The sequence below is a fragment of the Photorhabdus aegyptia genome, assembly GCF_000612035.1.
Lineage (GTDB): Bacteria > Pseudomonadota > Gammaproteobacteria > Enterobacterales > Enterobacteriaceae > Photorhabdus > Photorhabdus akhurstii.
The window spans coordinates 1-48,943 of sequence record NZ_JFGV01000040.1 but is presented as its reverse complement, the minus strand read 5'-3'; the positions used below and the strand labels follow the sequence as shown (position 1 = coordinate 48,943).

Below are 48,943 nucleotides of genomic sequence, written 5' to 3'. Positions count from 1 at the left end.
TTTATGTTAAATATCTTGGTATGATAGCTATTGTTGCATTTTTTTTGAGTTTTCCTGTATCTTTTTATGTGCATTATAAACTGAGGAGTAAGAATTACTTGATATGCCAAAAGATATCTTGGATGTCACCGAATAAATATGTAAAAGATATTAAACTATGTGATTAATGTTAGTCTTATTGGTGGGTGGCGGCGAGATTTGATTTAAAAATTAAGGCTAATAGCGATGTTTTCATAATGATATTCACCAGATATATTTATCTACCTTGTGTAGTAGCGAATGTATGTCACAGGATGTATAGGGATTGCTATAGGTAAAACACCTAAAAAGCGTAAAATTCATTATATTTTAAAGCGTTTAATTTAGATGGATTATTTAGTCATTTACCTCAGGGAGTAGAAAGGAATTATGGTAAATATAAACTTTTGTCAACATTTTTATAATAAATTAATTGATCATCTTATAATTGTTGTTTAATCTCTATTTAGTTAATTTCAGTTAAGTCTAAGTGATTTAGTCTATTGTTGAAATAATAACGCAAGCAAAGTTTGAAAGATAAACCCGAATGGTGGAGATATGGATATACGTAATCTCAAAGCTTTTATCGTGTTGGCTGAAACACTTAATTATCATCAGGCTTCTCAAATACTACATATTTCACAACCTGGGCTGACTAAGAAAATTAATGCGCTGGAAGAAGAGTTCGGGGCTTCTTTGTTTTCCAGAGGGCCGAATGGTACTAGATTGACTGATTTTGGGCAAAAGACCTTTGAGAATGCTCAGAAGTTATTGAGTCATTTTGAGCAGTTTCAGACTCAGGTGAATCATGATTTGCAATATGATTCGCCACATTACCTCTATGTTAGCTCTTGTTTTCCTATTTATGATTCCGGGAAAATGGAAGAGCGGCTTTTTCTAGGTAGTAAGGAAAAGGTGGTACTTGTGCTAATGACGGGGCTGACATTTGAGCAGCAAATGAATCTATTAAACTCAGGTCTATTACATATCGCTATTGTTCCTTTACCGTTAACTTCATCACTTATGCCAAGGAAGATTTTTACTGAAAAACTCGTTTATCTTTTTAAAAAAGGCAGTGATTGGAATCAGAATTTTGCTGAGTTAAATAAGGAAATAGCATCATTATATAGCCTTGTTGATACTGGTGAGAGTAATATATCGATTGATTTTACCGATGGTATTAATACATTTTCTATTTATAATAATAATATGAATTTAATGTTAAGAACTAATGATATTATGGTCATGATTGAGTTGATCATTAAACGCAATGGTTTTTCTTTAGTGCCGGAAAAAGTTATTCGCTCAATTCCATCACAATATCTGGATTCATTAGAGGTGTTGAAAACCGATATGGAGATTGATTTTGGTATCTTATGGAGTCCTGTTATCGATTATGAGTTGGTAAGTGAAGCAGAATTATTTTCTTCATTAATCGATAATATGTGAATAAGAAAGATAGCTGTTATTTGTATAGGGAGTGATTATATTGAAATTGTGCAGTGATATTATTGTGGATAAAGATGAAATATATATGGGGTATTATGGTTGGATTTATCTATTGCTGTTTTCAATGAAATAATATGAATATTATCGAAAAATAAAGCGGATTATTTTCTCCGCTCTATTTTTATTGAATGATAATGTATTAAATCATTTATCCTTCAAACTCTTGCGTCATTTTTTCAAGCTGTTCCTGAATTTCCATCCATGTTAATTCAATTGCTTCCAATTTTGATTTGGTCTGATTCTGTTTTTGCAGATATTCAGTCAATTCGGTTTTACGGCTGATATCATAAATAGCGCTGTCTGAAAGCTGATTTTCTAGTGCGACCAGTTCGTTACCCAGTTTCTCCATCTGTTTTTCCAGATCAGCAAGCTGTTTGCGCAGTGGTTGCGTTTGGTTACGGAAGTCAGCTTGACGCCGTTTTTGATCTTTTCTTTCCTGAGCGCTTTGGCTGGATGTCTCTTTTTCCTTATCGTTGTTTTCACGTATTTGCTGATTTAGTTGACGTTGTTGATCGGTCAGCCATTGTTGATAATCTTCTAAGTCGCCATTGAATGATTCTACCCGGCCATCATGAACCAGATATAACTCATCTGTTGTTGAACGTAATAGATGCCGGTCATGGGAAACCACCACTAACGCACCGTCAAAGTCGATCAAAGCTTCTGTCAGTGCTTGACGCATATCCAGGTCGAGATGGTTCGTTGGTTCATCAAGCAACAGAAGGTTAGGGCGTTGCCAGACCATCAATGCCAAAACCAAACGCGCTTTTTCTCCCCCGGAAAAACGCCCACTTGGGTCGGTCACTTGATCGCCTTTGAAACCAAAGCCGCCCAGATAATCCCTCAGTTGCTGCTCTGTTTCCTGTGGCGCAATGCGGACTAAATGCTGTAATGGCGATTCATCCGCACGCAAATATTCCAGTTGATGCTGGGCGAAATATCCCAGTTTAATCCCTTTAGCTAATTCTACCGTTCCACTCTGAGATTGCAGTTCTCCAGCTAACAGTTTAATCAACGTGGATTTACCCGCGCCATTACGGCCCAGCAGACCAATGCGGGAGCCGGGAACCAGATTCAGCTTGATGGAATTTAAAACAGTCCGTTCGCCATAGCCTGCGCTGACTTTTTCCATTTTCAGGAGTGGATTGGGCAGACTCTCTGGTTTACGGAAACTAAAATGAAATGGGTTATCAACGTGGGCAGGAGCGATCAACTCCATCCGCTCTAACATCTTGATACGGCTCTGAGCCTGTTTGGCTTTGCTGGCCTTGGCGCGGAAACGGTCAATATAGCTTTGCAGGTGGGCGACTTTCTCTTGCTGACTTTTATAAAGAGCCTGTTGTTGCGCCAGCTTGGTCGCGCGTTGGCGTTCGAAAGATGAGTAGTTGCCGCTGTACTCAAACAGCGATTGTTGCTCTATATGGAGGATCTTATCGGCAATAGGGTCGAGAAAATCCCGATCATGGGAGATAAGGATTAATGTCCCGGGGTAGCTTCTCAGCCATTTTTCCAACCAGATAACCGCATCCAGATCAAGATGGTTAGTCGGTTCATCAAGCAACAATAAGTCAGAACGGCAGAGTAGTGCCTGAGCTAGATTGAGGCGCATGCGCCATCCGCCGGAAAAGGCGCGTACAGGTTGATCGAGTTGCTCTTGAGAGAAACCTAAGCCGTGCAACAAACTTGATGCTCTTGAACGGATCGTCCAGGCTTGAACCGTGTCCAGTTGACTGTGTAGGTGAGCGATCAGGTTACCGTCATTTTTTTCATTGGCTATCCGCAGTTGTTGTTCCAGTTGGCGGAATTCACGATCACCATCAATAACATACTCCAGAGCAGGTATTTCCAAGGCAGGCGTTTCTTGATTCACCCAAGACAGCGCCCAGTTACTGGGAAAAGTGAATGCTCCTGCTTCCGCCTGAAGTTCATTTTTTAATAATGCAAGTAGGGTAGATTTGCCACAGCCATTTTTCCCTACCAGACCAACTTTCTGCCCGGGATTAATAGTGGCGCTGGCATTATCCAGCAAGACACGGGTTCCGCGACGAATTTGTAATGAAGAGAAAACAATCATAAGTATCGTTTGTATAAAATATGTTAAATTAGCAGTAACAGATAATAAGCGTCTTAATTTTATCACTTTGTATGCATGTTAACGGAAAATACGTGTCCTGACACGTTCTTGAGGAGGGAACGATGTTACAGCCGCCTAAAGTCCTGCTGCTGTATGCCCATCCTGAGCCACAGGATTCAGTAGCAAATCGTGTTTTGTTACAACCTGTGCAGGGTTTAGAGCATGTTACGATTCACGACTTATATGGAGCTTATCCAGATTTTTTTATTGATGTTCATTATGAGCAGCAACTGCTTCGAGAGCATCAGGTGATTGTTTTTCAACACCCACTGTATACCTACAGTTGTCCCGCTTTATTAAAGGAGTGGATGGATCGTGTACTGACTCGCGGGTTTGCCAGTGGTATTACCGGATTGGCATTACAGGGAAAATATTGGCGTTCAGTGATTACTACAGGGGAACCGGAAAGCACTTTCCGGGCTGATGGGTATAATCTCTATCCAATGGAAGAGATCCTTCGTCCTTTTGAACTCACCGCAGCGATGTGCCGTATGCATTGGTTATCACCAATTATTGTTTATTGGGCGCGTCGCCAAAAACCTGAACTTCTTGCCATCCATGCTAATGATTATCGTGAATGGCTCAAATCGCCATTGTCATTAGGAGGGCTATAGTTATGGAGCATTCAGCGCAATTGAGCGCCGGTGTATTGTTTTTATTTGCTGCTGTTGTGGCAGTGCCAATCGCACAGAAATGCAAGATTGGAGCAGTATTAGGTTATTTGTTGGCAGGGATTGTCCTGGGCCCGTGGGGGTTGAGCTTTATCAGGGATGTTGATGATATTCTTCATTTCTCTGAGTTGGGGATTGTTTTCCTGATGTTTATCATCGGCCTTGAGCTTAACCCCGCTAAACTCTGGCAACTCAGACGATCTATTTTTGGTGTCGGTGCGGCTCAAGTTATTTTCACGGCGAGTGTGCTGGCGGTGTTGCTATATCTGACCGATTTTTCATGGCAGGCGGCGGTTATTGGTGGTATCGGTATGGCGATGTCCTCAACGGCAATGGCTCTGCAACTCATGAAAGAGAAGGGCATGAACCGCAATGAAGGCGGGCAGCTTGGTTTCTCGGTTTTGCTATTTCAAGATATGGCGGTAATCCCGGCTTTGGCATTGATTCCGCTGTTGGCAGGTGGAACAGCATCCAGTGACTGGTATCGAATAGCGCTAAAAATTGCTGCTTTTGCTGGTATGTTGCTCGGTGGCCGTTATCTGTTACGCCCGTTGTTTCGTTTAGTCGTCAGAGCTGGAGTGCGTGAACTATTTACCGCGGCGGCGTTACTGGTGGTACTCAGCTCAGCGCTATTTATGGAAGCGCTCGGTTTTTCTATGGCACTGGGAACCTTTATCGCCGGGGTATTACTGGCAGATAGCGAATATCGCCATGAACTGGAAATATCCATAGAACCGTTTAAAGGATTACTGTTGGGGCTGTTTTTTATTTCGGTCGGTATGTCTCTGAATCTGGGAGTACTACTAATACATTTGTCCGAAGTATTACTTGGTGTGCTGGCTTTGGTGATTGTGAAAGGCATTGTGCTGTATCTGATCGCAATGATTGCTGGCTTGCGGGGGGCATCCTGCCTGCAATTTTCCGGCGTACTCAGCCAAGGGGGAGAATTCGCCTTTGTTCTGTTTTCTGCCGCACTGAGCCAGAATGTGCTCAATAGTGGACAGATGGCTTTGTTGCTGGTCGTAGTGACGATATCGATGATGACAACGCCGCTTGTCATGCAATTGATAGATGCTATTCTGGCACGTCGTTATAATGCCCAAGATGAGACGGATGAACAGCCCTTTGTGGAAAATGATGATCCGCAGGTGATTTTAGTGGGTTTTGGTCGATTCGGTCAGGTAATCGGTCGTCTTCTAATGGTGAACAAAATCCGTATAACGGTGTTAGAACGCGATGTCAGTGCTGTGAGTACGATGCGGCGTTATGGCTATAAAGTTTATTATGGCGATGCGGCTGAATTGGAGCTGTTACGTTCGGCAGGTGCGGATAAAGCCAAAGCGATAGTCATCACCTGTAATGAGCCGGAAGATACCATGATGATCGTTCATTTATGCCAGAAACATTTTCCGAATCTGCATATTATGGCGCGAGCCAGAGGACGCCTGGAAGCGCATGAACTGCTGCAAAATGGAGTAAAAAATTTCACCCGTGAAACTTTCTCCAGCGCTTTGGAACTGGGACGTAAAACCTTAGTTGAATTGGGAATGCATCCGCATAAAGCTAATCGTGCAAAACAACATTTCCAGCGGTTAGATATGCGGATGCTGAGAGAACTCATGCCGCAGCTACAGGGAGATGTGGCTCACATATCTCGTATAAAAGAGGCGCGGCGGGAACTGGAAGAGCTGTTTGAACGGGAAATGCTGAATGAACGTCGCCAACCGGATGGTTGGGATGAGCATGAATACATGAATAATAGCGGAGCAAATCATGTCGGTAAGTCGTAAGAGATTTATTGCTGGTGCTGTCTGCCCAGAATGTCACTCTCAGGACACACTCGCAATGTGGCGAGAAGATCAGGTTGATGTGGTGGAATGTGTCCATTGTGGTCATCAACAACGTCAGACTGATGAGAAAGTGACCTCTCATGTCAGAAAGCAGGAACAGGTTATTGGTATTTTTACCCCACAATAATTATGTGAATATTAGCGCGAGTGAGTACAGAGACTGAAAATTCCGCTACAATCGGTAAAAATTTTTAGACCCACGGGTAGGAGATGTCATGAAAGTAGCAAAAGACTTGGTAGTCAGCCTGGCTTATCAAGTAAGAACAGAAGATGGTGTTTTAGTTGATGAGTCGCCGGCGAGTGCGCCGTTGGACTATCTGCATGGCCGTGGTTCATTGATTAGCGGTTTGGAAAAGGCGCTGGAAGGCCGTGAGGCGGGTGAGAGTTTTGATGTCAGCGTGCAGGCTGATGATGCTTATGGTCAGTATGATGACAATCTGGTTCAGCGTGTGCCAAAAGATGTCTTTGTTGGTGTTGATGAACTGGAAGTTGGCATGCGTTTCTTGGCTGATACCGATATGGGGCCAGTACCCGTAGAAATTACAGCGGTTGAAGACGAGCATGTTGTGGTTGATGGTAACCATATGCTGGCTGGTCAGAATCTGAAATTCAATGTTGAAGTCATCGCCATCCGTGAAGCGACTGAAGAAGAATTGGCTCATGGTCATGTTCATGGCGCTCATGGTCACGAACATGGCGAGGGAGGCTGCTGTGGTGGTCATGGCCATGATGACGGTCATCATCACCATCATGATGAAGGACACGGATGCTGCGGTGGCGGCAGTTGCCACTGATAAGCTAAAGCGGATAGTACATTTTTAATATTTAAAAAAACGGGGCAAGTTTGGAATATTCAGTTTCGATACTTGCCCTAGTTTATTGTAATTTAATGTTTTTCTAGTAATGAGGCGGAGGAGTCTCCTCAGATGGTGAAGCGACCATTGAGGGTTGAGTGGCTTTTAATCGTTCTGTCATCAACCGCAAATGCTCTTTTAATCTGGCGATCTCCCTTTGTTGCTCAGTTACTACCTGATTTAATTCTTCGATAGTTATATCTTGAAAGGCAATTCGACTTTCCAAATGTTCAAGCCGTTGCTCAAATTCTGACAGATCCATGATCTCCTCCCATTTCAGGCCCTGTATTGCCAGTGTTAAATGCCCCATATTAATTAAGAGTGGCCTACTATGCCCAGAATATTCTGTGAAATGCGGTTATTATGAAACCTCTTGCCATTTATGTTGTCCTAATAAGCTTAGGGCACTAAAACAGCAAATATTGTGTTCAATAAACATTATGTTCAGCAAACATTGTGTTCAACAAATATTGTGTTGTGCTCCTGTAGGCAGTTATAGTGGCTTGATTGCATAACTTTTGCTGACGGTAAAATCCCCCAAAGCTATTGGAGAAACAGATGAAATCATTGTTTAAAGTTACCCTGCTTGCTACCACATTAGCGATGGCTTTCAGCGCCCCTCAGGTGTTGGCGGCTAAAGCGGATAGTCAGAGTAGCACAGAATTGAACAGCGCATTTAAAACAGAAGATCAGCAAAACGCTTATGCTCTGGGTGCATCTTTAGGGCGTTATATGCAAAACACCCTGAAAGAACAGAAATCTCTGGGTATCCCATTGGATAAAGATCAATTGTTATCGGGTGTGCAGGATGCTTTTAATGACAAAAGCAAACTGACTGACAGCGAAATTGAAAATACGCTGCGTGCATTTGAAGGGAAAGTGAAGTCTGCCGCTGAAGCTAAAATGGAAAAAGAAGCTCGCGAGAATGAAGCTAAAGGCGCTAAATATCGTGAAGAATTTGCTAAGGAAAAAGGCGTCGTTAAGAGCAAAACCGGCCTTTTGTATAAAATAGAGAAGGACGGCAGTGGTAAGAAACCTGTGGCAAGCGACACGGTAGTTGTGAACTATCGGGGGACATTGATTGATGGTAAAGAGTTCGATAGTTCCTATAAGCGTAATGAGCCGCTTTCTATTCGCCTGGATGGCGTTATCCCTGGTTGGACAGAAGGTTTACAGAATGTGAAAAAAGGTGGAAAAATTAAACTGGTTATTCCACCAGAGCTGGCCTATGGTAAAGCGGATCTGCCAGGTATTCCTGCAAATTCTACATTAGTATTTGATATCGAGTTGTTGGATATTAAAGCGGATACCAAAGCTAAGTAAGCTGTCAGCTAAATATCTTTGATCAATACGGATAAAACCGTTGGTAGAGATTCTGTCAACGGTTTTTTGTTACTGAAAGCTGTGATAGAGACCAAATGTCTGAGCTGCAATGGCTTGACGATGATGTCATGTGGTTTTAACGTCAATATTTCATGTGAATGCAAAGATCTTTGATTAGGATCTCTGTTAAGCTGCAACAATTGAGTTTTCACAAGAAATTTTTATAGGTTTATCACGTTGTGTTTTTAGCAAGACGTCGTTGTCTGCGTTTGAAGGATGGTGTATTGAATGTCTAACCCGTTATTATCTGGTGATATCAGTGATGTCGATTTACTGGAAAACCAACCGTTTACTGAAACGGACCACGAAATTTTAAAATCTTATGAAGCCGCGGTTGATGGCTTGGCTATGCTGATTGGTGGGCATTGCGAGATTGTCCTTCATTCATTGGAAGATCTTAAATGTTCAGCCGTCAGAATAGCCAACGGAGAACATACAGGTCGTAAAATAGGTTCACCGATTACTGATCTTGCGTTGCGCATGTTGCATGACATTACAGACGAAGATTGTAGTGCATCTAAAGCCTATTTTACCCGGGCGAAAAGCGGTTCATTGATGAAGTCAGTTACGATTGCGATCCGCAACCGGAATCGCCGAGTGATCGGCCTTCTGTGCATTAATATGAATCTTGATGTTCCTTTCTCTGAAATTATTCAGACATTTATTCCAGAAGAAACACATGATGTCGCACCAAACGTAAATTTTGCCTCATCCGTGGATGATTTGGTCGCGCAAACGCTGGAATATACTATTGAAGAAGTCAATATTGATCGCAGTGTATCCAATAATGCCAAGAACAGGCAGGTGGTTCTGAATCTCTATGAGAAAGGCATTTTTGATATTAAAGATGCAATCAATCAGGTTGCTGAGCGTTTAAATATTTCTAAACATACTGTTTATCTCTATATTCGTCAGTTTAAAAATGGTGAATGTTTAGGGCCTGAGCGGTAATGTCTTCGTTGTCTTATTGTCTGCTGGTTACGGGGCCTGCATATGGTACCCAGCAAGCCAGCAGCGCTTACCAATTCGCGCAAGCCTTAATTACGATGGGGCATAAACTTAATACCGTATTTTTTTATCGGGAAGGGGTTTATAACGGCAATCAGTTGACTGTACCAGCCGGTGATGAGTTCAACTTGGTTAGCGCATGGCAAGCGATGGCAAAAGAGCATCGGTTTGGCATGCATATTTGTATTGCCGCTGCCCTGCGTCGTGGCGTTCTTGATGCTCAGCAGGCGAATGAGTTGAATTTACCGGTAGCAAACCTGGCTGAAGGGTTTGAACTAAGTGGATTGGGAACACTGGCTGAGGCTATGTTGACTTGTGACCGTGTGGTGCAATTTTGAGAGGCAAAAATGAAAAAAATTGCTTTTGTCTTCACTAAAGCGCCTCATGGTGACGCAGGGGGTAGAGAAGGCTTAGACGCATTGCTGGCAACTTCGGCATTAACAGAAAAGATAGGTGTATTTTTTATTTCTGACGGCGTACTCCAACTACTACCGAATCAGCAGCCTGACAGAATCCTTGCCAGAAACTATATCGCTACTTTTAAGGTGTTGCCTCTGTACGATATTGAAGAATGTTATTTGTGCCGGGAAGACCTTACGATGCGTGGGTTAAGCTCAATCAATCGTTTTGTTCTGGATACGGGAGTGATACCCGCAGAAACAATCCGTGAGAAGTTGGTTGACTATGATGTTGTGCTGACATTCTGAGCTATTGGAAGGACAATAATATGCTATATACTGTTGGCCGATCGCCTTATCAATGTGATTTCAATGCGATATTCAATCTGCTTGCCCGTGGTGATGACATCCTGTTTATTCAGGATGGCGTACTGGCAGGAATTGACGGTAATTGTTATCTGCCGAATCTGATCAGTTGTGGCGCTGCCTTGTATGCGCTGAAAGAAGATATCGAGGCGCGGGGATTGAACGGGCAGGTTTCAGACAAAGTGCAAGTGATCGACTATACTGACTTTGTTAACCTGACGGTAAAACACCATCAACAATTCGCCTGGTAGTTGAGAAAACGCTGTATATTTCTTGACACCCTGACGAGTCAGCCATAAAATTCCGCGTCCTCGTGTTTTGCCGTTGGGCAGACAAGAGATTTAATCCGTGTTTACGAAGCAAAAAAACCAGGAGTTTTTTTAATAATGGCAACTATTAACCAGCTGGTGCGCAAACCCCGTAGCATGAAGGTTGCAAAAAGCAACGTTCCTGCTCTGGAAGCTTGCCCGCAGAAGCGTGGCGTATGTACTCGCGTATATACCACCACCCCTAAAAAACCAAACTCCGCACTGCGTAAAGTATGTCGTGTGCGTTTGACTAACGGTTACGAAGTTTCTTCTTACATCGGTGGTGAAGGCCACAACTTGCAAGAGCACTCCGTAATTCTGATCCGTGGCGGTCGTGTTAAAGACTTGCCAGGTGTGCGTTACCACACTGTTCGCGGCGCACTGGACTGTTCCGGTGTTAAAGACCGTAAACAAGGTCGTTCTAAGTACGGTGTGAAGAAGCCAAAAGCTTAATGGTTCTCCGTTAAGTAAGGCCAAACATTATTTACTTTAATGTCAAAATAAACTCGTAGAGTTTTGGACAACCCTGAATTCGAAACGGAGTATTTCCATGCCACGTCGTCGTGTAATTGGTCAGCGTAAAATTCTGCCAGATCCAAAGTTCGGATCTGAATTACTGGCCAAATTTGTCAATATCCTGATGGTAGATGGTAAAAAATCTACTGCGGAAGCAATTGTATATAGTGCGCTTGAGACCCTGGCTCAGCGTTCTGGTAAAGAACATCTGGAAGCGTTTGAACTTGCATTGGATAATGTGCGTCCAACCGTGGAAGTTAAGTCCCGCCGTGTTGGTGGTTCTACTTATCAGGTACCAGTTGAAGTTCGTCCGGTTCGTCGCAATGCGTTGGCAATGCGCTGGATCGTTGAAGCTGCTCGTAAACGCGGTGATAAATCTATGGCTCTGCGCCTGGCGAACGAATTATCTGATGCAGCCGAAAATAAAGGCACTGCCGTTAAGAAACGTGAAGACGTTCACCGTATGGCAGAAGCTAACAAGGCGTTCGCACACTACCGTTGGTAATCCCATCGTAGTGATGATGCCCTGGGTGGCTGCTCTGCCACCCAGATTTACATTGAACGTCCTAGGATATAGAGGAATCAAATGGCTCGTACAACACCCATTGCACGTTACCGTAACATCGGTATCAGTGCACACATCGACGCCGGTAAAACCACCACTACCGAACGTATTCTGTTCTACACTGGTGTAAACCATAAGATCGGTGAAGTTCATGATGGCGCTGCTACTATGGACTGGATGGAACAGGAGCAGGAGCGTGGTATTACCATCACCTCCGCAGCAACAACTGCTTTCTGGTCAGGTATGGCTAAGCAGTTTGATGCGCACCGTATCAATATCATTGACACCCCAGGGCACGTTGACTTCACTATCGAAGTAGAACGTTCCATGCGTGTTCTTGACGGTGCCGTAATGGTTTATTGTGCGGTTGGTGGTGTTCAGCCACAGTCTGAAACCGTATGGCGTCAGGCAAATAAATATAGAGTTCCACGTATCGCGTTCGTTAACAAAATGGACCGTATGGGAGCGAATTTCTTACGTGTTGTTGAGCAGATCAAAACTCGCTTGGCGGCAAACCCAGTACCTCTGCAATTAGCCATTGGCGCAGAAGATGCTTTCACCGGTGTTGTTGACCTGGTGAAAATGAAAGCCATCAACTGGAACGATGAAGATCAGGGCACTACCTTCACTTATGAAGATATCCCGGCTGATATGCAGGATCTGGCGGAAGAATGGCGTAACAATTTGATTGAAGCCGCTGCGGAAGCATCAGAAGAGCTGATGGAAAAATACCTTGGCGGTGAAGAACTGACTGAAGAAGAGATCAAAGCTGGTCTGCGTCATCGTGTTCTGACTAACGAAATCATCCTGGTTACCTGTGGTTCTGCATTTAAGAACAAAGGTGTTCAGGCAATGCTGGATGCGGTTGTTGAGTACCTGCCAGCACCAACGGATGTTGAGTCCATTAAAGGTATTCTGCCAGACGGTAAAGATACGCCGGCAGAGCGTCATTCTGACGACAGCGAACCGTTTTCGGCACTGGCGTTTAAAATCGCTACTGACCCATTCGTTGGTAACTTGACCTTCTTCCGTGTCTACTCTGGCGTGGTTAATTCCGGTGATACCGTTCTTAACCCAGTGAAAGACAAAAAAGAGCGTTTTGGCCGTATCGTTCAGATGCATGCTAATAAACGTGAAGAAATTAAAGAAGTTCGTGCAGGTGACATCGCCGCGGCGATTGGCCTGAAAGATGTGACTACCGGTGATACTCTGTGTGATCTCAACGCGCCAATTATCCTGGAGCGTATGGAATTCCCAGAGCCAGTCATCTCTGTTGCTATCGAGCCAAAAACTAAAGCTGACCAGGAAAAAATGGGTATCGCTTTAGGTCGTCTGGCTCAGGAAGACCCATCATTCCGCGTGTCTACCGATGAAGAATCTGGTCAGACTATTATCGCTGGTATGGGTGAGCTTCACTTGGATGTCTTGGTTGACCGTATGCGTCGTGAGTTCAAAGTTGAAGCGAACGTCGGTAAACCTCAGGTTGCTTACCGTGAAACCATCCGTTCTACTGTTGAACAAGAAGGTAAATTTGTTCGTCAGTCTGGTGGTCGTGGTCAGTTTGGTCACGTATGGCTGCGTATTGAGCCAATGGAACCAGGTGGCGTAGGCTACGAATTTGCTAACGAAATCGTTGGTGGTGTTGTTCCTAAAGAATATATCCCGGCAGTAGATAAGGGTATTCAGGAACAAATGAAAAATGGTGTTCTGGCCGGTTACCCGATTGTTGACGTTAAAGTGGCGCTGTTCGATGGTTCTTACCACGAAGTTGACTCTTCTGAAATGGCGTTCAAAATCGCAGGTTCTATGGGCTTCAAAGAAGGCTTTATGAAGGCGAAACCAGTTCTGCTGGAGCCTATCATGAAAGTTGAAGTTGAAACACCAGAAGACTACATGGGTGACGTTATCGGCGACCTAAACCGCCGCCGTGGTATGATTGACGGTATGGAAGATATGACTACCGGCAAAATCGTACGTGCTCAGGTACCATTATCTGAAATGTTTGGTTATGCTACTGACCTGCGTTCTCAGACCCAAGGTCGTGCTTCTTACTCTATGGAGTTCCTGAAGTACAATGAAGCGCCGAGCAACGTCGCTCAGGCTATTATCGAATCTCGTAAAGCTAAATAAGTTTTTCGGGTTTAATATCTAGATTCAGCTCCCTCCCCGATGATGAGGGAGCGATATTAAGGAATAGAGTCGTGTCTAAAGAAAAATTTGAACGTACAAAACCGCACGTTAACGTTGGTACTATCGGCCACGTTGACCACGGTAAAACAACCCTGACTGCTGCTATCACTACTGTACTGGCTAAAACCTACGGTGGTAATGCTCGTGCATTCGACCAAATCGATAACGCGCCAGAAGAAAAAGCGCGTGGTATCACCATCTCTACTTCTCACGTAGAATATGATACCCCAAGCCGCCACTACGCGCACGTTGACTGCCCAGGCCACGCTGACTATGTGAAAAACATGATCACCGGTGCGGCTCAGATGGACGGCGCAATCCTGGTAGTTGCTGCGACTGACGGCCCAATGCCGCAGACTCGTGAGCACATCCTGTTAGGTCGTCAGGTAGGCGTTCCTTACATCATCGTCTTCCTGAACAAATGCGACATGGTAGACGACGAAGAGCTGCTGGAACTGGTTGAGATGGAAGTGCGCGAGCTGCTGTCTCAGTACGATTTCCCAGGCGACGATACCCCAGTTATCCGTGGTTCTGCGCTGAAAGCGCTGGAAGGCGATGCAGAGTGGGAAGCGAAGATCATTGAACTAGCCGACGCCCTGGACAGCTACATTCCAGAACCAGAGCGTGCAATCGACCAGCCATTCCTGCTGCCAATCGAAGACGTATTCTCTATTTCAGGCCGTGGTACCGTGGTAACCGGTCGTGTAGAGCGCGGTATTGTTAAAGTCGGTGAAGAAGTCGAAATCGTTGGTATCAAAGACACCACGAAAACCACTTGTACCGGCGTGGAAATGTTCCGCAAACTGCTGGACGAAGGCCGTGCGGGCGAGAACGTGGGCGTTCTGCTGCGTGGTACAAAACGTGACGAAATCGAACGTGGTCAGGTACTGGCAAAACCAGGTTCAATCAAGCCACACACCACTTTCGAATCAGAAGTTTATATTCTGAGCAAAGACGAAGGCGGCCGTCATACGCCATTCTTCAAAGGCTACCGTCCACAGTTCTACTTCCGTACAACTGACGTAACCGGCACAATCGAGCTGCCAGAAGGCGTGGAAATGGTGATGCCAGGTGATAACATTCAGATGAAAGTGACTCTGATTGCGCCAATCGCAATGGACCAGGGGCTGCGCTTCGCTATCCGTGAAGGCGGCCGTACCGTAGGTGCTGGTGTTGTTGCTAAAATTATCGCGTAATTTTTTGATGTGATTACACTAAAAGGGCATCAACCGATGCCCTTTTTGTACGTTGTCTTAATAAGAACCTATCTCATCAATAGTTGTTTTTAATTATTGGTGAGATAGGCTCTGATGCAACGAATTGGCTATATCTCTCTCAGATATACAATGTCATACTGAATTATGGCGCCAAGTCAGATACAATCACTCAAATTTTTTGGTTCGGTCTGATTTGTTTTGCTCTTGCGAGGCAAGCTGGCTATCTATTTAAATCATAGTTACAGGTTGGTTTATGAGTGCGAATAGCGATGCTCAAGAAAGCAGGCGTAGTCTTGAGGTAATGAAATGGCTATTAGTGGCAGCCTTATTAACGGTTGCTATCGTTGGAAACTACCTTTATCGGGAGTATAGCCTTCCTCTACGCGCGATGGCGGTTGTTGTTATTGTTGCTCTTGCGGGAGCAGTTGCGCTCTGGACTGCGAAAGGGAAAACCACACTGGCTTTCGCCCGCGAAGCCCGCATTGAAATGCGTAAAGTTATTTGGCCAACTCGCCAGGAAGCGCTGCATACAACTTTGATTGTTGCGGCAGTCACTGCATTGATGTCTTTGATCCTATGGGGTCTTGACGGTATCCTGGTGCGTTTAGTTTCATTTATTACAGGCCTGAGGTTCTAAGATGTCAGATTCCCCAAAAAAACGTTGGTATGTTATACAGGCATTTTCTGGGTTTGAAGGTCGCGTTGCACAATCTTTACGTGAACATATCAAATTACATGATATGGAAGATTCTTTTGGCGAAGTGATGGTGCCAACAGAGGAAGTTGTTGAGATTCGTAGCGGCCAGCGTCGCAAAAGTGAACGCAAATTTTTCCCTGGGTATGTGCTGGTACAAATGATCATGAACGATGCAACGTGGCATCTCGTTCGCAGCGTACCACGCGTCATGGGTTTTATCGGTGGCACATCTGACCGTCCGGCACCAATCAGTGATAAAGAAGTTGATGCGATTATGAATCGTCTTCAGCAGGTTGGTGATAAACCCCGGCCAAAAACATTGTTCGAACCAGGCGAAATGGTTCGCGTCAGCGATGGTCCATTCGCAGACTTCAATGGTGTTGTGGAAGAAGTTGATTACGAGAAGAGCCGCCTGAAAGTTTCGGTTTCTATCTTTGGTCGCGCGACCCCCGTTGAGCTGGATTTCAGCCAGGTAGAAAAGGCGTAATTTTTGAACGTATTTTTGCTGGCTTGCAATAGGTGAGAAATTAACATACAATTTCGCGCCTTTTGTTTTTTAGTAGTCTGGCCTGGATAGGGCGGGGCTGAAATGACAGGGGAGCCTTTTAAACAAAGGCGATACCACCCATATAGAGGAAAATTATCAATGGCTAAGAAAGTACAAGCCTATGTCAAGTTGCAGGTTGCGGCTGGTATGGCTAATCCAAGCCCTCCAGTAGGTCCTGCTCTCGGTCAGCAGGGTGTCAACATCATGGAATTCTGTAAGGCGTTCAATGCTAAAACTGACAGCATTGAAAAAGGTCTGCCAATTCCTGTTGTGATCACTGTTTATTCTGATCGTTCTTTCACTTTCGTTACTAAGACCCCACCAGCGGCTGTTCTGCTGAAGAAAGCAGCGGGCATTAAATCAGGTTCCGGCAAACCGAATAAAGACAAAGTTGGTAAAGTAACCAGCGCGCAGATTCGTGAAATTGCTGAAACTAAAGCTGCGGATATGACAGGTGCTAGCGTTGAAGCAATGATGCGTTCAATTGAAGGTACTGCTCGTTCCATGGGCCTGGTAGTGGAGGGTTAATCGATGGCTAAACTGACCAAGCGCATGCGCACAATCCGCGAGAAAGTGGATGCAACTAAGCAGTATGATATTAACGAAGCCTTTGTTCTGCTGAAAGAGCTGGCTACTGCTAAATTCGTAGAAAGCGTTGACGTTGCTGTTAACCTCGGCATCGACGCTCGTAAATCTGACCAGAACGTACGTGGTGCAACAGTATTGCCTCATGGTACTGGCCGTTCCGTTCGCGTAGCTGTATTTACCCAAGGCGCAAATGCAGAAGCTGCTAAAGCAGCGGGCGCTGAGCTGGTAGGTATGGAAGATCTGGCTGAGCAAGTTAAAAAAGGCGAAATGGACTTTGACGTTGTTATCGCCTCTCCAGATGCAATGCGCGTTGTTGGCCAATTAGGTCAAATTCTGGGTCCACGCGGTCTGATGCCAAACCCTAAAGTAGGTACTGTAACTCCTAACGTTGCTGAAGCTGTACAGAACGCTAAAGCAGGTCAGGTTCGTTACCGTAACGATAAAAACGGCATTATCCACACCACCATTGGTAAAGTTGACTTTGATGCTGACAAACTGAAAGAAAACCTGGAAGCTCTGCTGGTTGCGCTGAAAAAAGCTAAACCATCTTCTGCCAAGGGCGTTTACATTAAGAAAGTTAGCTTGTCCACTACTATGGGCGCAGGTGTTGCGATTGACCAATCAGGTCTGAACGCTTCAGCTTAATTTTAGCTGAATGTGATTATCGCTTTACCTTGGCGTCAGATTTGTCTAAAATTTGGCGCCTTGTATTTGGCTAGTAAGTTTTTTATTAGCTAAATAAAAAATTTTCGGTTGGAGCTTGGCCTAATCCAAGCCCCGTCCAAGACCGCAGGTGTAAGTAATTACTTAATATTCCTGCGTAGACGGTGACAGAGCCAAATGACATTCATTTCTGGATTCTGCTCACCGTGTTTTAGAGCTCAGGCACTTTTAGTGTTATGAGTGATGTGAGTTCCGGGTTTTTCCCGGTTAATCCAGGAGCAAGAAGCTAATGGCACTAAATCTTCAAGACAAACAAGCGATTGTTGCTGAAGTTAGCGAAGTAGCCAAAGGCGCGCTGTCTGCGGTTGTTGCGGATTCCCGTGGCGTTACCGTAGATAAAATGACTGAACTGCGTAAAGCAGGTCGCGAAGCTGGCGTTTATATCCGTGTTGTGCGTAACACACTGATCCGCCGTGCTGTTGAAGGTACTGCTTATGAGTGCCTGAAAGAAGCGTTTGTTGGTCCAACCTTGATTGCTTTCTCTAACGAACATCCGGGCGCCGCTGCTCGTCTGTTCAAAGAGTTCGCGAAAGCGAATCCAGCATTCGAGATTAAAGCAGCAGCCTTTGAAGGTGAGTTTATCTCTGCGGCCGATATTGACCGTTTGGCAACACTCCCAACTTACGAAGAAGCAATCGCACGCCTGATGTCAACCATGAAAGAAGCCTCAGCAGGCAAACTGGTTCGTACTCTGGCTGCGTTACGCGATCAGAAAGAAGCAGCTTAATTGCCAATTTCCTTCGTTGCTTTTTAACGTATAAATTATTTCTGAATTTTAGGAACACTTGTTATGTCTATCACTAAAGAACAAATTCTGGACGCAGTTGCAGAAATGTCCGTAATGGACGTTGTTGAACTGATCAGCATGATGGAAGAGAAATTCGGCGTTTCTGCTGCGGCAGCGGTAGCTGTTGTTGCTGGTGCGGCTGAAGCTGTTGAAGAAAAAACCGAGTTTGACGTTGTTCTGTCTTCTATCGGCGGTAACAAAGTTGCTGTTATCAAGGCAGTACGCGGCGCAACTGGCTTGGGTCTGAAAGAAGCGAAAGATCTGGTTGAAAGCGCTCCAGCTGTATTGAAAGAAGCTATCAGCAAAGATGACGCTGAAGCACTGAAAAAATCTCTGGAAGAAGCTGGTGCTTCTGTTGAGATTAAGTAAGTTCAGTTTTGAGTTAGCAGCCTGACTTTAAAGGCTGACGGCTGGTGATTTATTAATCACCAGCCTTTTTGCGCTGTAGGGCATTAGCAGCATTTCCACTGTTTGGCTGTTAATTAACCCCCAAATACTTTTTCCTATTGACGACTTAATATACTGCGTTCTCAGCTACGATCCACTCGGGTAGCTCGGTAGTAAGGTAACGCAATGAAATGATTTAAGAGTAATAGCAATGAGTATTACGGAAAATAATTCAATTTTCTGTTCGAAAAAACAGTGTCGTAAAGAGCTGTCCTTTAGGGCGGGCAGAGTGGGTCACTGATCAGCGAGCTGAGGAACCCTATGGTTTACTCCTATACCGAGAAAAAACGTATTCGTAAGGATTTTGGTAAGCGTCCCCAAGTGTTGGACGTACCTTATCTCCTTTCTATCCAACTTGACTCGTTCCAGAAGTTTATCGAGCAAGATCCAGAAGGCCAGAATGGTTTAGAAGCGGCATTCCGTTCTGTATTCCCAATTCAGAGCTACAGCGGCAGTTCGGAGCTGCAATACGTTAGCTACCGTCTTGGTGAGCCAGTGTTTGATGTTAAAGAGTGCCAGATTCGTGGTGTAACTTATTCTGCGCCTCTACGCGTTAAGTTGCGTCTGGTTATCTATGAACGTGAAGCACCGGAAGGCACGGTCAAAGACATCAAAGAGCAAGAAGTCTACATGGGTGAAATTCCGCTCATGACTGACAACGGTACCTTTGTTATCAATGGTACTGAGCGGGTTATTGTCTCCCAGTTACATCGTAGTCCTGGTGTATTCTTTGACAGCGATAAGGGTAAAACTCACTCATCCGGTAAGGTGCTGTATAACGCGCGTATTATTCCTTACCGTGGTTCTTGGTTAGATTTCGAATTCGATCCAAAAGATAATCTGTTTGTACGTATTGACCGCCGCCGTAAATTGCCGGCAACGATTATTCTGCGGGCAATGGATTACAGCACTGAAGAGATCTTGAACCTGTTCTTCAGTAAAACGATTTTCGAAATTCGTGACAACAGACTGCAAATGACGCTGGTGCCAGAACGTTTGCGCGGTGAAACCGCTTCTTTTGATATTGAAGCAAACGGCAAGGTTTATGTTGAAAAAGGCCGCCGTATTACCGCACGTCATATCCGCCAGTTAGAAAAAGACGAAGTGAACCGTATTGAGGTTCCTGTTGAATACATTGCGGGTAAAGTTGTTGCAAGAGACTACATTGATGTCAATACAGGTGAAATTATCTGTGCTGCTAACATGGAGCTCTCCTTAGATCTGCTGGCACGTTTGAGCCAGGCTGGTCACAAATCTATCGAAACACTGTTCACCAACGATTTAGATCACGGTGCATATATTTCCGAGACACTTCGTGTTGATCCAACCAATGACCGTTTGGGCGCTTTGGTTGAGATTTATCGCATGATGCGTCCTGGTGAGCCACCAACCCGTGAAGCGGCAGAAAATCTGTTTGAAAATCTGTTCTTCTCAGAAGATCGCTATGATCTTTCTGCGGTTGGTCGTATGAAATTCAACCGTTCATTGAGTCGGGAAGAAGTCGAAGGCTCTGGTATTCTGAGTAAAAATGACATCATTGATGTCATGAAGAAACTCATTGATATCCGTAATGGTAAAGGCGAAGTCGACGATATTGACCACTTAGGCAACCGTCGTATCCGTTCTGTTGGTGAGATGGCGGAAAACCAGTTCCGTGTTGGTCTGGTACGTGTCGAGCGTGCGGTTAAAGAGCGTCTGTCTCTGGGTGATCTGGATACACTGATGCCTCAGGACATGATCAACGCTAAGCCGATTTCAGCCGCAGTGAAAGAATTCTTTGGTTCCAGCCAGCTATCTCAGTTCATGGACCAAAACAACCCGCTTTCTGAAATCACTCACAAACGCCGTATCTCTGCGTTGGGTCCAGGTGGTTTGACCCGTGAGCGTGCTGGCTTTGAAGTGCGTGACGTACACCCAACCCATTATGGTCGCGTATGTCCAATCGAAACCCCGGAAGGTCCGAACATCGGTCTGATTAACTCATTGTCTGTTTATGCGCAGACTAACGAGTATGGTTTCCTTGAAACCCCATATCGTCTGGTGCGTGATGGTGTTGTTACGGATGAAATTCATTACCTGTCTGCGATTGAAGAAGGTAACTTCGTTATCGCACAGGCCAACACCGTATTGGATGATGAAGGCCACTTCGTTGAAGATCTGATAACTTGCCGTAGTTATGGCGAGTCCAGCTTATTTAACCGTGAACAGGTTGAATATATGGACGTTTCTACCCAGCAGGTGGTTTCCGTTGGTGCTTCCTTGATCCCATTCTTGGAACACGATGACGCAAACCGTGCATTGATGGGTGCAAACATGCAACGTCAGGCTGTTCCTACGCTGCGTGCTGATAAGCCGCTGGTTGGTACAGGTATGGAACGCGCAGTAGCGGTTGACTCAGGTGTAACTTCTGTTGCTAAACGCGGTGGTGTGGTTCAGTACGTTGATGCATCTCGTATCGTTATCAAAGTAAACGAAGATGAGATGTATTCGGGTGAAGCAGGTATTGATATTTATAACCTGACTAAATATACCCGTTCTAACCAGAACACCTGTATTAACCAGATGCCGTGCGTCTCTCTGGGCGAACCGGTGGAACGCGGCGACGTACTGGCTGATGGCCCATCCACTGACTTGGGTGAACTGGCGCTTGGTCAGAACATGCGCGTAGCGTTCATGCCGTGGAATGGTTATAACTTCGAGGACTCCATCTTAGTTTCTGAGCGTGTCGTCCAGGAAGATCGCTTTACAACTATTCATATTCAGGAATTGGCTTGCGTATCGCGTGATACCAAATTAGGGCCTGAAGAGATCACGGCTGACATCCCTAACGTGGGTGAGGCTGCGCTCTCCAAACTGGATGAGTCTGGCATCGTTTATATCGGTGCGGAAGTGACCGGCGGTGACATTCTGGTTGGTAAAGTGACACCTAAAGGTGAAACTCAGCTAACGCCAGAAGAAAAATTGCTGCGTGCTATCTTCGGTGAGAAAGCGTCTGATGTTAAAGACTCTTCTCTGCGCGTACCAAATGGCGTATCCGGTACGGTTATCGACGTACAAGTATTTACCCGTGATGGCGTAGAGAAAGATAAACGTGCTTTGGAAATCGAAGAGATGCAACTGCGTCAGGCGAAGAAAGACCTGACAGAAGAGTTGCAAATCTTTGAAGCTGGCCTGTTTGCACGTATCCGTTCTGTTTTGATTGCTGGCGGCATCGAAGCTGAGAAGCTGGATAAACTGCCTCGTGAGCGTTGGTTAGAGCTGGGTCTGGCTGATGAAGAGAAACAGAATCAGTTGGAGCAGTTGGCTGAACAGTATGACGAGCTCAAAGCTGAGTTCGAGAAAAAGCTGGATGCTAAACGTCGTAAGATCACTCAAGGTGATGATTTGGCACCGGGTGTGCTGAAAATCGTCAAAGTTTATCTAGCGGTTAAACGTCAGATTCAGCCGGGTGATAAGATGGCGGGTCGCCACGGTAACAAAGGTGTTATCTCCAAGATCAACCCGATCGAAGATATGCCTTACGATGAAAACGGCACTCCGGTAGATATCGTACTGAACCCTCTGGGCGTACCATCACGTATGAACATTGGTCAGATCCTGGAAACGCATCTGGGTATGGCTGCGAAAGGCATTGGCGACAAGATCAATGCGATGCTGAAACAGCAGCAGGAAGTTGCCAAACTGCGTGAATTTATCCAGAAAGCTTATGATCTGGGTGATGAAACCCGTCAGAAAGTTGATCTGAACACTTTCTCTGATGAAGAAGTTATGCGTTTGGCAGAAAACCTGAAAAAAGGCATGCCAATTGCGACACCTGTGTTTGATGGTGCGAAAGAGAAAGAAATTAAAGAGCTGCTGAAACTGGGTGACTTGCCAACTTCTGGTCAAATTACTCTGTTTGATGGTCGTACCGGTGAGCAATTTGAGCGTCAGGTTACCGTTGGCTACATGTATATGCTGAAGCTGAACCACCTGGTGGATGACAAAATGCACGCCCGTTCAACCGGTTCGTACAGCCTGGTTACTCAGCAACCGCTGGGTGGTAAGGCGCAGTTCGGTGGTCAACGCTTCGGTGAGATGGAAGTGTGGGCATTGGAAGCATATGGTGCCGCGTACACCTTGCAGGAAATGCTCACCGTCAAGTCCGACGATGTTAACGGCCGTACCAAGATGTATAAAAACATCGTGGATGGCAACCACCAGATGGAGCCAGGTATGCCGGAATCTTTCAACGTATTGTTGAAAGAGATCCGTTCTCTGGGTATCAACATCGAGCTGGAAGACGAATAAATCGTATTCCCGCTGGTACTGCCCTGAATGGATATGACGGGCAGTTTACCAGCCAGTGGTTGCACTGGTCATAGGGGAGAGCGGCATGGGCTGTTCTCCTGACAGGTCTAACTCCGACAGGAGCCATTTCGTGAAAGACTTATTGAAGTTTCTGAAAGCGCAAACTAAGACCGAAGAGTTTGATGCGATCAAAATTGCTCTGGCCTCGCCAGATATGATCCGTTCGTGGTCATTCGGTGAAGTGAAAAAGCCGGAAACAATTAACTACCGTACGTTCAAACCTGAGCGTGACGGCCTTTTCTGCGCCCGTATTTTCGGACCGGTAAAAGATTATGAGTGCTTGTGTGGTAAATACAAGCGCTTGAAACACCGTGGTGTAATTTGTGAGAAGTGTGGTGTAGAAGTTACCCAGACTAAAGTTCGTCGTGAACGTATGGGTCACATTGAACTGGCTTCTCCAACGGCGCACATTTGGTTCCTGAAATCATTGCCATCCCGCATCGGTTTGTTGCTGGATATGCCACTGCGTGATATTGAGCGTGTACTGTACTTCGAATCCTATGTGGTTGTAGAAGGCGGTATGACCAGCCTGGAGCGCAGTCAGATCCTGACAGAAGAGCAATACTTGGATGCACTGGAAGAGTTTGGTGATGAATTCGATGCGAAGATGGGCGCGGAAGCTATTCAGTCTTTGCTGAAAAATCTCGATCTGGAAAATGAGTGTGAAACGTTGCGTGAAGAGTTAAATGAAACTAACTCTGAAACTAAACGTAAGAAGCTGACCAAACGTATTAAACTGTTGGAAGCCTTTATTCAGTCTGGCAACAAACCAGAATGGATGGTTCTGACGGTTCTGCCAGTTCTGCCACCGGATTTACGTCCATTGGTTCCACTGGATGGCGGCCGTTTTGCCACTTCGGATCTGAACGATCTCTATCGTCGTGTTATTAACCGTAACAACCGCTTGAAACGCCTGTTGGATTTGGCTGCGCCAGATATCATCGTGCGTAACGAAAAACGTATGTTGCAGGAAGCGGTTGATGCCTTGCTGGATAACGGTCGTCGCGGTCGTGCCATTACCGGTTCTAACAAACGTCCGCTGAAATCCCTGGCTGATATGATCAAGGGTAAACAAGGTCGTTTCCGTCAGAACTTGTTGGGTAAACGTGTTGACTATTCTGGTCGTTCTGTAATCACGGTAGGTCCTTACCTGCGTCTGCATCAGTGTGGTCTGCCTAAGAAGATGGCGCTGGAGCTGTTTAAGCCATTCATCTACGGCAAGCTGGAACTGCGTGGTTTAGCGACGACGATTAAAGCCGCTAAAAAGATGGTTGAGCGTGAAGAGGCGGTGGTATGGGATATCCTGGATGAAGTTATTCGTGAACACCCAGTTCTGCTGAACCGTGCGCCGACACTTCACCGTTTGGGTATTCAGGCATTCGAACCGGTTCTGATCGAAGGTAAAGCGATTCAGTTGCACCCACTGGTGTGTGCGGCCTATAACGCCGACTTCGACGGTGACCAAATGGCTGTTCACGTACCGCTGACACTGGAAGCCCAGTTAGAAGCGCGCGCGCTGATGATGTCTACCAACAACATCTTGTCTCCAGCGAGTGGTGAGCCAATCATCGTTCCATCTCAGGACGTTGTTCTGGGTCTGTATTACATGACCCGTGACTGTGTTAACGCCAAAGGCGAAGGCATGGTGCTGACTGGGCCGAAAGAAGCTGAACGCGTATACCGCGCAGGGCTGGCTTCTTTGCATGCCCGCGTTAAAGTGCGTATCACTGAAGAAGTGAAAGATGGCGAAGGCAATATCACAGTTAATACCAGTTTGATTGATACGACCATTGGTCGTGCAATCCTGTGGATGATTGTACCAAGAGGTCTGCCTTACTCGCTGGTTAACCAACCACTGGGTAAAAAAGCTATCTCCAGAATGCTGAACACGTGTTACCGCGTGATGGGCCTGAAACCAACGGTTATTTTCGCTGACCAGATCATGTATACCGGCTTTGCCTACGCTGCGCGTTCAGGTGCATCTGTTGGTATCGATGACATGGTTATCCCAGAGAAAAAAGCGGGCATCATTGCAGAAGCCGAAGCAGAAGTTGCTGAAATTCAGGAACAGTTCCAGTCTGGTCTGGTTACAGCCGGTGAACGTTATAACAAAGTTATCGATATCTGGGCTGCGGCAAACGAGCGTGTTGCTAAGGCGATGATGGAAAACTTGTCTACTGAAACAGTCACTAATCGTGATGGAGAAGAAGAGCAACAAGTTTCCTTCAACAGCATCTTTATGATGGCTGACTCTGGTGCGCGTGGTTCTGCCGCTCAGATCCGTCAGTTGGCGGGTATGCGTGGCTTGATGGCTAAGCCAGACGGCTCCATCATCGAAACCCCAATTACCGCGAACTTCCGTGAAGGTTTGAACGTACTCCAGTACTTCATTTCAACCCACGGTGCTCGTAAAGGTTTGGCGGATACCGCACTGAAAACGGCGAACTCTGGTTACTTGACCCGTCGTCTGGTTGATGTGGCGCAAGACTTGGTTGTTACAGAAGATGACTGTGGTACGCACGACGGTATTCTGATGACGCCGGTTATTGAAGGTGGTGATGTTAAAGAACCACTGCGTGAGCGTGTATTGGGTCGTGTGACGGCGGAAGATGTTCTGAAACCGGGTACTGCTGACATTCTGGTGCCGCGTAATACTTTGTTGAATGAAAAATGGTGTGATCTGTTAGAAGAGAGCTCCGTTGACAGCATTAAAGTACGTTCAGTTGTAAGTTGCGAAACTGACTTCGGTGTTTGTGCTAACTGCTATGGTCGTGACCTTGCTCGCGGACACATTATCAATAAAGGTGAGGCGGTTGGTGTTATTGCGGCTCAGTCCATCGGTGAGCCGGGTACACAGTTGACGATGCGTACGTTCCACATCGGTGGTGCGGCGTCTCGTGCGGCAGCGGAATCCAGCATTCAGGTGCGTAACAAAGGTAGCCTGAAACTGTTTAACGCTAAATCCGTGACCAACTCCGCAGGTAAACTGGTAATTACTTCCCGTAACACCGAACTGTGTTTGATCGACGAATTTGGCCGTACTAAAGAGAGCTATAAAGTACCTTACGGTGCGGTACTGGGTAAAGGTGATGGCGAAACTGTTAACGGCGGTGAAACCGTTGCTAACTGGGACCCGCACACCATGCCAGTTGTCAGTGAAGTATCTGGTATCATCCGTTTCGCTGACATGATAGATGGCCAGACCATTACCCGTCAGACTGATGAATTAACCGGTCTGTCTTCATTGGTTGTTCTGGATAGTGCAGAGCGTACCGGTAGTGGTAAAGATCTGCGTCCGGCACTGAAAATTGTTGACGCCAAAGGTGACGATGTATTGATTCCAGGTACTGATATGCCTGCTCAATACTTCCTGCCGGGCAAAGCGATTGTTCAGTTAGACGATGGCGTAAGCATCTCTGCGGGTGACACCTTAGCGCGTATTCCGCAGGAATCCGGCGGTACGAAAGATATTACCGGTGGTCTGCCACGTGTTGCTGACTTGTTCGAAGCACGTCGTCCGAAAGAGCCTGCTATCTTGGCTGAAGTCAGCGGTATTGTCTCCTTTGGTAAAGAAACTAAAGGCAAACGCCGTTTGGTTATCTCCCCATTAGATGGTGGTGATGCTTACGAAGAGATGATCCCTAAATGGCGTCAGCTCAACGTGTTCGAAGGTGAAGTGGTTGAACGTGGTGACGTCATCTCTGATGGTCCAGAGTCTCCACACGACATCTTGCGCCTGCGTGGTGTTCATGCGGTTACCCGTTACATCACCAACGAAGTTCAGGAAGTTTACCGCCTGCAAGGGGTTAAGATTAACGATAAACACATTGAGGTTATCGTTCGTCAGATGCTGCGTAAAGCAACCATTGAAAGTGCAGGTAGTTCCGAGTTCTTGGAAGGCGAACAGGTTGAATATGCCCGCGTTAAAGTGGCAAACCGTAAGCTGGAGCAAGAAGGTAAAGTGCCTGCAACTTATGGCCGTGACCTGTTGGGTATCACCAAAGCGTCTCTGGCGACTGAATCCTTCATCTCTGCGGCATCGTTCCAGGAAACGACCCGCGTACTGACTGAGGCTGCGGTTGCAGGTAAACGTGATGAACTGCGTGGCTTGAAAGAAAACGTCATCGTCGGTCGTCTGATCCCTGCTGGTACCGGTTATGCTTACCATCAGGATCGCATTCGTCGTCGTCATTTGAATGAGCCTGCTGAGGCGCCACAAGTGAGTGTCGATGAGGCTACTGCGAACTTGGCAGAACTATTGAATGCCGGTTTTGGTGGCGATAAGAAGTAATTCTTAGAACACGCTAGCTAACTAAATGCCCTCCAAAAAGGAGGGCATTTCAATTTGTTGATAACACGCCAATTTTTACTTGGCGCTCTGTTTTAATCGAGTTCAGTTTACCAAATGGACCTTGCCGCCCCGTTAAGAATCCTCTCCTCAAATTTTTCTTTCCTAAAAGCGTTCACTTGCAGACCTTGTTCCTCACAATTATCTGACACGTAAAAAAGTCGATGTGGACATTGATCTTGAATATATCTGCGAGGGCTACCGGAGCGTTTGTGGTTAAACGGAAAATCCGTAGTGGGTACCGTCGGGTAACTCGATATCGAGACGCAGTTTGCTACCTGTTGCCTCAACGTAACGTTTGAGGGAAGACAGTTTCAAGTCGCGGCCAAGCTTCTCCATGTCAGAAACCGTGGGTTGCTTGATGCCAAGAGCCAGAGCTATTTCGCCTTGAGTCTTCTGTACTCGCTCACGAAGTTCTGCCAGATGGATGTTTAGCAACATCTCCGTTGCCGCAGCTTGTGCATTGGCAACAACTTCGGGCTTTTCGTTTGCTAATATTTGATCAAGAGTTCTTGCCATAGTGTTTACTCCTTTTTTAGCTTTTCCAGATGTGCCGTGAACTCACGGTCAGCAATCGGAATCATCGTTTCATAAAACCGTTTCTCGTTTCCGGTTTTGTTACCGGCGCAAAGCAAAATTCCTCTCCGCTTGGGGTCGAACGCAAAGAATGCTCGGAGCGGGTCGCCTTTGCTTTGGACACGTAATTCTTTCATGTTGCTGTGGCATGAACCGTTCACAGTATCTGCGTATGGCCTAGGTAACATAGGGCCTCTTTCCCGAAGTGCTATTATTGAAGCTAGCATATTGGCCCTGTCGGTGTCATCCAAAGCATCGAACCATGCATCAAAGGTGTCCGTCGTTTCGATAGCCCACATAACTACTCCTTACTCAATATAGGTCAAATGCTATATAGATAAAAATCTATAGTCAAGAAAAACTGGTGTCTTGAGCGAGGGTGTCAGCTTTCTCATGTATAAATATTGAGCTTGATTTGGTTATGATCAGGCCCCGGCCAAATGGAAAAACCAAGCTAAATGAAAAACAGTTATATTAAGGATATGATCAAGCTTGCTGGTGCTGAATTTAAGAAGTATCTAGCAGAACTGGAGAGAGAAATATGACTACACTTGATGAATTGCTTGAAAAACGCAGCCCTGAAAGCCGCCGTAGGATTGCTAAAAAAGTTGATGAAATGAAACGGGAGATAGGGCTTTATCAGATCCGCGAGGCTCTCGATGTTTCACAAACTGAGCTGGCAACTGCGCTTGGAGTCAAGCAACCGACTATTGCTAAAATAGAACAGCCTGGTAATAACCCTAAACTTTCAACATTGAAACGCTACGTTGCAGCGTTAGGTGGAGAGTTGAGCCTTGATGTTCAACTTCCTGATGGTAAACGTATCGTAGTCCATATTTGATATGGCGTTGCCTCAGTAAAAGCGGCAGAACTCGTCGTTCTGCCCACTGAGGTTCGTGTCAGCTTTGTCAGGCATGAGCGCGACAGCCAATGAAGTGGGAATTTTCGTATTCAGCCGGGTGGGGAATCGTCACAGGATAGCTGATCGTGCAGTGATTCAAGCAGCGTTCATGAACGTTGGAATATACACTGATGATTAAGTATTCCATGAATTTGGTACTGGCAAAATCACCTTGGCTATCGTAAAGAATATTATTCGGCATGCAGAAATAGCTCATCGTATTTAATTCAGGGGGCTTGTTAATGTGATTATTTCATTTAAAGTCCCATCACATAGAATTTATGAAAGATTATTCTCTTTAAAGACCCTATTTTTATCCATATTCTTGCATGATTGATGGAGACTTCAATTTGATTTCTCAGGATAAATAATCGCAGTTTTTTATCCTGTTGTATCTTTAAATTATGATACAGGTCATAAAATACAATATTTCATGATTTCATATGCTCGGAAATGAATATAAACTGAAAATGAAAAGCAATTGTCGCCAATATAAATGATGGGACAAAATAATGGAGAATGGAGTAACCCTAGTCTATGAAGATGTAACGGAAGATAATTATATTCTAATCAATGATTTTTATAAGCGTGATATAGGCAGCTTGGATTATTTTATTTGGAAAAATCTGAAAGAAAGGAAATATAATCTTTCTAGTGAGATAAAAGCATGTTTATATAAGATAAACGATATATACTTGTCAATTGTTATAACAAGAAAGTGTGAGTTTAATCTTAAACACAGACGAGTATCCGTTAATATACTTAGCGATTTTGGTGTGAATGAAAGTGTAAAATCGCGAACTTTGATAATAGAAAGTGTCAGACAGACACACCGTAATGATATCGATGCGACGGTTTGTTACTCAGATGAAAGAAAGATTAAATGTTATTCAAAGATTTTTAAGAAATACATATGTAGCAGGGTGGACGTTTTTGACTTTACAGAAATAGTGGTGGAAGGAGATACCAAAATAGATGTAGAACTGAATGATTTTAATGAAATAGATAATATTAATAAAATCAATTTTTTCGGCAGGAAAGTAAATAACAATTGGATTGCTTACGCAAAGCAGTGTCCTCGCTATAGAGATATTAAGTTATTAATTGTTGGAGAAGAAGTCGCGATACTAGGTTTTGATGATACCACGGTAGAAGTGATAGGTTTGTCAAACACAGCTCCCTATGCAGTTTTAGCTATAATTGATTCTTGTCTTGCTATTAGGGGGAAATGCAGAATAATCTTACCAAATCTTATTTATTCTGAACTGCAAAGTAAACTGAACAAATATAGCATTATAAATAAATTTAGCATGATGATTGCCTGGCATACCGAAGAAGATTTCAATTTGTGTTATGAAAATATATTTATCAGCAGAATAGACAAACGATAAAGGAGTTTAAAATGGGATGTATTTTTTGTCACCCAGAGTCTTCCTTTGAAAAAGATAAAATACTTTTACGAGGAAAATATTTCTATGCGTTCGTACCCAAAGGCCAGATAATTGAGGGCTATATTATCATTGCCACTAACAAATGTGAGACTGATTCAGGGGGATACCGGTGCTTTGCAGAGATATACGATGAAGAGGCAATAAAAGAGCTGAAACAGTTTAAGAATATAATAAATGATTTTTATCGCGAATATTATAAGATAAACAATCCTCTTTGTTATGAAAATGGACGAGCCGGTGGTTGTATCATCATGGACCCAAATCAAAAGTATTGTTATCATGCACACTTATGTTGTTTCCCCACCGAGATTGATCTTCATAATAAATTAAAGGATCAATTTAAAATGCATACAATAGACTCATTGGATGAACTTAAGATGTTCGGTGAGGCTGGCCCCTATATTTACGTTGAAGACAGTGGTAGTAAATATGTTTTTACGATAGGTGAATCAGATTTCATTGAGAGAGGAATGATAAGAACAGTATTGGCAAATAGTTTAAATGTACCTGAAAGATCTGATTGGCGAGATAATGAAGGAATAAAGGAGATGGATGCGACGGCTAAAAAATTCAAATTATATATTAGTAACCATATGGAGGTTGCATAATGTTATATGCAGATGTAGCTTCTACCTCATGGCCAAAGTCACAAGAAGTGAAAGACATAATAAATATGTATTTAGACACTCTTGGCGTAACTCCAGGGCGATCTTTATCGCAACAATCTAAAAAGGTTACGGAACTCGTTGAAGAGTGCCGACACGAATTCATCGAACAAACAAAATTAAATGGTCATGGGACAGTAATTTTTAACTCAGGAGCAACATACTCGCTCAACGAATGTTTAAAAGGCATACTTAAGCCAGGTGATAATGTCATTACTACCCATTTAGAACATAACTCAGTACTTAGACCGATAAACCACTTGAAAGATATTGGGGTAAGTAGTCAATTGATCGATGTGACAGATGGTGAAATTGATATGTCGCATTTGGAGCTTTTATTAAAGAATAAGAAAACTAAGTTATTAGTGGTTCATAGTTGCTCCAATACTATTGGTACCTTTTGTAATATAGATGAGATAGGAAAACTAGCACATTTATATGGTGCGATGGTTTTAGTTGATGGTTCACAATCTTTTGGTTCACAAGCAATTGATTTATCGAAAGGTAATATTGATTACCTTGTTTTTAGCGGGCATAAAAGCTTAGGAGGAGTATCAGGTATTGGGGGGTACTTTATGCTTGATAATGGATTCTCTCATAATGAATTAATTCAAGGTGGGACAGGTGTATTATCAAAATTAACAACGCAGCCAACTGGAATACCATACAAGTATGAATCAGGAACACAAAACACTATTGGCATACTTTCATTGTTGGCGTCTATAAAGCGTTTGAAAAAAATTGGCATAGAGAATATTCAAAATCAATTACAAATTCTGCGTACAACTCTTATAGATGAGTTATCACAATTAAAGAAGATCAAATTAATCTGTAAACATAAAGTAGGATTGCCAACAATTCTTTTGACAGTAGAAGGTTATCATCCCGGAGAAGTCTCTTATATACTTGAGAAAAAATACAATATTATTACCCGTCCTGGATTGCAATGCGCGCCATTAGCCCATAAAAAATTTGGCACTTATCCTGATGGCGCTGTTCGGGTTAGCTTTGATACGTCGCATACAACGGAAGATATTTTAAAAATAAAATCTGCCTTGATTGAAATCACTGAGGGAAGTTGTGAAGAAAGTAGTGATAATTAATGAGAATAATTCAGATAACTTAGGTGATTCAGCAATAAATGTAACTGTGAATAAAACATTTAAAGTTCATAGCTTTAATGTTAAAACACAGGGATTCGCTGCTAACAAATAGCTAAGTAAATTAATTTGATATTTATTTCAAGAAAATAAAAATTTGTTATTAATCACCATTAGTAAATAATACAATGATAAAATTTTATAAATATATGTAATCATAAGGAATTAACATATATTTTATTAACAATAATAACATGTGGGAATATATATGAATATGCCTGACAATAATGAGCGTTATATAAACGATTTAATTGATGGCAAGTTGAATTATATACATATTGATAGAAAAGGGAACTTTAGCAATACAAACATAGACTGGAAAGATACTTTAATTTTATCTGGCTCTTTCAATCCACTTCATAAAGGTCATGAGGAATTAAAAGAAATCTCTACAACGATGACTAAAAGAAAGCCCTATTATGAACTGTCAATTAAAAATGCGGTAAAACTAACCATTTCAACCGATGAAGTTTTCAAGAGGATAGGGCAATTCAAGGAGAAGGGTGAGGTAATTTTAAGTGACGCTACGTTTTTTACTGATAAATCGCATATTTATCAAGGAGCAATTTTCGTCATTGGCGCTGATTTATGTCAAGAAATTAATAACCCTGTCTATTATGGTGGTGAAGAGGGGTTAAAAAAATCTCTTATGACAATTAATAGTAATGATTGTCGATTTCTGGTGGCTGGGCGTTTTTTTAATAATAAATATCATGCAGTTGATGATTTGGTGAATATTAGAAAGGAACACCGTTTTTTATTTGAATCTATTCCAGAAAATCTATTTCGTTTAGATATATCATCAACTGAAATAAGGTTAATGAACAAAGAAAAGGAGATGAATCATGAATAAAGAAAATAACAAAAATCTGTTGAATAATGAAATTAATTCAAATTCAACATATCTAACCAAAGAGATTCAAAGAAGATTAAAACAAGCTTCATTTATATTTAACCCTGGCCATGTAACTTTAAATACCCAGCTAAATGGTTCACAAATTAAATTATTTTCTGAGATATGCTCGTTCTTGGAACAGGACGGTAATTTAGATATTCTTGCCTCTTGCATACATGATTTATGGTGTGCAAAATATTTAATCGATAATAGAACTGATACGCAAGATTCAATCACAAAACTTGAAATTGAGTACAACTTGCAAGTTAATTTTTTAAAACCTTATCAAGCATTCACAGAAAAAGAGAAGAAGTTTGAAAAGAGGCTAATCAAGAGCGACTTGAGTATTATATCGGAAGTGATGAAAAATATTTATTTATACGATGACAATATTGCATTCGACAATTTCAATTATGAGATGTTACTTTCTACAAACGATGCCATTTTTTCAGATTTAATGATAATATTAGGTCACAGTGACAGTATAATAGAAATTGCGGCAGAAAGAATTCATGCTAGTTGGTTTGATATAATGAAAGAATTTTATGCCGATGATGAAAGAGTCCAGTCCAAAGAAAAGCCAAACATTAATAACTCGGATTTTATAAAAAACAGAGATGGAATACGCATTGATTTAGCCGCTATTTACATCGTACTCATGGAAATAAAATATAACAGCCTTTGTATGGAGATTTAAAATGATGCATTTATTTCTATCCCCCCATTTAGATGATGCGGCTTTAAGCGCTGGTGGTTTAATACATAAATTGGTTTCAGAAAATCAACAGGTGGTTGTTTTAACATTTTTTACTGAATATGACGAAAATCTTACATCTCATTACTTACGCTCTGAGAGTAATGATAATATGAATTCATTTATAAAACTTTATTCAAAGCGAGCTAATGAGGATATTGCTTTTTGCAATAAATTATCAGCGATTCCAATACATGGTAAAATTTTAGATTGCATTTACAGAATCGATCAATACGGTGAACCTATGTATAATAATTCTGCCGGGATTTATAGTGGCTTGGCACATAAATCAGATTATGCATCCGATATGGCTCAAGATCTTATCGACAAAATATTGTTAAATTATCAACCTGATTATATCTATGCCCCTTTGGGAATAGGTCGACATGTAGACCACATTATAATAAATAATCTTGTGCACAATATAAAAGGCTCACATAAGTTAAAAATATTACTTTATGAAGACTTTCCCTATGTTTTAGGTGAATACCCTATTGTTAATCCCGATGGTTTGGAAAATGCTTTATTACGAAATAATAAATTTAATATGCGTGCTATATTGGTGGATATTGATTTAAAAGAAAAAATGCAAAACATCCTGTTTTATGAGTCTCAATTAGAACCTCTGTTTGGGAATGAATCAAATCTTTTAATTTCATTGGAGAAATATTATTGCTCTATTAGTAAATCAAAAATACAAGAACGTTTTTGGTTAATTCAATAAGGGGTTAATAATGAAAAATATATTTATAATATACCATGATATTTTCTTGAATGGATATGGCGGGGTAGAAACGGTATGTTCAAATTTAATAAATTTGCTTGACCTTGCCAATATTGAAATTAATTTCATATTTATATCTCTAAATGAGATAAACAGAATTGAAAGTCGTGCTTGGTTATCCAATGCTCAACATATCTCTTTAATGTCAAACAGTGATAAATCTCGCCAGAATATTGCATGTGAATTATCTTTGATATTAGAAAGATTTCATCCTGAGATTATAATAAGTTTAGACACGACATCTTGTAATATTACTCGACTTTCCTGTGAAAAGATTAATTTCCCGGCAAAAACCTATTCTTGGCTGCATACTTCAATTAGGAATCCTATTCCACAGAAAATTAAAGATTTATGCTGTGCCGACGAGCACCTTGTCATCAGTTCTGGTTTAAGAGATCAAATGTTGTCCTTTGGAATAAAACAAGAGAAGCTTCATCTTATTTTCAATCCTATCAAAATGAATCCCTTTATAATTTCTCAACCAAAACACATAGCTAGATTTTTATATGTTGGCAGAATTCTTGCTTATAAATCGAAAAATTTAACTGAACTATTTTTAGCTCTTTCACAATTACATGGTCATTGGGAATTACATATGGTAGGTTCTGGTGAAGATGAGGGATATTTAAAAGAATTATCTTCACAACTCAATATAAATAACAATATTATTTGGCACGGTTGGCAAGATCAGCCTTGGGAATTTGTGAAGGATAACATAAAAGAAGTGTCAGCTTTTATTTTAACATCAAAATATGAAGGCTTTGGTATGGTATTAGCGGAAGCAATATCTTATGGTATCTATTGTATAAGTTCAGATTGTCAATGTGGTCCGAGTGATATTATTAATAATTTAAATGGTGAGCTTTATAAATCAGGTAGTATTCTTGAATTGTCTGAAAAATTACAACTCATTATTGACGAATATAAAATAAGAGATCATCAAGCAATAAAAAATTCTATTGCCTTTCTTTACGAGGATAATTTCCTATTAAGAATCACTAAAGCTTTACCCGTATTAGATCAGATCTAATGTACGACAGTTATTAGTGTTGCTATCTATCTCTAGTCAAATCGGAGGATTGGCAGCAGAATATGGCATCGTTTTTCCGTAACACTCCGCTGCCTGAAGTACTTGAGGATGTAAATAATGATTAACTGCTATTGCATGCAGGGTTTTGAAACAACTCTATGAATACTGGCTGATATTGATTCAACAAACAAAGGAATATAGAAGGAACCCTTAAGTCGCATTCATTGCAAACGGCTCAGTGGCAGCAATGCGGTATTTTAATCTGGGGTGCCAGAGCAGCCATAAAATACATGTAATCGTTATAACTTGAATGGAATGGTATTGTCTCCTGAAGAATACAGGCTCTTCTTCACAGTGGTTAACAACGCCTTTAGGCTCGTTGTCAAATAGGTGGAAAATGCCTCTTGTCCTACACTTCTGTCGTATATAGGTGCGGGTATAAATCGTCTCATCTCGTTGTGAAAGTGACCAGAAGCAACAATAATTTCAATCGAGTCGATTCTGGCTTGAAGCAATTTTTCAAAGTTATCAAGCTGATAATCTGATACTTTTCTTTTAATGAGTTCTATGTCTGGTGTTGTATTTTGCTGACTTAACCATAGTAAATCCCACATATCGCGGTATCGAATTTGAGATGTAGTAGCAGGGAATGCTATCAGCTTATCGGCCATGATTTCAGGCAGGGTTTCGACAGACACAAGGAGATCAGCATATCCGTCGGGTAACACCGAATAATTTCTTATCAATGAACGGGGGGTGTTTGTATACGCAGGAATATTGGCGATTTCTATTTTTATGCGCTGTTTTGGCAGGTCTTTACGTTCAGGCGCAGTAGTGACGGATATTTGCCATTTATCCACTTTTACTTCTGCATACTCCGGTTTATTTCGTAGTTCATTCGGTTCCTTTACCGTGACCTCAAGCCCATATCGTACACCTAGGTATTTCTCGATACACTCTTTGATTCTACTCAAATCAGCCGAACAGAAACCACGCCCACCAGCAAAATCCAGATCTTCGCTAAATCGGTTAGAGCCGTAGCAGAGTCTTAGCGATGTACCACCCTGAAAGGTAATCTCCTTGAGTAAACCGTCCTTAGAAAGACAAAACAGGATGTCATAATGCAACAGTTCTTTTTCTACAACTGGCCTCAGGTTTGCCAGTCTGTTTTGTTCAATGACTTCATCAACAATGGCGTTAAAGTTAACGTGGCTAGACATAGTTGAGTTCCTCTAGTTGAACTAAATGCATATTCCTCCCCACTCTTTTTTGGTCACGCAGAGCAGTCTCTTTTTTTGCTATACGCAGGGGACCACGGCTTTCTAACGTTGCCTTCAGAATTTCGCTAGGCTCTCTGCTGGTGTGGGTGATTTCAATGACTCCCCACGGTGTTTTAAACTCTCCAGCTCTGCCAGTAGACATGATTGTCAGGCGGTCAATTGGGATTTGTGAGATAAACCCATATTGAGATAAAGCTGACTCCAGGCTGATGTAATTATATTCGCCTCGTCGGATATTTTTGGCGATAGTCTCCAGAGGATAGCTTCCCATGCTGGCCCGCGTATAGACATAAACCCCTTTGGTAATGCGAAGTAACAGTCCGGCTTTGATGAGGCGATCAATAGATTTTTGCAATGTTCGAGAAGTCTCGTCAGCAAAGATGACTTCCAAATCCTGTAAAAGGAAAACGGCTCTTCCCATTTTGCTGAACTCATCTAATTTGTTAATTGCTGTGAGCATATCCATTTCATTATCTCTACTGTAAAACCCCTTAAAAGGGTGTTTTGTGTATAGATATTTATCATAGCAATTATTTGTATACATAAAAACCCCATTTCCGGGGGATGTGTGTAAAAAGGAGTTGAACCTGATGCCCCCCTCTTCGGAGAGCATTTGTTTACCCTTTGTTTTTGATACTGTTGATAAATGTTTCTCGTGCAGTTGAAGCGCCAAGGCGTTCCGCTTCATCCAGCAATTTGAGTGCCTTATCGATATTGCCATTGCTAATTTCTTTTTTAATTGCATCACTGAAATAACGCTCTGTATCACTCAGAACCGGTTTGACTTTTTGCGGAGTAGATGGCGTTACGGTGGCTTGTGTTGGCCCGACAATGATCGGTTCTTGTGCTGGACTTGAGAAAACTTGACCAATCGTGATGTTGCCAGCGTTTTGTTCTGATTTTACTTTCAGCTTCAACGTGCCTGTTTGTGTATGGCGGGCAACGGGATCGGGAATAGCGGGAACGGCATTACCGACGCCTTGAGCGTAAGCTTTGGCGGGATCAACCATTTGAGTGGATTTCTGCAAATCGGTACGGGTGGTGTAGACCAGTATATAAATTTGTTGTTGCCCCAGCGCTGGTGTTAGCTTTAGTGTGCCTTCCAGCCGATCGGTGGACATAACTCCCGGACGTTCATAGGGAAAATAACTGCTCGGGTAAAATGCGGCGGGGCGTAACCCTTGATCCAGGACTAAAACATTTGGTACATAAACTTGTTTGTCTTGTACTAAGCTGCTCAGGGTAATATCCAGAGAGCCTCGGTTTGCCGGCAGCGCGAATGCGGCTATCGGCCCCTGAATATCTCCCTCATTAAGATGCTGAGATGCGGCATTGAGAATAATAGTCTGAGTATCACTGGTATTAATCGGCTGCCAGCTCAGTTTTTGCAATGCTGTGATCGAGAGGGAAGGGGCAACAATATCCTGTGTTTGAGTTGCGGTAATGGGCGTTGCATACCCTATAAGAGGAAATGTGCTACAAAGTACAGCACTAAGGCAACATGAGAGCAGTTTAGTTTTCATCTCTTACCCTTGTTCGGTTGAAAAAAAGAGACTGATACCCACCCCACGGTTAGGAGACATATCAGTCTAAAAGGCGTTAACCATTACAAATCATTTGATTGATCTGAGATCAAATCGTTGTAACCGGATTACCACCAAGCTTCGAATTGTGCGCCAAAGGTAAATTCATCATCGTCGCCACGGCTGAATTTATGCGTTGCTGTATCACGGTAGGCCATGCCATCAATGTAACCGTCGTTGTTGTTCGCGTGACCCCATTTTTCATCCCATTTTGCATAGGTGACGAACAGGCGAATAGCCGGACGGGACCAAATGCTGTCACCGGCCTGCCATTGTTGGGCAAGGGTGATTTTGTACTGATCATTGGTATCGTTGGTACGTTGGGATTTGACGTTATCATAACCGATGTCCAGCAGAGTGCTCATCGTCGGCGTCCACTTGTACATTGGACGTACCCCGACCGTATACCATGTGCTGCCATTGTTGTTATCACGGTCAGTATCCTGATACATCGCTACGTACATGAGATCCCACTTTTCTGCGAGATTAATCGCGCCATGATTCAGGATGCGTAGCATATGACCGTCATTGTTTACGCTGGCACCTTCGGAATGACCACTATTGGAGGAGGTCATGGAATCGGTGGCGTACTGTACGACAAATTTGTTGAAGCCTCCTAACATGCTCTGTGTATGCTCGGCGGTAAACATGAAACCATCTTTGGAAGCATTACGGTCAAGTTTGTAGTGATCCCGCGCGTTGGCTCGCCCATAGTCAAGACCAAGCTCCAGACTACCGCCGGGGTTAACTTCCAGGCCGGATAGACGTATATCGTAGACATCATTGGAGGTGGGTATTTGATCGCGTTGACCGGCAATCCAGCCATGAGAACCGCCAGATTCGGTATTACGGGTAACAGCCAGAGAGAGCTTGCTAAAGCCGAGATCAATATCTTGCAGACCAGCGCCCGGACCTGAGATATCCCAATAGTAGAAATCGATCATATGTACGTCATGGCGCTGGTAAAAGCGTTTACCTGCCCACAGTGTTGAGCCGGGTAACCAATCGATGACGTTCTTCGCTTGAACATTGACCTCACGGAATGCGGGATCGGTGGATTCCCAGTCATTTTGTTGCGCTACGGAATAAGCCACGTTGGTATCAAAGTAGAAACTCTTATTACCGTCCTTCCATAGCTCTTGACCTAGCTTAAGTTCAGCATAGGTTTCACATTCATTACCTAAACGGTATTTGCTCTGTGCGCCAGTGCTTTTGAAACACTGTTGCTCACCGCCGCTGCCAGTCCAACCAATACCAGAGCGGGCGTAGCCGTGGAATTCTACGGCTGATGCTGGGATAGAGAGTAATCCGGCCATAATGGTTAGTGAGATAGGTAATACATGCATTGATTTCATCATCGTTCTCCTTCGTTTTTTGATTAGCTCAGGCTCAAACACCGGGTTCTTTATGCAGACGCTGGCATGCCGTTCCGTCTTCCCGGAATAAATGGCAGCGGTGGGGAGGTAATCCGATGGTGAAGGTAGATCCTTCTTCCACCAGCACAATATCAGGCTGGCGGTAAACCAGATTCTGATGAATGGCCGGAATTTCAATGTGAACCTGGGTTTCATTGCCTAACTGTTCGACAACTTGCACTACGCCTTCCAACGTGACATCAGCGATATCACTTGGCAGGAGGTGTTCAGGGCGTATCCCCAGAGAGACATTACTGCCTACTTTTACCCCCTTGCTTTCTACGGGCAGCCAGATTTGTTGCCGATTGGGCAGAGTAATTTGTACCTGATCAATAGCAGTAGCCGAGACTTTAACTGGCAGGAAATTCATCTTAGGTGAGCCAATAAAGCTGGCGACAAAGCGGTTAACCGGGTAATGGTAAAGTTCAAGAGGTTTGCCAATCTGAGCAACATCTCCACCATCCAGTACTACGATTCTGTCGGCCAGCGTCATCGCTTCAACCTGATCGTGGGTGACATAAATCATCGTACGTTGCAATCGTTTATGCAGGCGTGAGATTTCAATGCGCATTTGGACGCGCAGCGCGGCATCCAGGTTGGAAAGCGGTTCATCTAACAGAAAAACACTGGGTTCAGCGACCAGCGTGCGGCCAATAGCAACACGTTGACGTTGCCCGCCTGATAGGGCTTTAGGGCGGCGATCAAGCAGGTGAGCGAGTTGAAGCATCTCGGCAATTTGCTTTACCCGTTGCTGAATATCACTTTTTTTAGCGCCGGCCAGCTTCATGCCGAATGACATATTGTCTGCAACAGACAGGTGGGGATACAGTGCATAAGACTGAAAAACCATTCCAACGCCGCGTTTGGCGGGCGGCACATCGTTCATTCGGATGTTGTTGATCAGCAAGTCACCGGAAGTTACATCTTCCAGACCCGCAATCATCCTTAATATTGTCGATTTCCCACAACCCGATGGGCCGACAAAAACGATAAATTCTCCTTCTTGTATCTCAAGGTTGATGTTCTTGGAAATAATATTTTCACCATAAGCCTTCGATACATTATGTAATGTGACGCTCGACATGTGCTCCCCCGGACTTATCACCACAATTTGCGGTGAAAAACAATAAACCAGAGTGTGTTTAAGATGGCGGGTGAGTAAATCCTCCATACTGAAGTTTTTTATGGGGGAGGAGTCAGGAGGATGAGATAAGCGTTGCTGAGGTGGTGAGGTATGAGCTAAGGGATAATTTGTGATAATTCTCGCAAAAAAAGATGCCCCTTTTTGTGGTCGACGGCACGGTTCTTCTGTTTTTGGAATAGAGATCACAGCCATTCCGGGTAGGGCGTAGAGTAGGGGAGGATGAGTCTTTCCATTGTTGATTGCACACTAGCTCAGCACTCTCCGCCAATGTAACAAAACAGTTCACTCTGAACCTTTCAAACTATGAGGACGGAATGATGATAAAAACAACTTTGAAAGTGAGCGCTCGTACCTTAGCGCTTTCTGCCTTAGCCACGCTAGCGTTATCTGCTTCCGCTTTTGCAAAAATTGAAGAAGGTAAGCTGGTTATCTGGATCAACGGTGATAAAGGCTACAATGGCCTGGCACAAGTTGGTGAGAAGTTTGAAAAAGATACGGGTGTCAATGTTACGGTTGAACATCCAGACAAGCTTGCAGAGAAGTATTCACAAGTTGCAGCAACCGGCGATGGGCCGGATATTATTTTCTGGGCTCATGATCGCTTTGGCGGTTACGCGCAATCTGGTCTGGTGACAGAAATCACGCCAGATCAAAACTTTAAGGACAAACTGTTTCCGTTCACTTGGGATGCTGTACGCTACGACGGTAAACTAGTCGGTTATCCGATCGCAGTTGAAGCCCTCTCTCTTATCTACAATAAAGACTTGGTGAAGACACCGCCAAAAACTTGGGAAGAGATCCCGGCTCTGGATAAGGAACTGAGGAGCAAAGGCAAAAGTGCCATCATGTTTAATCTGCAAGAGCCTTATTTCTCTTGGCCGTTGATTGCTGCGGATGGAGGATATGCGTTCAAGTTGGAAAATGGCGCATATGATGTGAAGAATGTCGGAGTGAATAATGCGGGCTCCAAAGCAGGGCTGCGTTTCATGATAGATTTGGTGAGAAATAAGCATCTGCACGTGGATACTGACTATTCCATTGCTGAAGCGGCGTTCAACAAAGGTGAAACGGCGATGACCATCAATGGTCCGTGGGCGTGGGCTAACATCGACAAGAGCAAGATAAATTATGGCGTGGCGCTGTTGCCGACTTTTAAAGGCCATCCATCTAAGCCGTTTGTTGGCGTATTGACGGCAGGCATCAATGCTGCCAGCCCGAATAAAGAGCTAGCGAAGGAGTTCTTGGAAAACTACTTGCTGACCAACGAAGGTCTGGAGATGGTGAATAAGGATAAGCCGTTGGGAGCTGTGTCATTAAAATCCTATCACGATATTCTGGCTAAGGACCCACGTATTGCTGCCACGATGGAAAATGCTCAAAAAGGCGAAATCATGCCAAACGTCTCACAAATGAGTAGTTTTTGGTATGCCATGCGCAACGCTATTGTTAATGCGTTGACTGGCCGTCAGGCCGTTGATGCTGCGCTAAGTGATGCAGAAGCCCGTATAACCAAGTAACTTGTGGGCGCTCTTCTTTTGAAAGGGCGTCTCTTTCCTGCAACCAGTAAGGATGCCTGTTTGCAGGAAGATTGATTAAGCTATCCGCAAAGTTGTTACGTCGTAGTAAAAAGGAAGAGCATTATGTCAGCGACGCTCGAAAAAACATCATGGTGGCAGCATTCTGCTCTGAAATGGTTTGCAGTGAGCTTGTGTGTACTCTTTACCGGTTATCTGGTGGTATTGATGTACTCACAGGGAGAGTATCTGTTTGCAATGGTGACACTGGTATTGCTAGGTATGGGGATTTATGTTTTTTCCAACCGTAATACTTATGCCTGGCGCTATACCTATCCGGGTGTAGCCGGAATGGGATTGTTTGTACTGTTTCCGCTTATTTGCACCATTGCTATCGCCTTCACCAACTATAGTAGTATCAATCAACTGACTTTTGAACGCGCACAATCTGTCCTGATGAGCCGTCAGTATCAGTCAGGGCAAACATTGACTTTTAAGCTCTATCCAAAATCGGAGCTGTGGGTTTTGGCGCTGAGCGTACCGGATCAGCCTAAGCAACTGGTGTCAGAGCCATTTTCTTTGTCAGCCGCCAAAGAGACGACTCTGCATTTATATGAGCAGGATAACATTCAGCACGGTGAAGCGGCGACATTGCGCACTATCACCCAGAATCGACAGGCACTGAACCAGTTGGTGGCTGTTTTACCGGATGGCAGCCAACTGAAAATGAGTTCGCTACGTCAATTCTCTGGTATACATGCTAAATATTCTCTTGGGGAAGATGGTAAGGCTCTCACCGATAATCAAACAGGCACGCTTTATCGCCCCAATACCGATACCGGTTTCTATCAATCTGTCAATGCTGATGGAACATGGGGAAATGAGACTTTGACGCCAGGATTTACTGTTTCCATCGGCTGGAAAAATTTCCTGCGGGTGATACAGGATGAGGGCATTCAGAAACCATTCCTCGCTATTTTCGTTTGGACGGTTGTGTTTTCGCTGCTCACTGTGGTACTGACAGTTGCTGTTGGCATGGTTTTGGCTTGCATTGTACAGTGGGAAGCGCTGAAAGGTCGTGCTATATATCGCGTGTTGTTGATCTTACCCTATGCCGTGCCATCGTTTATTTCTATTTTGATTTTCAAGGGATTATTTAACCAGAGTTTTGGTGAGATCAATCTGTTGCTTAATGGTCTATTTGGTCTTAAACCGGCTTGGTTTACCGATCCGACGATGGCGCGAACCATGTTGATTGTGGTGAATACCTGGCTTGGATATCCCTACATGATGATCCTCTGCATGGGGTTGTTGAAGGCAATACCAGATGATCTGTATGAAGCATCGGCAATGGATGGCGCAGGGCCGTTTCAGAACTTTTTTAAGATTACCTTCCCGTTATTGATTAAACCATTGACGCCGCTGATGATTGCCAGTTTTGCCTTTAACTTTAACAACTTTGTTCTGATTCAGTTGTTAACCCTTGGTGGACCAGATCGCATTGGCACCACGACGCCAGCAGGCTATACCGATTTACTGGTGAGTTACACCTACCGTATTGCTTTCGACGGCAGTAGTGGTCAGGACTTTGGCTTGGCGGCGGCGATTGCTACAGTGATCTTTTTGTTGGTTGGCGCACTGGCGGTTATTAACCTGAAAGCCACCCGTATTAAATTTGACTAAGGAGGGAATGGAATGGCGATGGTTCAACCCAAATCACAGAAATGGCGGTTGTTGGCGACACATTTATTGATGTTAACCTTTATTGCCATGATCTTATTCCCTCTATTGATGGTTATTACTATTTCCCTGCGGCCGGGAAACTTTGCTACGGGGAGTTTGATCCCGGAAAGTATCTCCTGGGAACATTGGAAATTGGCGCTTGGCTACAGTGTGGTATCACCGGATGGCCGTGTTACACCGCCGCCTTTCCCAGTTATGCTATGGCTCTGGAACTCTGTTAAGGTGGCCTTTATTACCGCTGTAGGTATCGTTACCTTATCAACGACCTGTGCTTATGCTTTTGCCCGTATGCGTTTTCGCGGTAAAAGTACCTTACTGAAAGGCATGCTAATTTTTCAGATGTTCCCGGCGGTGCTTTCCTTGGTGGCGCTATATGCCCTGTTTGATCGACTAGGGGAATATGTACCGTTTATCGGCCTTAATACCCACGGTGGCGTGATTTTTGCCTACCTGGGGGGAATTGCGTTGCATGTCTGGACGATTAAAGGTTATTTCGAAACCATTGATGGCTCCTTGGAAGAGGCTGCCGCGCTTGATGGCGCGACGCCGTGGCAAGCTTTCCGTATGGTGCTGCTACCGCTTTCGGTACCGATTCTGGCAGTAGTATTCATTCTTTCCTTCATTGGTGTGATTACGGAAGTGCCTGTTGCCTCACTGCTTCTGCGAGATGTGAACAATTACACTTTGGCGGTGGGCATGCAGCAGTACCTTAACCCACAGAACTATCTTTGGGGAGATTTTGCCGCCGCTGCTGTGCTCTCAGCACTCCCGATTACCATCGTTTTCCTGGTTGCTCAGCGCTGGTTGGTCAGTGGTTTGACCGCCGGGGGAGTAAAAGGCTAATCACAATATTCACTAGAATGAATCCCTTTAACTGGCTGAAATTAAAGGGATTCATGGAAGTGTCAATTATTGCTGGTGGTGAACTTGACGATTTAATTGCCATGACAGGAGATCGGTAAATACCTGCCAACGTTGGAACTGTTTGGTTTGGTCGGCTGTCATTGGCTGGGGGTCACCGAGTAATAATCCTGTTTGATTTGCCCACGGTCGAAATTCGCCTTTGCCAATCATGATATAGGCCCCTTGTGGTGTAATAGTGACTTCTGGGTTATATCCTTGACACCAGATAGGATCTAGATGCTTAGCCAGCAAATTACAGCCAGTACGGTAGTAAGCTGTATGTGACAAGCTCAAATTATAGAGGGTTGGCCAAATGTCTTTATGACTGCCGACTCTGGTCGCGTCAAAAATTGCGTTTTGGCGATAAGCGGGCGGCACATAGAGATAAAACGGCACGCCGTGGCCGATTGCCAGTTCATGAGCATCTGGATAACTGATGCCTCGAATATTATGGTCCCCAGTTGCCGCAATAATGGTATGGGAAGCCAATGATTGAGATTTTACCCAACTAATAAATTGTCCTAATTGATCATTGGCGTAACGCAGGGTATGAAAAACCTCTTGTAACTCATTACCGCTAGCCAAATGACTTAAACGTTGTTTCTCGGTATCACTCAGTTTGATGTCGGTTTTCTGATAGCTCGGCGGCGATTTATACGGTGGGTGATGGGTAGTAGATAACGACATAATCAGAACATGCTCCCCGTTCTTTTCTGCCTGAGCTAAACGCTCTTCAATATAACGGAACATAAACTCATCAGGCACGCCCCAGGTATCGAATTTGGCTTCTGGATAGCGATTTTTCAGCCCATTTTGATCGATAAATTCACTGACTCCCAGGTTTGGCAGGAACTGATTCAAATTACGCCATGCGCCGTTACCGGATGTGACGAAGATAATTTTGTAACCATTCGCCAGATAGGGTTTAAACATATTACTGGTGAAGTCGAGATTTTGCGCTGTGGATTGACTGATTGCACTGTTCGGGCTGCGAATCAAGAAACGGCTCAAACTGTCAATGGTGCCATCTCCTTCGGAAACGAAGCGTTCAAAACGCCAGTCGTTTTGCCAGTGCTGGCGCAGGGTGCCAAAAACATCAAGATCTGGGCGATCCAAGCTTTGTAGGTGATAACCCATACTCTCCATGACATTAAATATTACGTGAGGCGGATTTTTTTGAGCGGTGGGATTATCGGCAGTTTTAGCTATAAACGGTGACAGATTTGCGGGGGTTGACTTCCCCAGAAAATGGTTTAATAACCAGCTACCCTGTGCATCTGTTGCTTCAGGGAAGTCGCTATTTTTGTAATGATCATTAAATGCCCAGTTCAGCGCCATTGGACCATTAGGCGTCAGCATATTAAGCATTTTAACTTCTGAAACTTGTGTATTGGCCTGACGTAGTGGAAAGGTACCTATGGAGCCACGCATGCCAACGAAACAGACAGTCAAAATAACCAGCGTCGCGATAGCAGAAACGGGCAGACTGGTTTTGCGCTCTGTGCGTGAAATAAGGTAGCGTTGCCAGAGCAGACAGGACCAGAAAACAGTCATTGCGAACAGCGCTAAACAGAGCAAACTTTCAATAACAGGATAGTCGTTCCATAGGGTGTGCAGCACGGCTTGCGTATCATCTTCCACTAAGCCGAAGATGAAAATATCGAACGGCCGTTCATAAGTGGCATAGTAGTAAACATTACTTATCGTCAAAGCGCCGACCACAGTATTGAGTGTTGTTGCCAACCACGGATAGGCGTGTTGCCATATGTTGAAACTATTTTTATTAATGGCAAATAAGCTGGCAATTAGCAGACAGGGTACAAACAATAAACTGGCAATACGAATATCAAACAGTCCTCCGATCCAGAACATTCGCTCCACGTCTTGAGTAGAGTCAGTAAAAAGCTGATAACTGCCATAAGTGAAGAGAAGATAAATTCTTCCCGCCATTTGGGTTGCCACCGTTAGTAACCAGGGAAGTAAAAGCGCGATAAAAGCCTGTTTAAATCTGGAGAACCACATAATGCCTTCTTATTATTAATAGATTGATAAGGTTAATTTAGTGTTTAGCAACTCAAGATCCTATCTTATTCAGCAACTTACTGCCTATCCCATTAGGTTATTTTATTTGCTGTTTTTTGCGGTAGAGTAGTCATTGGTCAGATATCAGATAGAAGCGATTGACGGATGGTTCAGACTGCAAACCATCTTTACCTCAAAAAAGTTACTCCAGCCGATATAAGGCAGGAGGGGAATGTCGATGAGGCGTCAGCCTAGCTGATTTTGAATACACTTTACATATATGCAAAGGAGTATAGTAATGACTAGCGGTTCAAAGACTATCAGGCTGGTTATGCCGCAGTGGCAAGGGGGAAATAACCCAGCATACAAATTTGGTGCGGAAATGCTGAACTGGCTTGCACCGGAAACGGATGTCCCTGTTATTCATGTACCCATCCAGGAACCAGCCGGTCCCCTCTCTGTAGAAAATGGCATCGTAGGAAGGGAAGTACTTAAAACTCAGCTTAGTAGCGTCTGGAAAATTATTCGTGAACATAAGCCAGATAATATCGTCACGTTTGGTGGTGACTGTCTGGTTGATCTCGCCCCTTTTGCCTGGCTGAGTGAGCGTTGGGGAGAGAAGTTAGGGGTACTGTGGATTGATTCACATCCTGATGTTATGACTCCTGCTCAATTTCAGAATGCTCACGCTTACGTTCTTGGCGCACTGATGGGTAATGGCGATCCCGATCTGACCACCACAGTGGTTTGCCCAGTACCTTCCCGGAGAGTCATGATCGCAGGAATACACAGCCCGCTGGAATATGAGAAAAAGTTCATTGCTGACAACGCAATCAGAACCTGTTCTCCGCATGATGTCAGAGCGGGAGGCGAGCCGGTGATGAAATGGATTGAAGAAGAAGAAATCGAATGTCTGGCCATTCACATTGATTTGGATGTACTGGATGAAAATAACTTCCGTTCCGTATTGTTCGCTCGTCCGGGGGCCGGTGAGCATGATTTCGGTGGTATCGCTAAAGGTAAACTTAACATTCCCGATGTGGTGGCTCTGATCCAAAAGGCAGCCTCTCGGGCTAAAGTTGTTGGGCTTGGGATTGCAGAACATCTTCCTTGGGATGCTATGAATCTTAAAGATATGCTTGAACAGCTTCCTTTAATAGGGCGTTCAGATTAGTTGAAATATCGAATTGCTTTGTGATGACGTTGGGGAAGGATTCTCACGTCTGGTTGCAACAACGGCCTGAAATGAAAAAAATGTGTGTATTACCACTATTAGGGCTTATTTATCGCCAGCCAAATGTTTCGGATTAATATCTTGACGCTTTTGGGGTTTTATATTGCCTTTGCATCAGGTGAGAATTTACGGCTATTTTTATTCATTCCATATATTGATGGCGATTAATTAGCCATTTTGTGTGACATTAATCACATTCTTTTCATATTCATCTGATAAATATCGTGCTCTTGTGGTCATATATTTAGAGAGCGAAATTCTCTGTTATTTGTCTCCACTCCATCCTACTTAGCTGGAAGCGGTCTATTGTTCTCTCTAATGCCACGTATTAGATGATGGCTATTTTACGCTGTCATTTTTTTACCGCGGAACAGACCGGCGCTATTTAAAAGAGCCGCATGTAATGACTCGCTTA

46 protein-coding genes are annotated in these 48,943 nt (G+C 43.9%); 35 read left to right on the top strand and 11 right to left on the bottom strand.

The features are described 5' to 3' along the window. Nucleotides 1-167 (top strand): DUF1240 domain-containing protein (locus tag BA1DRAFT_RS22070; protein WP_152544327.1); only part of this gene is annotated, 167 nt, incomplete at its 5' end. Nucleotides 168-576: 409 nt separating this feature from the next. Further along, on the top strand, nucleotides 577-1,467 hold the full coding sequence (locus BA1DRAFT_RS13420; protein WP_036779982.1) for a LysR family transcriptional regulator: 891 nt from the start codon (nucleotides 577-579) through the stop codon (nucleotides 1,465-1,467). A 208-nt stretch (nucleotides 1,468-1,675) separates the two neighbouring features. Here BA1DRAFT_RS13420 and BA1DRAFT_RS13415 read toward each other — a convergent pair whose 3' ends face one another. After that, the gene (locus tag BA1DRAFT_RS13415) at nucleotides 1,676-3,601 is read right to left on the bottom strand and encodes an ABC transporter ATP-binding protein (protein WP_036779980.1); all 1,926 of its coding nucleotides are present in this window, start codon (nucleotides 3,599-3,601) and stop codon (nucleotides 1,676-1,678) included. A 122-nt stretch (nucleotides 3,602-3,723) separates the two neighbouring features. Between BA1DRAFT_RS13415 and kefG the strand changes: the two genes are divergently transcribed. From kefG to slyD, 4 genes are all read left to right on the top strand, one after another. Beyond that, a complete protein-coding gene (gene kefG / locus BA1DRAFT_RS13410; protein WP_036779977.1) occupies nucleotides 3,724-4,275 on the top strand; it encodes a glutathione-regulated potassium-efflux system ancillary protein KefG in 552 nt (183 codons plus the stop codon). 2 nt (nucleotides 4,276-4,277) lie between these two features. Beyond that, nucleotides 4,278-6,122 carry a glutathione-regulated potassium-efflux system protein KefB gene (kefB, locus tag BA1DRAFT_RS13405; protein ID WP_051560789.1) on the top strand — a complete coding sequence of 615 codons (1,845 nt, stop codon included), beginning with the start codon at nucleotides 4,278-4,280 and terminating at the stop codon, nucleotides 6,120-6,122. Further along, on the top strand, nucleotides 6,106-6,309 hold the full coding sequence (locus BA1DRAFT_RS13400) for a YheV family putative zinc ribbon protein (RefSeq protein ID WP_036779975.1): 204 nt from the start codon (nucleotides 6,106-6,108) through the stop codon (nucleotides 6,307-6,309). Before kefB ends, BA1DRAFT_RS13400 begins: the two co-directional genes overlap by 17 nt. An 88-nt stretch (nucleotides 6,310-6,397) precedes the next feature. Further along, a complete protein-coding gene (slyD, locus tag BA1DRAFT_RS13395) occupies nucleotides 6,398-6,976 on the top strand; it encodes a peptidylprolyl isomerase (RefSeq protein WP_036779972.1) in 579 nt (192 codons plus the stop codon). Between the two features lie 103 nt (nucleotides 6,977-7,079). Here the strand turns inward: slyD and BA1DRAFT_RS13390 are convergent, their stop codons facing one another. After that, a complete protein-coding gene (locus BA1DRAFT_RS13390; protein WP_036779968.1) occupies nucleotides 7,080-7,298 on the bottom strand; it encodes a protein SlyX in 219 nt (72 codons plus the stop codon). 296 nt (nucleotides 7,299-7,594) lie between these two features. Here BA1DRAFT_RS13390 and fkpA point away from each other — a divergent pair, with 296 nt between their 5' ends. From fkpA to rpoC, 17 genes are all read left to right on the top strand, one after another. Further along, nucleotides 7,595-8,359, top strand: coding sequence for an FKBP-type peptidyl-prolyl cis-trans isomerase (fkpA, locus tag BA1DRAFT_RS13385; RefSeq protein ID WP_051560788.1), 765 nt, complete (start codon nucleotides 7,595-7,597; stop codon nucleotides 8,357-8,359). 288 nt (nucleotides 8,360-8,647) lie between these two features. Beyond that, entirely contained in the window at nucleotides 8,648-9,370 is a 723-nt protein-coding gene (locus BA1DRAFT_RS13380) for a helix-turn-helix transcriptional regulator (protein ID WP_036779966.1), read from the top strand. Then, the gene (tusD, locus tag BA1DRAFT_RS13375; RefSeq protein ID WP_036779963.1) at nucleotides 9,370-9,765 is read left to right on the top strand and encodes a sulfurtransferase complex subunit TusD; all 396 of its coding nucleotides are present in this window, start codon (nucleotides 9,370-9,372) and stop codon (nucleotides 9,763-9,765) included. Before BA1DRAFT_RS13380 ends, tusD begins: the two co-directional genes overlap by 1 nt. A gap of 9 nt (nucleotides 9,766-9,774) precedes the next feature. After that, nucleotides 9,775-10,134, top strand: a complete 360-nt coding sequence (tusC, locus tag BA1DRAFT_RS13370; protein WP_036779960.1) for a sulfurtransferase complex subunit TusC — start codon at nucleotides 9,775-9,777, stop codon at nucleotides 10,132-10,134. A gap of 20 nt (nucleotides 10,135-10,154) precedes the next feature. Continuing rightward, entirely contained in the window at nucleotides 10,155-10,442 is a 288-nt protein-coding gene (gene tusB, locus BA1DRAFT_RS13365) for a sulfurtransferase complex subunit TusB (RefSeq protein WP_036779957.1), read from the top strand. Between the two features lie 135 nt (nucleotides 10,443-10,577). Continuing rightward, nucleotides 10,578-10,952: a 30S ribosomal protein S12 gene (gene rpsL, locus BA1DRAFT_RS13360; protein WP_011144815.1), complete on the top strand. Its 375-nt coding sequence runs from the start codon at nucleotides 10,578-10,580 to the stop codon at nucleotides 10,950-10,952. 97 nt (nucleotides 10,953-11,049) lie between these two features. Beyond that, complete coding sequence (gene rpsG, locus BA1DRAFT_RS13355; protein ID WP_011144816.1) at nucleotides 11,050-11,520, top strand: 30S ribosomal protein S7; 471 nt, start codon at nucleotides 11,050-11,052, stop codon at nucleotides 11,518-11,520. Nucleotides 11,521-11,601: 81 nt separating this feature from the next. After that, a complete protein-coding gene (fusA, locus tag BA1DRAFT_RS13350) occupies nucleotides 11,602-13,710 on the top strand; it encodes an elongation factor G (RefSeq protein WP_036779955.1) in 2,109 nt (702 codons plus the stop codon). 71 nt (nucleotides 13,711-13,781) lie between these two features. Beyond that, nucleotides 13,782-14,966, top strand: coding sequence for an elongation factor Tu (gene tuf / locus BA1DRAFT_RS13345; protein WP_036779953.1), 1,185 nt, complete (start codon nucleotides 13,782-13,784; stop codon nucleotides 14,964-14,966). A gap of 274 nt (nucleotides 14,967-15,240) precedes the next feature. Then, a complete protein-coding gene (gene secE / locus BA1DRAFT_RS13340) occupies nucleotides 15,241-15,624 on the top strand; it encodes a preprotein translocase subunit SecE (RefSeq protein ID WP_036771654.1) in 384 nt (127 codons plus the stop codon). 1 nt (nucleotide 15,625) lies between these two features. Then, nucleotides 15,626-16,171: a transcription termination/antitermination protein NusG gene (nusG, locus tag BA1DRAFT_RS13335; protein ID WP_011144820.1), complete on the top strand. Its 546-nt coding sequence runs from the start codon at nucleotides 15,626-15,628 to the stop codon at nucleotides 16,169-16,171. Nucleotides 16,172-16,330: 159 nt separating this feature from the next. Then, nucleotides 16,331-16,759, top strand: a complete 429-nt coding sequence (rplK, locus tag BA1DRAFT_RS13330) for a 50S ribosomal protein L11 (RefSeq protein ID WP_036779946.1) — start codon at nucleotides 16,331-16,333, stop codon at nucleotides 16,757-16,759. 3 nt (nucleotides 16,760-16,762) lie between these two features. Continuing rightward, nucleotides 16,763-17,464, top strand: a complete 702-nt coding sequence (rplA, locus tag BA1DRAFT_RS13325) for a 50S ribosomal protein L1 (protein ID WP_036779934.1) — start codon at nucleotides 16,763-16,765, stop codon at nucleotides 17,462-17,464. Nucleotides 17,465-17,771: 307 nt separating this feature from the next. Then, nucleotides 17,772-18,269, top strand: coding sequence for a 50S ribosomal protein L10 (gene rplJ / locus BA1DRAFT_RS13320; RefSeq protein ID WP_036779932.1), 498 nt, complete (start codon nucleotides 17,772-17,774; stop codon nucleotides 18,267-18,269). A 63-nt stretch (nucleotides 18,270-18,332) separates the two neighbouring features. Further along, nucleotides 18,333-18,698, top strand: a complete 366-nt coding sequence (rplL, locus tag BA1DRAFT_RS13315) for a 50S ribosomal protein L7/L12 (RefSeq protein WP_036779931.1) — start codon at nucleotides 18,333-18,335, stop codon at nucleotides 18,696-18,698. Nucleotides 18,699-19,037: 339 nt separating this feature from the next. After that, entirely contained in the window at nucleotides 19,038-23,066 is a 4,029-nt protein-coding gene (rpoB, locus tag BA1DRAFT_RS13310) for a DNA-directed RNA polymerase subunit beta (RefSeq protein WP_036779928.1), read from the top strand. 130 nt (nucleotides 23,067-23,196) lie between these two features. Further along, complete coding sequence (rpoC, locus tag BA1DRAFT_RS13305; protein WP_036779926.1) at nucleotides 23,197-27,417, top strand: DNA-directed RNA polymerase subunit beta'; 4,221 nt, start codon at nucleotides 23,197-23,199, stop codon at nucleotides 27,415-27,417. 273 nt (nucleotides 27,418-27,690) lie between these two features. Here the strand turns inward: rpoC and BA1DRAFT_RS13300 are convergent, their stop codons facing one another. Then, nucleotides 27,691-27,993, bottom strand: coding sequence for a helix-turn-helix domain-containing protein (locus tag BA1DRAFT_RS13300; RefSeq protein ID WP_036779924.1), 303 nt, complete (start codon nucleotides 27,991-27,993; stop codon nucleotides 27,691-27,693). Between the two features lie 5 nt (nucleotides 27,994-27,998). Then, nucleotides 27,999-28,349, bottom strand: a complete 351-nt coding sequence (locus BA1DRAFT_RS13295) for a type II toxin-antitoxin system RelE/ParE family toxin (RefSeq protein WP_036779922.1) — start codon at nucleotides 28,347-28,349, stop codon at nucleotides 27,999-28,001. Nucleotides 28,350-28,591: 242 nt separating this feature from the next. Between BA1DRAFT_RS13295 and BA1DRAFT_RS13290 the strand changes: the two genes are divergently transcribed. Then, nucleotides 28,592-28,891, top strand: coding sequence for a helix-turn-helix domain-containing protein (locus tag BA1DRAFT_RS13290; protein WP_036779920.1), 300 nt, complete (start codon nucleotides 28,592-28,594; stop codon nucleotides 28,889-28,891). Between the two features lie 67 nt (nucleotides 28,892-28,958). Here BA1DRAFT_RS13290 and BA1DRAFT_RS23175 read toward each other — a convergent pair whose 3' ends face one another. Continuing rightward, entirely contained in the window at nucleotides 28,959-29,153 is a 195-nt protein-coding gene (locus tag BA1DRAFT_RS23175) for a hypothetical protein (RefSeq protein ID WP_152544326.1), read from the bottom strand. 310 nt (nucleotides 29,154-29,463) lie between these two features. Between BA1DRAFT_RS23175 and BA1DRAFT_RS13285 the strand changes: the two genes are divergently transcribed. From BA1DRAFT_RS13285 to waaB, 7 genes are all read left to right on the top strand, one after another. After that, entirely contained in the window at nucleotides 29,464-30,342 is an 879-nt protein-coding gene (locus BA1DRAFT_RS13285; protein ID WP_036779917.1) for a hypothetical protein, read from the top strand. Nucleotides 30,343-30,353: 11 nt separating this feature from the next. Then, nucleotides 30,354-31,010 carry a hypothetical protein gene (locus tag BA1DRAFT_RS13280; RefSeq protein WP_036779915.1) on the top strand — a complete coding sequence of 219 codons (657 nt, stop codon included), beginning with the start codon at nucleotides 30,354-30,356 and terminating at the stop codon, nucleotides 31,008-31,010. Next, entirely contained in the window at nucleotides 31,010-32,170 is a 1,161-nt protein-coding gene (locus BA1DRAFT_RS13275) for an aminotransferase class V-fold PLP-dependent enzyme (RefSeq protein ID WP_036779913.1), read from the top strand. The genes BA1DRAFT_RS13280 and BA1DRAFT_RS13275 overlap by 1 nt, the downstream gene beginning before the upstream one ends. A 265-nt stretch (nucleotides 32,171-32,435) precedes the next feature. Beyond that, nucleotides 32,436-33,080: a nucleotidyl transferase family protein gene (locus tag BA1DRAFT_RS13270; RefSeq protein ID WP_036779911.1), complete on the top strand. Its 645-nt coding sequence runs from the start codon at nucleotides 32,436-32,438 to the stop codon at nucleotides 33,078-33,080. Beyond that, complete coding sequence (locus BA1DRAFT_RS13265; protein ID WP_036779908.1) at nucleotides 33,073-33,819, top strand: hypothetical protein; 747 nt, start codon at nucleotides 33,073-33,075, stop codon at nucleotides 33,817-33,819. The genes BA1DRAFT_RS13270 and BA1DRAFT_RS13265 overlap by 8 nt, the downstream gene beginning before the upstream one ends. 1 nt (nucleotide 33,820) lies before the next feature. Next, nucleotides 33,821-34,600 (top strand): PIG-L family deacetylase, encoded by a 780-nt coding sequence (locus BA1DRAFT_RS13260; protein ID WP_036779905.1) that lies wholly within the window; start codon nucleotides 33,821-33,823, stop codon nucleotides 34,598-34,600. Nucleotides 34,601-34,610: 10 nt separating this feature from the next. Further along, a complete protein-coding gene (gene waaB / locus BA1DRAFT_RS13255; RefSeq protein ID WP_036779903.1) occupies nucleotides 34,611-35,690 on the top strand; it encodes a lipopolysaccharide 1,6-galactosyltransferase in 1,080 nt (359 codons plus the stop codon). A gap of 299 nt (nucleotides 35,691-35,989) precedes the next feature. On the opposite strand, the gene BA1DRAFT_RS13250 is transcribed toward waaB, so the two are convergent. The 5 genes from BA1DRAFT_RS13250 to malK form a co-directional block, all read right to left on the bottom strand. Continuing rightward, the gene (locus BA1DRAFT_RS13250; protein ID WP_036779900.1) at nucleotides 35,990-36,910 is read right to left on the bottom strand and encodes a nucleotidyl transferase AbiEii/AbiGii toxin family protein; all 921 of its coding nucleotides are present in this window, start codon (nucleotides 36,908-36,910) and stop codon (nucleotides 35,990-35,992) included. After that, nucleotides 36,903-37,436, bottom strand: coding sequence for a type IV toxin-antitoxin system AbiEi family antitoxin (gene abiEi / locus BA1DRAFT_RS13245; protein WP_036779990.1), 534 nt, complete (start codon nucleotides 37,434-37,436; stop codon nucleotides 36,903-36,905). The genes BA1DRAFT_RS13250 and abiEi overlap by 8 nt, the downstream gene beginning before the upstream one ends. A 151-nt stretch (nucleotides 37,437-37,587) precedes the next feature. Next, complete coding sequence (gene malM, locus BA1DRAFT_RS13240) at nucleotides 37,588-38,493, bottom strand: maltose operon protein MalM (protein WP_036779899.1); 906 nt, start codon at nucleotides 38,491-38,493, stop codon at nucleotides 37,588-37,590. Nucleotides 38,494-38,621: 128 nt separating this feature from the next. Beyond that, nucleotides 38,622-39,908 (bottom strand): maltoporin, encoded by a 1,287-nt coding sequence (locus BA1DRAFT_RS13235; RefSeq protein ID WP_036779897.1) that lies wholly within the window; start codon nucleotides 39,906-39,908, stop codon nucleotides 38,622-38,624. A 34-nt stretch (nucleotides 39,909-39,942) separates the two neighbouring features. After that, the gene (gene malK, locus BA1DRAFT_RS13230) at nucleotides 39,943-41,052 is read right to left on the bottom strand and encodes a maltose/maltodextrin ABC transporter ATP-binding protein MalK (RefSeq protein WP_036779988.1); all 1,110 of its coding nucleotides are present in this window, start codon (nucleotides 41,050-41,052) and stop codon (nucleotides 39,943-39,945) included. Between the two features lie 377 nt (nucleotides 41,053-41,429). Between malK and malE the strand changes: the two genes are divergently transcribed. From malE to malG, 3 genes are all read left to right on the top strand, one after another. Continuing rightward, a complete protein-coding gene (gene malE / locus BA1DRAFT_RS13225) occupies nucleotides 41,430-42,629 on the top strand; it encodes a maltose/maltodextrin ABC transporter substrate-binding protein MalE (RefSeq protein ID WP_036779985.1) in 1,200 nt (399 codons plus the stop codon). Nucleotides 42,630-42,752: 123 nt separating this feature from the next. Beyond that, nucleotides 42,753-44,309, top strand: a complete 1,557-nt coding sequence (malF, locus tag BA1DRAFT_RS13220; protein ID WP_036779895.1) for a maltose ABC transporter permease MalF — start codon at nucleotides 42,753-42,755, stop codon at nucleotides 44,307-44,309. Between the two features lie 12 nt (nucleotides 44,310-44,321). Beyond that, a complete protein-coding gene (gene malG / locus BA1DRAFT_RS13215) occupies nucleotides 44,322-45,212 on the top strand; it encodes a maltose ABC transporter permease MalG (RefSeq protein WP_036779893.1) in 891 nt (296 codons plus the stop codon). A gap of 66 nt (nucleotides 45,213-45,278) precedes the next feature. Here malG and BA1DRAFT_RS13210 read toward each other — a convergent pair whose 3' ends face one another. Then, on the bottom strand, nucleotides 45,279-47,294 hold the full coding sequence (locus BA1DRAFT_RS13210) for an LTA synthase family protein (RefSeq protein WP_036779891.1): 2,016 nt from the start codon (nucleotides 47,292-47,294) through the stop codon (nucleotides 45,279-45,281). A gap of 298 nt (nucleotides 47,295-47,592) precedes the next feature. Here BA1DRAFT_RS13210 and BA1DRAFT_RS13205 point away from each other — a divergent pair, with 298 nt between their 5' ends. Continuing rightward, nucleotides 47,593-48,468: an arginase family protein gene (locus BA1DRAFT_RS13205; RefSeq protein ID WP_036779889.1), complete on the top strand. Its 876-nt coding sequence runs from the start codon at nucleotides 47,593-47,595 to the stop codon at nucleotides 48,466-48,468. Nucleotides 48,469-48,943 lie beyond the last annotated feature (475 nt).

Coding starts and splice junctions, on each gene's coding strand:
- BA1DRAFT_RS13420 (WP_036779982.1), top strand. CDS start 577: ATGGATATACGTAATCTCAAAGCTTTTATCGTGTTGGCTGAAACACTT.
- BA1DRAFT_RS13415 (WP_036779980.1), bottom strand. CDS start 3,601: ATGATTGTTTTCTCTTCATTACAAATTCGTCGCGGAACCCGTGTCTTG.
- kefG (WP_036779977.1), top strand. CDS start 3,724: ATGTTACAGCCGCCTAAAGTCCTGCTGCTGTATGCCCATCCTGAGCCA.
- kefB (WP_051560789.1), top strand. CDS start 4,278: ATGGAGCATTCAGCGCAATTGAGCGCCGGTGTATTGTTTTTATTTGCT.
- BA1DRAFT_RS13400 (WP_036779975.1), top strand. CDS start 6,106: ATGTCGGTAAGTCGTAAGAGATTTATTGCTGGTGCTGTCTGCCCAGAA.
- slyD (WP_036779972.1), top strand. CDS start 6,398: ATGAAAGTAGCAAAAGACTTGGTAGTCAGCCTGGCTTATCAAGTAAGA.
- BA1DRAFT_RS13390 (WP_036779968.1), bottom strand. CDS start 7,298: ATGGATCTGTCAGAATTTGAGCAACGGCTTGAACATTTGGAAAGTCGA.
- fkpA (WP_051560788.1), top strand. CDS start 7,595: ATGAAATCATTGTTTAAAGTTACCCTGCTTGCTACCACATTAGCGATG.
- BA1DRAFT_RS13380 (WP_036779966.1), top strand. CDS start 8,648: ATGTCTAACCCGTTATTATCTGGTGATATCAGTGATGTCGATTTACTG.
- tusD (WP_036779963.1), top strand. CDS start 9,370: ATGTCTTCGTTGTCTTATTGTCTGCTGGTTACGGGGCCTGCATATGGT.
- tusC (WP_036779960.1), top strand. CDS start 9,775: ATGAAAAAAATTGCTTTTGTCTTCACTAAAGCGCCTCATGGTGACGCA.
- tusB (WP_036779957.1), top strand. CDS start 10,155: ATGCTATATACTGTTGGCCGATCGCCTTATCAATGTGATTTCAATGCG.
- rpsL (WP_011144815.1), top strand. CDS start 10,578: ATGGCAACTATTAACCAGCTGGTGCGCAAACCCCGTAGCATGAAGGTT.
- rpsG (WP_011144816.1), top strand. CDS start 11,050: ATGCCACGTCGTCGTGTAATTGGTCAGCGTAAAATTCTGCCAGATCCA.
- fusA (WP_036779955.1), top strand. CDS start 11,602: ATGGCTCGTACAACACCCATTGCACGTTACCGTAACATCGGTATCAGT.
- secE (WP_036771654.1), top strand. CDS start 15,241: ATGAGTGCGAATAGCGATGCTCAAGAAAGCAGGCGTAGTCTTGAGGTA.
- nusG (WP_011144820.1), top strand. CDS start 15,626: ATGTCAGATTCCCCAAAAAAACGTTGGTATGTTATACAGGCATTTTCT.
- rplK (WP_036779946.1), top strand. CDS start 16,331: ATGGCTAAGAAAGTACAAGCCTATGTCAAGTTGCAGGTTGCGGCTGGT.
- rplA (WP_036779934.1), top strand. CDS start 16,763: ATGGCTAAACTGACCAAGCGCATGCGCACAATCCGCGAGAAAGTGGAT.
- rplJ (WP_036779932.1), top strand. CDS start 17,772: ATGGCACTAAATCTTCAAGACAAACAAGCGATTGTTGCTGAAGTTAGC.
- rplL (WP_036779931.1), top strand. CDS start 18,333: ATGTCTATCACTAAAGAACAAATTCTGGACGCAGTTGCAGAAATGTCC.
- rpoB (WP_036779928.1), top strand. CDS start 19,038: ATGGTTTACTCCTATACCGAGAAAAAACGTATTCGTAAGGATTTTGGT.
- BA1DRAFT_RS13300 (WP_036779924.1), bottom strand. CDS start 27,993: ATGGCAAGAACTCTTGATCAAATATTAGCAAACGAAAAGCCCGAAGTT.
- BA1DRAFT_RS13295 (WP_036779922.1), bottom strand. CDS start 28,349: ATGTGGGCTATCGAAACGACGGACACCTTTGATGCATGGTTCGATGCT.
- BA1DRAFT_RS13290 (WP_036779920.1), top strand. CDS start 28,592: ATGACTACACTTGATGAATTGCTTGAAAAACGCAGCCCTGAAAGCCGC.
- BA1DRAFT_RS23175 (WP_152544326.1), bottom strand. CDS start 29,153: ATGCCGAATAATATTCTTTACGATAGCCAAGGTGATTTTGCCAGTACC.
- BA1DRAFT_RS13285 (WP_036779917.1), top strand. CDS start 29,464: ATGGAGAATGGAGTAACCCTAGTCTATGAAGATGTAACGGAAGATAAT.
- BA1DRAFT_RS13280 (WP_036779915.1), top strand. CDS start 30,354: ATGGGATGTATTTTTTGTCACCCAGAGTCTTCCTTTGAAAAAGATAAA.
- BA1DRAFT_RS13275 (WP_036779913.1), top strand. CDS start 31,010: ATGTTATATGCAGATGTAGCTTCTACCTCATGGCCAAAGTCACAAGAA.
- BA1DRAFT_RS13270 (WP_036779911.1), top strand. CDS start 32,436: ATGAATATGCCTGACAATAATGAGCGTTATATAAACGATTTAATTGAT.
- BA1DRAFT_RS13265 (WP_036779908.1), top strand. CDS start 33,073: ATGAATAAAGAAAATAACAAAAATCTGTTGAATAATGAAATTAATTCA.
- BA1DRAFT_RS13260 (WP_036779905.1), top strand. CDS start 33,821: ATGATGCATTTATTTCTATCCCCCCATTTAGATGATGCGGCTTTAAGC.
- waaB (WP_036779903.1), top strand. CDS start 34,611: ATGAAAAATATATTTATAATATACCATGATATTTTCTTGAATGGATAT.
- BA1DRAFT_RS13250 (WP_036779900.1), bottom strand. CDS start 36,910: ATGTCTAGCCACGTTAACTTTAACGCCATTGTTGATGAAGTCATTGAA.
- abiEi (WP_036779990.1), bottom strand. CDS start 37,436: ATGGATATGCTCACAGCAATTAACAAATTAGATGAGTTCAGCAAAATG.
- malM (WP_036779899.1), bottom strand. CDS start 38,493: ATGAAAACTAAACTGCTCTCATGTTGCCTTAGTGCTGTACTTTGTAGC.
- BA1DRAFT_RS13235 (WP_036779897.1), bottom strand. CDS start 39,908: ATGAAATCAATGCATGTATTACCTATCTCACTAACCATTATGGCCGGA.
- malK (WP_036779988.1), bottom strand. CDS start 41,052: ATGTCGAGCGTCACATTACATAATGTATCGAAGGCTTATGGTGAAAAT.
- malE (WP_036779985.1), top strand. CDS start 41,430: ATGATAAAAACAACTTTGAAAGTGAGCGCTCGTACCTTAGCGCTTTCT.
- malF (WP_036779895.1), top strand. CDS start 42,753: ATGTCAGCGACGCTCGAAAAAACATCATGGTGGCAGCATTCTGCTCTG.
- malG (WP_036779893.1), top strand. CDS start 44,322: ATGGCGATGGTTCAACCCAAATCACAGAAATGGCGGTTGTTGGCGACA.
- BA1DRAFT_RS13210 (WP_036779891.1), bottom strand. CDS start 47,294: ATGTGGTTCTCCAGATTTAAACAGGCTTTTATCGCGCTTTTACTTCCC.
- BA1DRAFT_RS13205 (WP_036779889.1), top strand. CDS start 47,593: ATGACTAGCGGTTCAAAGACTATCAGGCTGGTTATGCCGCAGTGGCAA.